The sequence below is a fragment of the Streptomyces sp. NPDC057307 genome, from assembly GCF_042667665.1.
Classification (GTDB): Bacteria; Actinomycetota; Actinomycetes; order Streptomycetales; family Streptomycetaceae; genus Streptomyces.
Window position 1 is genome coordinate 1 of the sequence record NZ_JBHUZM010000032.1, and the last position, 57,260, is coordinate 57,260.

The following is a 57,260-nucleotide window of genomic DNA, read 5'->3' on the forward strand; positions in this document are numbered from 1 at the left end:
CGGCCGGGCTCTGAGCCCGGCCGGCGCCTGAGGATCGGATCTACGTCACACCGTCAGTTGCATTCCTTGCCGGTGTTGATGCAGTCGACCATCTTGTTCATCACGTCCTCGTCGAAGACATTGATGAAGTCGCCGTGGTCGGTGACGGGCTTGTGCAACTGCTCGGGGAACGAGTCCACCGCGAATCCCGGACCCGGCGGAATGTCGTACACGATCCGCTGCTTGAGCTGCGGAATCGCCTGGAATCCCTCCTGGCACTGACCGTTCTCGTCGGCGAACGCCACATGGGTGCGGTGATTCGCGCTGTCGGTGTTCTGTCCGTCCCAGCAACTCTGGAAGTCGAACGAACGGACCACCTGGCTGCCCGCCGGGCAGATCGGGTATTTGTCCTTCAGCTGGCGGTCCTCGAATCCGGTGCAGCTCCACGAGGCATTCGCGTTGGCGTCGCCGTTGACGAACGCCTTCGCGTCACCGGTGATGATGCGCAGGAAGCGGGGCATGGCCGTGACCTTCGACACGGCGCTGCCGGCGAATTGCAGGGTGACCTCGGACGGCGTCTGGATCTCTCCGACGTTGCCGTCCTTGCCGCCGCCGTCCTCGTTCGCGTCGGCCTCGTTCTGACCGTTCTGGAGGCGGACCACCGGCCAGTAGTAGGTGGACTTGTCACCCTGCTCGTTGCAGGTCGTCTCGCCGTTGGCCAGGTCGTCGTCGCTCGCGAACGCGTTGTTGGCCTGGTTGCCCACGTAGTCGTGCTTGTGGTGGGCGCCGTTGCTCACGCCGGGCGCGGCGATGACGTTGTCCGAGTTGAAGAGGCCGTTCTCGTTGCGCCCGCACTCGGTGGTGAAGTTGCCGGTCGACGCCTGCTCGCCCGGCTGGGGCTCCTGGATGTTCGGCTCGATGGACTCGATGGCGACAAAGTCGGAGGCGTCGGGGCCGTTGCCGGGCGGCTGGCCGCCGTCGCCGCCCTGGCCACCGTCCTGACCGCCGTCCTGGCCCGCGTTCTGACCCTGACCGCCGTCCTGGCCGCCGTTCTGCCCTTGCCCGCCGTTCTGACCCTGGCCACCGTTCTGGCCGCCGCCCGGATCGCCGCCGTTGGTGCTGTCGTCGTCGGGCCGCATGGTGCAGGGGGCGAGCGAGTCCAGGCTCTTCTGCCAGTGCCCCGCGCGCTTGAGCGCGGAACGGATCCGCTTGAGGCTGGCGAGCCTCTTCTGCTTCAGCGGCTTGAGGATCTTTTTCTCGGTAAGTTTCGGATCTCTCTCCAACTTCACCTTGTTGTCGGCGAACCGCTTGTAGGCATCGGTGATCTGCGTGTCCATCCGGGCCAGTTCCCGGTCGACCGTGGCTCGGGCGCGCCTCGGCACCTTGGTGAGCTCATTCGCGACCTCGGGACAGTCGATGGTGGACATCTGCCGTCCGGCATTCTGGATCCGCTCCTGACCGGAGCGGCCTTCTCCCGCGGATGCGTAGACATTTACCGCTACCAGCCCACCCCCGCCCAGAATCAAGGCCGCCGAGGCCGCGATGGCCCGGTTCGCCACTGTCGAGCGTTTTCTTGACGTGCGTCCCATGGAACTCCTCAAGCTTCGGTGCCGGTTCAGGGGGATCTCCGGCGTGGGGAGGAAGCGCTCCGTTCCATACGGACGTCATTCGCGGCCTGTTCAGCCGCACAAGGAATTCATAGAAATCTCCATCAACAAACCGGGCGGATGCCCTCAACACGCCTCACCCGGCGATCCCTTGGGCAGCACGGGCGCCGTGGCGCCCGCCCCGTCACCGCCGGCCTCGGTCCTACTGCTGTCCCCGGTCCAGATACGCGATCACCGCGAGCACCCGCCGGTTGTCGTCGTCCGACACCGGCAGCCCCAGCTTCCCGAAGATGTTCGACGTGTGCTTGGACACCGCCCGCTCCGTGACGACGAGTTGGGCGGCGATCGCCGCGTTCGAACGTCCCTGCGCCATCAGCTCCATGACCTCGCGCTCACGCGGCGTCAGCTGGCCGATCGGCTTGTCCTGGGCCCTGCGGGACAGCAGTTGCTGGATGACCTGGGGGTCCATCGCCGTACCGCCGCCGGCGACCCGGCGCACCGCGTCGATGAACTGGTCGGCGTCGAAGACCCGGTCCTTGAGGAGATATCCGATGCCGCCGGTCCCGTCGGCCAGCAACTCCCGTGCGTACAACTGCTCGACGTGCTGCGACAGGACGAGGACGGGGAGTCCGGGGCGGTCCCGGCGCGCGGCGAGGGCGCACTGGAGTCCCTCGTCGGTGTGCGACGGCGGAAGCCGGACGTCGACTACGGCGACGTCCGGCTGAAGTTCCGCGAATGCTCTGGTCAGTTCGGGTCCGGTCTCCACGGCGGCCAGGACCTCGAAGTCGTACGCCTCCAGCATCCGGACCAGACCGTCACGGAGCAGGAAGAGGTCTTCGGCTAGGACAACTCGCAAGGGATCTCCACGGTGACCATGGTGGGGCCGCCCTCGGGACTGCTGACGGCCAGGATGCCGTCGAATGTACCGAGTCGGCGCTCCAGTCCGCTCAGCCCGGTACCCGAACCGATCTTCGCGCCGCCGTCGCCGTTGTCGCCGATCGCGACGCGCAGCTTGGAGTCCGTGTGGATCATGTCGATCCAGATCCGGTCCGCGTTGGAGTGCTTGATCGCGTTGGTGAGGATCTCGCTGACCGCGAAGTACACCGCCGACTCCACGGGCGCGTCGGCCCGGCCCGGCAGATCCACCTGTACGTCGGTCTCCACCGGCAGGCGCAGCGCCAGCGCCTTCACCGCGTCACCCAGTCCGCGCTCGGCCAGGACCGGCGGGTGGATGCCCCTGACCAGGTCGCGCAGCTCGGTCAGCGCCTCGGCGGAGGACAGGCGGGCGTTGGCGATCAGCTCCTTGGCCTTGGCAGGGTTCTTCTCGATGAGCGCCTCGATCGTGCCCAGGTCCATGCCCATGGCGACCAGCCGGGCCTGCGCGCCGTCGTGCAGATCCCGCTCGATCCGGCGCAGTTCGGCGGCGGAGCTGTCCACGGCGTCGTGCCGCGTCTCGGTGAGGTGGGCGACGCGCTGCGCCAGCGCCTGGTCCTGGTTGGGGGCGAGCAGCGACTTGGCGAGCAGGAAGTGGCCGCGCTGGACGTCGTTGGCGTACCGGACACCGATCGCCATGATCACCACGCCCACGGCGGCGGCGAGCAGTCCGGTGAACTGGCTGTCGACGGAGACGAAGCCGACGTACGGGTACGCGTCGTTCTCGAAGGCCCGCCACAGGCCGGCCGCCAGCACCACGCCCTCCAGCCCGTAGATGAACAGGGCCGCCGAGAGGAGGGCGGAGACCGCCCCCACCGTCATGTCCTCCATCAGCCACGCCAGGTCCCGCCAGGTCGCCGGGTCCTTCAGCATCAGCGTGGTCCGCTCCACCTGGCCGGTGACGCCGGTGCGCAGATCGGCGGGCATCGGGCGGTACGGCACCGGGACCTTGACGTCCGACCAGGTGGCCGCCAGCAGCCGGCGCCGGTTGGCGTGCGCCCGTACCGCGGCCAGGACGTAGGGGGTGGTGAAGAAGCCGATGCCGAGGAGGATCAAGGTGATCGAGAGCACCGAGAAGACGAACAGTGTGATGGAGCCGATGAGGGCGGTGAATCCGAGCAACAGCCCCCGGCCCGTGGTCCTGGCCGACTCGGCGATCATCTTCGTCCCGTTCATCGTGGATCCTCTCTTGTCGCCCGTGCCCCATCGGCGACCGGCCTTCCGCCCGCTGACGGGCACAGCCATCAGTCTGCCGTGCGGTGCCCGTCGTACGTGAGCGGTTTCCGCCCCCAATCGGTGGTGTACCTAGCACCACTTGGACACCATCGGCCATCCCCCGTCAGAGGGACCTGCGAACCCCCGTTCGCCGGGTCGGGGACCTGTCCGTCCGCCGGAGTCGACGGCCTCTCCGGCCCCGGGAGTCGACGGCCTGTCCGGCGGGAGTCAGCCGCCCAGCAGGGCCGCCTCCACCTCCTGCGCGAGCCCGACCTTCGGGCGGTCGGGGCGCTGCGGGGCCTCGCCGCCGATCGACCGGAGCCAGGCCCAGGTGTCGGTGACGGTCTCCTCCACCGGCCGGCACCGCAGCCCGGCGGCGAGCGCCTTGGCGACATCGCCGCCGTGCATCATGTCGTGCAGTTCACCGCGCGGCAGCCAGATCGGCAGGTCCGTCCACGGCTCGACGCCGGCCGCGAGAATCGTCTCCGGGTCCGTCCAGCGCAGCTCGGCGTCCGAGCCGGTGGCCTTGACGCATGCCGCCAGCAGCTCGCCCATCGTGCTGTGACCCGGCGGGCTCACCACGTTGTACGCGCCACCGAGGCCGCGTGCCGCCGCGTCCAAGGTCCACTCGGCGAGGTCGCGCACGTCGATGTACTGCAACGGGTTCTCGCGCGGTCCGGGCGCGAGCACCGGGCCGCCGCGCGCGATCCGCCCCAGCCACCAGGGCAGCCGCCCCACGTTCTCCCACGGACCGAGGATCAGGCCCGCGCGCACCAGCAGCGCGCGGTCCCCGAAGGCCGCTTCGGCGGCCAGCTCGCCGCCACGCTTGTCCCGCGCGTAGTCACGCGGCTCGGCGTCGGCCGCCGCTCCCTCCACCAGCGGGCCGTCCTCGGGGAGACCGGCGGGGGTCGGGTACGCGTACACGGAACGGCTGGAGATGTACGCGTAGTGGCCCGCCCGGTCGGCCAGCAGCCGGGCCGCGTCCAGCACGACGGAGGGCGCGCCCGACCAGGTGTCGACGACCACGTCCCATTCGGGAGCGGCGCCGCTCCCGGACGCGTCGGAGCGGGGGGCCGTGTCGGTCGGGGCCGTGTCGGTCAGCGCCGCGAGACCGTCCGGCGCGGTGCGGTCGCCGCGCAGGACGCGGACCCCCGCCGGTGCCTCGTGGTGGCAGCGGTGGAACACGGTCACCTGCCAGTCCCGCGCGAGCGCGGCCTCGGCCACGGCGCGGCCCACGAACTCGGTGCCACCCAGAATCAGAAGTCTCATGCCGGAACCCTGCCACGCGGCTGTCCGATTACCGGATCCGTTCTGCTGCGGGCATAGCAGGTCAGCGCCGTTCACACCATCTGCCGCACGCGCCACGGGGATGGCAGCATGAGCGCACCATGACAGATGCCCGGTCGCCGATGCGCGCCTTGCGGGCCGCGATCCTCGCGGCGGTGTGCGTGACACTGGCGGCGGTGGGGCATTCGTCCATGTCCGCTCATGAACTTCCACTCGGTGTACTTACGGCGGCTTTTGGGGTGATCGCCGGGCTGTCGTGGCTCGCGGGCGGCCGGCGCCGGGGCATCGGGTTCATCGGGCCCGCCGTGCTCACCGCGCAGGCCGCGCTGCACGTGACCTTCTCCGTCACCGCCGGGACGCACGGCGCGCTGCCGTCGCGGGGCCACGGCCACGCGACGGCGGACATGGGCGCGGGCGTCGGCACGGGTATCGGCGGTATCGGCGCGGGCGTCGGCGGTATCGGCGCGGGCATGGGGGAGAGCGCGGGCGCGGGAGGCGTCGGCGGCGCGGTGCTGGCGGCCGTCGCCGACACCTCGCCGGGCATGCTCGCCGCCCACCTGGTCGCCGGCGCCGTCTGCGCGCTCTGGCTGGCCCGCGGCGAGGCCGCGTTCTTCCGGCTCGCCGAGACCGTCGCCGCCTTCGCGTTCACCCCGCTGAGGTTGCTGCTCGCCGCGCCCCGGCCCCTCGCCGTACCGCCGCCCGTACGGCCCCGGCACCGCACCCGCGCGCCGCACCGGCCGCGCGGCGCCGTCCTGGCCCACGCCGTGTCCCGGCGCGGCCCGCCGGACCACCGCGCGCCACTCGCGAACCGTACGACGGCCTCCGGGGCCGCCGCCGCCATGGTCTGACCTGGGCGGGGCCCGGGGGCCGATTCCCCCGTGCCACGCCAACTCCTAGGACAGTCATGGCCATTGACGACCCCGTACAGGGCGCCGACTCCCCACGCACCAAGCCCCCCACCAAGAAGCCGGGCGACAAGAAGCCGCCCGCGCCCGCCAACACCACCACCTGGGGCGCGGTGCGCCCCCTCGTCCTGCGGCTGCACTTCTACGCGGGCCTGCTCATCGCCCCGCTCCTGCTGATCGCCGCCACCACGGGGCTGCTCTACTCGCTCTCGTACCAGGCGGAGAAGATCGTCTACCGCCAGGAGCTGCGCTCCCCGGACAGCGACCGTACGGCCATGCTCACCGACCAGGTGGAGGCGGCACGCGCCGAGCACCCCGACGGCAAGGTCACCGCCGTCTGGCCGTCGTCCGAGGACGAGGAGTCCACCCGGGTCCTGATGACGATGCCGGACAGCGAGGAGAGCAAGTCGCTGGCGGTGTTCGTCGATCCGCACACCGCCCAGATACGCGGCGAACTCGACAGCTACGGCAGCTCCGGAGCCCTCCCGCTGCGCACCTGGCTCTCCGAACTCCACCGCCATCTGCACCTCGGCGAACCCGGCCGTGTCTACAGCGAGTTGGCCGCCAGCTGGCTGTGGGTCGTCGCGCTCGGCGGGCTGCTGCTGTGGATCGGCCGCAGAAGAACCTCCAAGCGCGCCCTGATCCGGCCCGAACCCGGCGCCACCGGACGCCGCAGGACACTCACCCGGCACGGCTCGCTCGGGCTGTGGGCGGCCACCGGATTCGTACTGCTCTCCGCGACGGGCCTGACCTGGTCGACCTACGCGGGCGCCAACATCGGCGCCGTACAGGACCAGTTGGGCGGCGCCACCCCCGTCGTCTCGGCCACCCTCAAGAGCGGCGACGACGCGGCGGCCGGTGCCGGAGGCCACGAGGAACACGAGGGCCACGGCGGCGACAGCGGCGCGGGCGGCGACCACGAGGGCATGGACATCGGCATCGACAACGCCCTGACCGCCGCGCGCCAGGCCGGACTCGACGGACCGGTGGTCGTGAAGCCGCCCGCCGACGGTGCGGCGTACGTCGTCGCGCAGCGGGACAGCCAGTTCCCGGTCCGGCTGGACTCGGTCGCGGTCGACCCCGGCACCGGCCTCGTCCTCGACGAACTGCGCTTCGCCGACTACCCGTTGCTGGCCCAGCTCACCCGGATCGGCATCGACGCCCACATGGGCCTCACGTTCGGCCTCGTCAACCAACTGCTCCTCGCCGCCCTCGCCCTCTCCCTGATCCTGATCATCGTGTGGGGCTACCGCATGTGGTGGCAGCGCAGGCCCACCCAGGACCGGAAGCTGAGCGCGGGCAAACCGATGGCGCGCGGGGCGTGGCGCAAGGTGCCACTGTCCGTGCTGCTGCCCCTGATCGCCGTGGCGGCCCTGGTCGGCTGGTTCGTACCGCTGCTCGGGATCACCCTGGTGGCGTTCCTGGTCCTGGACATGGCGCTCGGCGCGGTGACGCGGGCACGGGCGCGGGCGGCGAAGGCCGGTACGTAGCCGGTACGTAGTACGCGGAGTACAGACGCGTACGTGTGAGGCCCCCGCCGGTCCGCCCGGCGGGGGCCTCACCCAGGTCGCGGTGCCGGACGGCCCTACGGGGCGTACTTGTAACCGACCCGCCGGATCGTCCGGATCGTGTGCCGGTGCTCCGCGCCCAGCTTGCGGCGCAGTCTGGCCACATGCACGTCCACGGTCCGGCCGTCGCCGACGTGTCCGTAACCCCAGACCGTGGTCACCAGCTGGTCGCGGGTGTGCACCCGGTGGGGGTTCGCCACGAGATGGGCGAGCAGTTCGAATTCGAGGTACGTCAGATCCAGCGGGCGGCCGTCCACCTCGACGGTCCGCTCGGTGGAGTCGACCCGCACCGGCCCCTCACCGGCGGGGGCCGTGGCGGGCACCGGCGGGTGCGCGGTGGTGGCCGCCACCGGGTGCTGGTCGGCCGGGACGAGAACGAGATAGCCGACCATCGGCGGCCTGCCCGGCAGCGTCGGCAGGGTGTGCGCCGGGGCCGGCAGCCAGGTGGAGCCGGGGGGCAGGAAGTCCACGAGCTGGCCGGCCGCGCCGGGCGCCGTGAGAGGGACGACCTCGTCACGGTCGACGGCTCGTAGTCGGTGACGGCCGGAGGCGACGGAGGCCGCGGCGGTCGCGGCGGCCGTGGCCGCGGTGACGGTGGAGAAAGGACGGGAGTTCGCCATGAGGGGTCAGCTCTTTCGCGCGAAGGATGTCGTCGAGTCGACAGGACGGGACGTACGTCATTCGCGACGGCCGAAGGCCTGGGAAGAGGCTTTAGAGGGCCGACGCGTTCCTCGCGCGGCAACACACCCGGTCGAAGTCGTGGTGCTGCCGGGACGGCCAGAACGGCTCAAGGTCGATGCGACCCGACGCGTCGTGCTGAAGACTGGCCATGACCTCATTGAAGCAGATATGGGGCCGCAGCAGGAGTGCCCTCTCAAGGGTCGATACATGGAGAGGGATCCGTTGGCGATTTCATGGGCTGTTCATGGGATTAACAGCCCGTTCACGAAGACCGGCCCGCCCGGCACCCGCCGCCCGGCGCTTGCCCGCCGTCCCGCCGCCGGCCCCCGGCTCAGCTCAGCCGCTTGCGCCAGTCCAGCTCCCCGACATCGATCGCCGACCCCGGCGAACCGTCCCATGTCACCGACAGCCCCGCCTCCGCCAGGGCCGCCGTGACCTCCCTGCCGACAGCCGCCGTGGTCTCCTCCGAGCCGTCGAACCCCCCGTAGTAGAGCGAGAGCCCGCCCCCGACCGCCGCCGCCTCCGTGCACTGCGTGTGGAAGAAGACGAAGCCCCGCACCTCCCGGGTGTCGCCCTCCTCGCGCTCGGCGCCGATCTCCGCCAGCCCGCAGCCACGGCAGCAGGTGAAATTCTCCCTGGCCACGATGCCCCGCTCGTCCAGCCCCGCGAACACCGCCGTGATCCGCTCCGGATCGGTCTCGCCCTCCCACCCGGCCTGCTCCTCGACACGCTCCAGCCACAGCCGGTCCACGATCCGCTGCGCCTGCGCGGCGGAGACGGGCCGCTCGTCCCCGTCGACCAGCCACTCCTCGGCGTCCTCGGCGAGCTGCGCCCGTCCGTCGTAGCCGCGCCTGATCAGCCCGCGTACGTACTCCTCGACCTCGCACCGGGTCTTGTCGTCGAGATCGGGCACCGGCTCGACCGGCGGCAGGTCCACCCGCTTCCAGACCAGGCCCGCGTCCCAGCCGTCCTCCTGGCGGGCCCACGCCACCATGACCCGGGTCACCGACTCCGCGTCCGACAGCTCCGTGCCGAACATGGCGTCGGCCGAGCCGTCCCGGTGCTCCAGCGTGTAACTCTCGGCGCTGTCCCGCGCGACCTGGATGAACACCTGCGGCCGGTCGGGGATCCGGTCCACGGTCACGAACTGATCGTCGACACCCCCTATCCGCGCGATCAGCTCACCGAGCCGGTCCGCCGAGATCCGCTCGTATTCCTGCCAGTTCTCTGTCTTCACCCTGATGGCCAGCATGGGCAGCACTCTGGCACAGGCCACCGACAACTCCGCCGACGTCGCGTGCCGTCAGCGCAGCAGCGAACCGAAGCCCGCCGCGCGGATCCGGCGCACGATCTCCTCGGGCGTCGTGCCCAACTGCTCCGCCGTACGCCGCAGATGCCACTCGTTGTCGGCCAGGCTGTTCAGCAGATGACCCCGTCTGATCTGCGCCGGGGCCAGCCGGAACGTCTTCAGGTACGCCGTGCGCCCCTTGTGGTCGGTGATCAGCTCACCGATGTGCTGCCCGTCGGAGTCGACGCGGAACGGCGGCAGGAAGCGGTACATGTCGAACGACGCCATACGGCGGACCCGCTCGAACGAGTACGACGTACCGAGCAGTTCACGCGCCATGACCGTGTCGTGCGACTCGCTCCACGCCCGCTCCTGCCCCCGCGCGGCGGCCCGCAGATCGGCGAACGTCGCGATGTGCCGACCGTCGCCGAGGCGCGCCTCGAAGTCCGGTACGGCTCCGCCGAAGTAGCCGTACTGGTAGATCAACTCCCCGTACATGTCCTGGAGCAGCGTCGGGTGCAGCGCCCGGTAGTCGTCGGGATGCGGCACCACGAAGGCGGCGGCGAGCGCGTCCGCGACGTACACCATCACCCCGCACTGGTCCGGATGGATCTCGAAGACCCGCAGCGCGTCGGCGAGCCCGTGCACGTCGAGCCCCAGATAGGCGGCCTCGGAACGGGGCGAGAGCCCCTGCCGCACCGCCTCCTCCGACCAGGTGTGCCACGCGATCGTCGGGCCCCCGAAGTGCAGCGCCAGATACCCCTCCATGGCCAGGTGCAGCGGCAGGAACCGGCAGCGCGCGACCGCGCCGGCTGGCTGTCCGTCCCGCTTCTTCGACGGTCGCCGCTTGACCATGCGGTGGTGCCGGCCGACCGCCATGGCCGTGGGCCGCGCGGTGTCCAACTGCGTTCCGTACGCGGCCGATTGCTCGCCGGACCAGTCGGCGACGAGCCCGTGCGGGATGTACGACACATAGCTGACGCCGGGCGACACCAGGACCTCGCCGAAGCGGTCGTACACCTCCCGGTGCAGCCGGAGCCCCGGCACCGGCTCCGTACGCACCAGCGGCACGAGCCGCACACCGCCCCACACCTGCGCCGGGCGGGCCGTCAGCCCGGTGAGGTCGAGCCCGGTCATGTCGCCTTTCCCCCCTCGTACGTGAGCAGAAAACCCTCGATCCGCCGGTCCAGATACGCCTGCAGTTCGGCCAGCCCCGTCCGGCCCTCGGCGAACTGCGCGATCTCCACCAGCGCCGGCAGATCCTCCGCGTCCCGGATCCCCGCCGTCGGCACACCCGCCGCCAGCCGGCGCACGTCGAAGCCGTCCGCGTCGTACACCGGATTCAGATGCGTGACCCTCGTCCGCCGCTCCCGGTCCAGCCGCGTACGCCACACCCGCAGCACCTCGCCCGCCAGCCCCGGCGGCGCGTTGTCCCAGCCGTCGGAGACGACCACGAGCCGATCGGGGGCGTACTCCAGCGCGTCGATGACCCGCATGCCCAACGGCGTCGGACCGTACGGCCGCACCAGGAGCGGGTCCGTACGGCCCGAGGTCCACCACGCGCCGTACGCCCCCGGCGCCGCCAGCGCCTCCAGCAGGAAGTGCCCGCCGAGCGCGACGCCGAGCGGACGGCGCCGCTTCTCGCCGGAGCCGGACGCGGAGTAGCTGTCGTCCAGTACGGCGGCGACGCGCCCCCAGGTCCCGGCGTACGGCCCCGCCGCCCGGCGCGCCGCCGTACGCAGCGCGCCCGTCAGCTCCGCGCGCCGCCGCACCCGCTCGTCGGTCCCCAGCGACAGGGTGTACAGCGCGAGCCTGGTCAGCGGCATGACGGAGAGATCCGTCCGTACGGCGGCCCCCGCCACGTCCGCGCCCGCCTCGCGCTGTGTGCGCAGCCGCTCCAGCCGGGTCATCCGGGGCGCGATCCGCTCCACGAACGCGGCGCGCTTGAGGCCGTGCTGGGCCGCGAACCCCTCGGCGACCGTGAACGGCAGCTCGTAGATCGCGCCCTGCTCGTAGTGGGCGCGGCGGTACGCGTCGAGCAGCCGGTGCTCGTAGCGGGGGCGTACGCCCGGCTCGAAGAGGAAGTCGCCCAACTCGCCCTGGGCGGCGGGGCTTTCGCCCGTCGTCCGCAGCGGCAGATGGAAGTGGCGCGCCACGGTCTTCAGCCCGTCGCGGTACTTCACCGCGTCGTGCCCCAGATCGGGCCGGGCCGCCAGCCAGTCGCGCAGGATCGCGCGGGTACGGCGGTTGCCGACCTTCGCGGCGCGCAGCGCGCGGAACAGTCGGTAGACGCGCTGCGGCGGCAGCAGCGCCAGCCGGGCGGCGATCAACCGGCCCTCGGTCCGCTTCTGCGCCGGGCTCGCCTCGCCCGCCGTACCCAGCAACCGCTCCACGACCCGGGCCGCGTTGTGGTCGTTGATGTCGAGCGCGAGCGAAGCGGCGTACACGGTGCGGTAGTTGACCCGTACGTACTCATGGAGGAAGTCGAGCGAGAGCCGCTGCGAGGACGCCCGGGAACGGAACTCGCGCTGGCCCGTCGACGTGACGGCGGCGTTGACGAACAGCAGCACGTCCTCGGCCGCGATCAGATCGGCGTCGGTGCGCGTCATGCTTCCCCCTGTCCCCGGACATGTTGAAGCCGGCCGGGGCATGGGGGCGCGAACAGCGAAATTGTTGCTTCAGAGGCAAGTCCCGGAAGTCGCACCGGAGGCCCGCGGCCGGCCCGTGAAACGTAGCACCGGGGGTCCCGTACCGCGCCACCCAATTCCCGGCCGCTCTGGGCCGGGGCGGGGTGCGGACGGCACACTGATCCACATGAGCCAGCTACGCATCGCACTCCTCGGCACCGGCCCCTGGGCCGAACGCACGCACGCCCCCGCCATCGCGGCCCACCCGGATGTCGCGTTCAGCGGCGTCTGGGGGCGGCGGCCCGAGGCCGCCGGCGCGCTCGCCGCCGCCCACGACACCACGGCGTACGCGGGCGGCGGTGAAGGGGGTCCCGGCGTGGGCGGGCTGGACGGGCTCGACGCGCTGCTCGCCGTGAGCGACGCGGTCGCCTTCGCCCTGCCGCCCGACATCCAGGCGCCGCTCGCGGCCCGCGCGGCCGCGGCCGGCTGCCATCTCCTCATGGACAAGCCGGTCGCGACGACCGTGCCCGGCGCGCGCGCCGTGGCGGACGCCGCCGAGCGGGCCGGCGTCGCCTCCCTGGTCTTCTGCACGCTGCGCTTCGCCGCCGGGACCGCCGAGTGGGTCGAGGAACAGGCGGCGCTGGGCGGCTGGTTCACGGCACGCGCCCACTGGCTCGGCGCGCTGTACGGAGTGGGCAGCGAGAGCAGCCCGTACGCGGACTCGCCCTGGCGGCGCGAGAAGGGCGGCCTGTGGGACGTGGGCCCGCACGCGCTCTCCGCGCTGCTGCCGGTGCTCGGCGACGTGACGGCCGTCACGGCCGTACGGTCGGAGCCCGACCTCACACATCTGGTGCTCACGCACACGTCGGGCGTGACGAGTTCGGCGGTGCTGAGCCTGAGCGCGCCCGTGGAGGGCGCCGGAGCGGGACTCGAACTGCGGGGCGAGCACGGGACGGTGGTGCTTCCCGAGCAGTGGGGCGACCCGGCGGACACGTTCGGCGCCGCGATCGACGCGCTGCTCACCGCGGCGCGCACGGGCCGACCGCACGCGTGCGACGTGCGGTTCGGCCTGCGGCTGACGGAGATCCTCGCGGAGGCGGAGGGGCTGCTCGCCCGCCCCTGACCGGTCTGTTGCCCGGGGTCAGCCCACGCGCTCGATCCGGGCGTTGCGGATCAGGAACTTGCCCGGTTCACGGACCTGTTCGAACGCCGCGTCGTTGAGCAGCGCGCAGCTGCCCGACGGCGCGGTGACCCGCACGGTGGTCGACTTGTCGTTGTCGAGGTTGGTCACCTTGAGCGTGGTGCCGACGGGGAACTCGTTGCTCGACGCCGCCGGGGCGCCTGCCTCGCCGGACAGGGTGACGGTCGATCCGGCACAGACGACCTCGCCGACCTGGCCCGCACCGTTGTCCCCGCCGGCCCCGTCGGCGGGGGGCGCCGCTTCGGCCGGGGGCGCGTCGGCCGGCGGCACCGCGCCGGTGTCGCTCGCGCCCACCTCGCATCCGGAGGCCGCCTGCTTCCGCCTGATCTCCTCGATCACGTCCTGCCGGTTCTTGATCCGCGCGTCGGACAGGGCGTCCGGAGCGGCCCGCTGCCCGTCGATGAAGCGCTGGTTGTTGCCGAGGGCGGTGTTCAGCCCGTCGCACTCCACCGACGCCTGACTGGTGCCGGTCATCGCCACCGCGGTACCGCCCACCAACGCGACCGCGCCGACGAGCAGGGCGATCTTCTTCTTCCGGCTGAAGGACTTCTTCCGCGACACGTGGGGGCTCCTGTTCCCGGCCGCGGGGGGCGGCCGACTGGGTTCCGTGTGCCGTTACGTACGAGCGGAAAGCCCGTACCGCTCAAGAACCCCGGCAGCGACTTCCGTAACGCGGGTCGATCGCCCCCCGCCTCCCGCCAACTCAGGCCGTGGTTCTCAACGGCCCGAAGAACGCGCGCAGTTCGTCCACCACCTGCTCCGGCTCCTCGTGCGCCATGAAGTGCCCGCCGCGCCCCGGTGTGCTCCAGTGCCGCAGATCGGCGCAGAGCCGTTCGGCGAGACTGCGGGGCAGCCCCGCCAGCGCCGGTTCATGGCTCAGGGTCACGGCCGCCGGCACCTGGATCGTCGGGACCGGCTTGTTGAGCGGGTAGTCGTAGTACTGCCGGAAGGACGACCCGATGCTGCCCGTCGCCCAGTACAGCGTGGCGATCGTCAGCAGTGTGTCCCTGTCCCAGCGGCTCTCCAGATCGCCGTCGCAGTCGCTCCAGTCCCGGTACTTGTCGATGATCCAGGCGAGGAGCCCGGCGGGGGAGTCCATGAGCGCCGCGGCGATCGTGTCCGGCCGGGTCCACATGATCTCGCTGTAGCCCTGGTCACCGAGGTCGTAGGCGGTGAGGGTGTCGAGATACGCCTGCTCCTCGGGCGTCGCGGGCCGGTTCTCGAAGTCGGACGTGATCACGGCGGAGGTGAGGTGGATCCCGGCGACCTGGTCGGGGTACAGGGCGCCGAGCCACTGCGTGACCCCGCCCCCGATGTCCCCGCCGAAGGCGCCGTACCTCTCGTACCCGAGAGTCCCGGTCATCAGCCCGTGCCAGATCTCGGCGACGCGCCTGCGCGTGAACGGCCCGTCGGGCAGCGCCGAGTAGAGGAAACCGGGCAGTGACGGGACGACCACGTCGAAGGCGTCGGCCGGGTCACCGCCGTACGCGGCCGGATCGGCCAGCCGTTCGGCCGCCTTCAGCATCTCCACGAAGCTGCTCGGCCAGCCGTGCGTCATGATCAGAGGCAACGGCGCGGGCGCGCCCTCGGCCCGCCGGCCCCGGAAGTGGACGAAGTGCACCGGTCGGCCCGCCACCTCGGCGATACGGTGCGGATACGCGTTGAGGGCGGTCTCGGCCCGCCGCCAGTCGAAGCCGTCCGCCCAGTGGGCGACAAGCTCGCGCAGATAGGCGGGGTCGACCCCCGCCGCCCAGAAGGTGCTGTCGGACGCCGCGGTGAAGAGGGTGCGGTTCAGTCGGTCACGCAGGTCGTGGAGTACGTCGTCGGATACGGAGATCCGGAACTGCTCGGCTGTCATGTCTTCCTTCGCTCAGAGAATCTGTCCGTGTCCGGACGGCTCCTGGGCGCGCGGGTCAGACGGACGCGACGGCCAAGAGTGCCCGGAAAGTTCGGGTGCTGCTCATCGGGCTCACCTCCTCGCGTCACGTGGTTCGCCGGACGTTACAGGAGTCGCCCCGTGTGTGTCCCCGGATATTGCGGCGAAGGCTGCCATGTCTCTCTCAAACACCGTCTGGCCAGGGGCGATTGTCAGTGGGGGGCGGTAGAATTGTAAGTGTTCGTGAGGGTTCCACCACCGTGCCGGGAGGTCGCCGATGGCCGTTGCCACAATCACGACGAAGCTCTTCGACATCACACAGCCAGCAACGAGGTCCGTGCAGCGCAAGCCACTGCCCGCGGGACAGCCCCGCGAGTGGTACGAGACCCACAACCGCCGCCTCAAGGCCATGCGCCTCGCCATCGCCCTGCTCGACTCGGGCGTGTATCACCCGGCGAACGCCAACAACCGGAAGATACGTGCGACGGCGTCGCTGATGGGCATCCATCCGCCGTCGGACACGACGTGCCGCATGGTGCGCGCCCTGATCCGCTACGGGCGCTGACGGGACCGACGGGCCGGGAACAGTGAGATAGCGGAGCCCCTGTACGGGACCGGTGGAGGCGCCGGCTTCCGTACAGGGGCTTTCGCGTGCCGGAGATCGGCGCGGGGGACCGGCGCGGGCCCGGATGTCCGGCCGTCCGCCGCTTCCGGCATGCTGAGGCCGGTGAGATCTCCCGGAGCCGGGCACATACAGGTACAGCGGTCGACTGCGACTGCGACTGCGACTGCGACTGCGACGGCGACGGCGAACGGGCGGCGGGCCCGATGAACGCCGTCCTCCTCGGCTTCCTGCCCATCTGGGTGATCACCGGCCTCGGTTGGGTGGCCGCGCGTCACGACATCCTCGGCGGCCAGGCCCAGCACGTCCTCGGGCGCTTCGCCTTCACCTTCGCCATGCCGGCCCTGCTGTTCCTGGCGATGGCCGGAGCCGATGTGACCGCCCTGCTGAACGTCGGCGTCCTCGTCTTCGCCCTCAGCCTGATCGTCGTCTTCGCCGCCGGACTGATGGTCAGCCGCTGGGTGTTCCGGCGCGGCCAGGCCGAACAGGCCATCGGCGCGATGGCCGCGGGCTATGTCAACTCCGCCAATCTCGGTATCCCGGTGGCCGTACACGTCCTGGGCGACACCTCCTTCGTCATCACCGTCGCCCTCTTCCAGATGCTCTTCGTCGCGCCGGTGGTGCTCGTCCTCATCGATCTGGACGTACGGCGCGACACGCGCGGGCGCGCCGCCCGGATGCTCCAACTGCCCTTCCGCAACCCGATCATCGCGGCGTCCCTCGCCGGAGTGGCCGTGTCGGCGCTCGGCCGGTCCCTCCCGCCCGAGGCCACCGCGCCGCTCCAACTGCTGGGCGACGCCGCCGTCCCGGCCGCCCTCTTCGCGCTCGGCATGTCCCTCAACACCCGTGTGCGGGCGGACTCCTCCGCCCGCGCCGAACGCGGGCTGCTGGTGGCCCTGAAGATCGTGGCCCAGCCGCTGCTCGCCTACGCCGTCGGCCACTGGCTGTTCGGGCTGAGCGGCCACACCCTGTTCGCCGTCGTGGTCTGCGCGGGGCTGCCGACGGCGCAGAACGCCTTCATCTTCGCCGCCGAATACCGACTGGACACCGACCTCGCCAGGGACACGGTCATCCTGTCCACGTTCTGCTCGATGGTGTCGCTGACGCTGATCACGTGGCTTCTCGTCTGAGCAGCCATCTCACCTCGCCGTCGTGCCACTCGTCCGTGGGCTCCAGACCCGCCGCGCGTGCGACGGCCTTCGACGCCGCGTGGTCGGGGTGGACATGGGCCGCGACCTCGCGCACCGCCGGGAGCTGTACGAGCCGGCCGACCAGCCCGCGCGCCGCCTCGCCGGCGATACCCCGCCCCTGGAAGGCGGTCCCGACGACCCACGCGATGTTCGCGACCAGCCACGGCCGGTCCGGCCGGTCCGGCCCGCCCGGCCCGCCCGGCCCGCCCGGACTGCCCGGTCGGTCTGACCCGGCCGGGACGATCGTCGCCTGGACCGTTCCCACCAACTGCCTCCGCTCCACGCCCCCTTCGCCCGCCCGCAGCTCGATCACCCAGTTGCACCAGGACTCGGCCGGATCGGCAGGCCCCGCGGCCATGCGCGCGTAGCGCGAGCGCAACTCGTCGGCGGTCGCCGGCTCACCCCCGATGAAGGTGTGCAGCGCCGGGTCGGACAGCACCGCCGCCATCTCCCGCGCGTGCTCGACCCGCTGCGGCACCAGCACCAGCCGCTCCGTGCGGATGACTTCCGCCGCCACGCGGGTCATCGCCCGCTCCGTGGTGTGGGGGCTGGGTTCCGGTGTCGCACGAATTCGAGTCGTGGCTCATCCGGACCGGGCGGTCCGATCCACGGCCCCGTCACGACGGCGTGCAGCCGCCCGTGCCGGATCGCGAAGCGCGGCAGCGAGAGCCCGAACATCTCCGCCACGGCGGCGAGCGCCCGCCGTTCGCCCTCCCACTCGTCCTCGTCCCGCGGTCCGGCATCGGATCCCGGGTCGGGGAAGAAGTGCCGGGGGTCGAGCGCGTCCGGAAGATCCCCGGACCGCTCCGTCACCCCGCCACGCACCGTGAATCCGTAGCGCTCCCGCCCGTCTTCGCAGTAGGAGAAGTGAAAGGCGTCAGGGAACGCCTCGGACTTCTCATCCGATGTCTCGCACCACACCAGCACCGACCGGCCGCCGTCCCGCGACGCCCGCTCGCCCAGCGGGCTCACCCGCCCCGGCCGGAACGACTCCCTGCCGTCCCCGAACACGAAGCTCCAGCCGGCGCCCCGATCCTGGCCACCGTCCCCACCGCCCCCACCGCAGGAGCCGATCCGGTGCGGAGCGTCCCGCGCCGGGCCGTGCCACGGGTTGGTCTCCGCCCCGTTGCACGGAGGCAGCAGCGCCCCGCCGCCCAGCCGTTCGGCCAACTCCGTCGGTGAGACGCCCTCGGCGAGCAGGAAGCGGTACGAGCGCCGGCGCCGTGCGCGATCGGCCAGCCACGCGAGCCCGTCCGCCACCGCCGCGGGACGCGCCCCCGAGTCCCGCTCCGCGGGCCCGGCGGCCCCGGCGCCCCGGGGCGTCGAGAGGACACGCCGGCCGCGCTCAGGTGTGACGATCGGGCCGAGGACCGGATCGGCGAGCAGCCCTATGGGGGCGACATGGTCGTCCTCGTACGGCTCCCAGTCGGCCAGCGCCGCCTCCACCGTGTGCCACGCACCGTCCGTGTCACCCCAGCGCGCCCGCTCACGCGCCGCGACGACCGCCTCGCCGAACGGGCCGGGCGGCTCGTACGCGTACGTACGCTCGCGGATCCGCGCCAGCAGCGCGCCGGCCCGCTCCCGCTCACCCTCGTCGAACGGGGCCAGGAACCGGGTGTCGTCGCCGCTGTTGGTGCGGAGGTGATCCACCGCCGCGAGAGGGGCGAACTCCCGCCCGGCCAGCGGGTCTTCAAGAGGACCACGCCCGTTGAAGTAGCCACCCCGGCCGAGCATCGCCATCAGTTGGAGGTGCAGCTTCGCGGCGCGCGGTCTGCCGTACTCGACCGCCTCGGCCAGCACCGCCAGCTGACGGTCGACATCCTCACCGGCCAGACAGGCCACGCGCGCCCGCTCCACGGACGCGTCGAGTGCGCCCGTCGTGTCGTTGACGAAGCCGGGGTCCGCGCCGTTGCCCCGGTGGAACCCCACATACACGGACCGCATGAAGGCGCCGAACGACTCGTGACGCTCCGGATACTCGCCCAGATAGCCGCGGTAGACGTAGAGCGCCCATTCCCCGTCCGCGTTCACATCGCCCGGATCGAGCAGGACATCGGTCATGTCCGAGTCGAGCGAGAGCTGAAGGGCTCTGCTCCACATGCCGGCCGACAGGACCTCCTGCGCCGAGGAGGCGGCTGTCAGGCTCCTCTCGGCGGCCGCCTGGAAGCCCATGGCATCCCGGTGCCAGTGGACGCCCTCGGTCGTGCCCAGCAGATAGACCGCGATCCCGGCCGGCCGCCAGCCGTCGGAGACCGCCAGGAACGAGCGGTACGACGGAGGCAGCCCCGCACCGAGCCGCCGCTCCAGCGCGGTGATCCGCTCCTCGTCGGCAGGCGGAAATCCGAGCCCCGCCTCGATCTCCTCCAGCCAGTCCGCCCCGTCCTCCTCCGCTTCCTCCCTCGTGCTCGGCGCGGCCGCCCACTCCGCGGTCCACCGCTCCAGAAAAGGTCCCCACCCCACGTTGTCCATGTGACTGATAGTGACATCGACCACTGACAATCGGTCGCGCACCGGGCGGACCGGGGTCAGAGCCACCGCGCCGGATCGGTGCCCCACATCGACGGCGGACCGGCCCAATCGCCGGGCCCACCCTCGTAGTCGACCGGCGACCGGACGTACCGCAGCCGGCCGTACGGCGAGGCTGTCTCCGCCATCCACACCTCTGGGTCGTTCTCCTCGGCGCGGTCACTCGCCGGCTCCGGCCGGAGGTCACGCATCAGCCACGACGCGGTCCCCGCGAGCGAGAGCCGTAGCTGCCGGCCCGCCCCGTCGCACTGTCGCCCGGTGAGCGCGCGCAGGACAGCCGCCGCGAGGAGATAACCGGTGCTGTGGTCGAGTGCCTGCGCGGGCAGTACGCCGGGCCGGCCGTCCGCTCCCCGCTCGACGAGGGCGATCCCCTTCGCCGCCTGCACCAGGGAGTCGAACCCTCGCCGCTCCCGCCACGGCCCCGTCCAGCCCCAGGCGTCGAGCCGGGCCACGATCAGTCCGGGATGCCGCGCCGACAGGGTGTCAGGGGCGAGGCCGTACCGGTCCAGCGAGTCGGCGCGGTAGCCGAGGACCACGACGTCGGCCGAGTCGAGAAGTCCGTCGAAGACCGCCGGATCGGCCGGGTCGCCGAGGTCCAGCCGGGTGGAGCGCTTGCCGAACCCGGTGTCGGCGTGCGCCTTCGGGTCCTCGGGCAGCAGGGGCGGGTCGACGCGCAGCACGTCGGCGCCCAGCAGCCCGAGCGTACGGGTGGCGACCGGCCCGGCGATGACCCGCGTCAGATCGAGGACCCGGACCCCCTGCGCGGGCAGCGACGTGTCCCCTTCCGGCAGACGACGGCCGGACGCAGTGCCCTCACCGCCCGTCACCGGCCGGCTCTCGATCAGCGGCCACCTCCCGGGACCGGGCTCGGCCACGGCCACCGCCAGCCCGCCCGCCTCGTACACCGTCTCCTGGACCCAGCGGGCGGGGCATGTCCGCAGCTCCTGGGCCAGCCGCTCACGGAGCGCGCCGTCGTCGTCCCCGTCGTCCGGGATGCCCAGCGCCGACAGCAACCGGGCCCGGTGGTGGGGGTAGTTGGCATGCGTACGCACCCAGCCGTCGGCCGTGGGCCAGAACGAGGAGAGCGGAGCGAACGGGGACCAGGTCCGCCCGTCGATCCGCAGCAGCCGCTCGCTGACGAACGCCGCCCCGACGGCCGCCTCGTGCACCCGTACCGGCGGCATCCGCCCCCCGGAGCGCCGCGCCACCAACTCGGCGGCGGCGAGGGAACAGACCCCCACGCTCGCCCGCGCCAACTGCCGTACGGGCAGCCGGGACGGCAGCACGTCCGGAGCGGGTACGTACGTCACCAGCCGCGCCGATTCCGGGGCGCCCCCGAGGGCGCTCCAGGCGTGCGCGGTCGCCGCGTCGATGTCCTGTGTCACGGAGTCCTTTGTCACGGACGACGCTCCCTACGGTCCTGTCAGTGGCAGATGCCAGAATTTCCATCATGTCTCTCACCGACCTGACTTTCGACCGCTGGCGCGCGCTGGACTGGGACGCGGCGCACCACCACGCGCGGGAGGCCGCACGCCTGGCGGACGGCCGGCTGGTGGAGTTCGACGGCACGCCCCACCTGGGCGGTGTGCTGCACCGCGCGGTGATCGAGCGCGAGGGACGGCGGTTCGCGCTCATACCCGGCGGCGAGGTGACGGTGGGGTTCGACCTGGACGCCTGGCGGCCCCTGCCGGAGCAGCTCGACTCGTACCGGACGGAGAGCCTCGCCGGCGGGTTCGGCTTCGACGACGACCTCGCGGCGTATCTCGCGCGCCACCTCAGCCCGCGTCGTACGGCCACGGTGCCCACCGTGCTGATGGCGGTGGAGCCGGAGGAGCTTCCCGAGGAGGCCGAATCCGTCACGGAGTTCCTGACGGAGCGGGGTCTGCGGCTGCCGGGTCCCGACGAGTGGGAACACGCCTGCGGGGCGGGCGCGGCGACGCTGTTCCGCTGGGGCTCCGCCTGCCCGCTGGATCTCGCCCCGTACGGCGACGACCACGACGACCCGGCCGGTCCGCGGCACCGGCCGAACGCCTTCGGTCTGCACATCGCCCGTGACGTCTACGAGTCGGAGGCGACGTCCGATCGGGGGTCGGTCTACGGCGGCGACGGCGGCGAGGCGGTCTGCGGTGGCTACGGCTCCTTTGTGTCGTGGCTGCCCCTGGCGACCGCCAACCACAATCCCGGCATGGCCGAATTCCTCAACGGCCCCGAGGGCGACGACCTGAGCGACGAGTTCGGCGTCCGCCCCGTCCTCGACCTCAGCTGACCGGGTCGCGCCGCCGTTCCCACCGGAAGATCCGATCAATCGCGGTGGCCGATTCGTGTTCCTCGTATCCCTGTTGAGGGCTCTCGGTACCAGGAGAGAGGTCAAGGGGGACATTTTGTCATGGAGGAAAACTAATCTTCGGATAGTTCAGCGCCGACCCTTGACCCCCCTATACCTCCGATGTTCACTACGCCTGACGACGCCGCCGCCTCGTCGTAAATTCCCGCTTCGCTCAGCCAGCGCCCCCGGGCGCACCGAGAGAGGACCGGATAGTGCGTCTTGTGTCCCGCGCCCTGATCGCGCTCGTCCTGGCGGCCATGTCGCTCGTCGCCGTACCACAGCCCCCACCGGCCGAGGCGGCGACGACACCCACGTCGGCCCAGGCCCCCGCCCCGGCCGCCGCCGCGCCCCTGACCAAGGTCCTGGTCTTCTCCAAGACCGCCGGGTTCCGGCACTCGGCGATCCCGGCCGGCATCGCCGCCGTCCAACGGCTCGGCGCCGCCAACGGGTTCACCGTCACCGCCACGGAGGACGCCGGCGCGTTCACGACCGCCAACCTGGCGCAGTACCAGGCGGTGATCTGGCTCTCCACCACCGGCGACGTGCTGAACGCCGCGCAGCAGACCGCCTTCGAGTCGTACGTCGCGAACGGCGGCGGCTACGTCGGCGTGCACGCCGCCTCCGACACCGAGTACGACTGGCCCTGGTACGGCGGCCTGGTCGGGGCGTACTTCGCCTCGCACCCCGCCACCCAGCAGGCCACCGTCAAGGTCGAGGACCGCGCGTCCGTCTCCACCTCGCATCTGCCGCAGCGCTGGACCCGCACCGACGAGTGGTACAACTACCGCGCCAATCCGCGCTCGGCGGTGAAGGTGCTCGCGAGCCTGGACGAGACGTCGTACACCGGCGGCACCATGGGCGACCATCCGATCACCTGGTGCCAGGACTATCGGGGCGGCCGCTCCTGGTACACCGGCCTCGGCCACACCGAGGAGTCGTACGCGGACCCGGCCTTCACCACCATGCTCCTCGGCGGCATCCAGACGGCGGCGCGCGCCAAGGCCGCCGACTGCCGCCCGGAGACCGGCTACACGCCGCTGTTCGACGGCAGCCAGGCCAGCCTCGACAAGTGGCGGCAGGCCGGCGCCGGAAGCTTCAGCCTCGCCGACGGCACGCTCTCCTCGGTCGGTGGCATGGGCCTGCTCTGGTATCCGGTGACGCCGTTCGCCGACTACTCGCTCAAGGCCGACTGGATGATGCCGGGCGACGACAACGGCGGCGTCTTCATCGGCTTCCCCGATCCGCAGGGCGACCCGTGGAAGCCGGTCGACCTCGGCCACGAGATCCAGATCGACGCGTCCGACGGTGACCCGACCCGTACCACCGGAAGCGTCTACAGCTTCAAGGCCCCCGACACGGCGGCCCGCACCGCCGCGCTCAACCCGCCCGGGACCTGGAACAGTTACGAGATCGCGGTGCACGGCAAGCACGTCGAGATCTGGCTCAACGGCGTGAAGATCAACGACTACACCAGCACCCGTGACATCGCGCTCGGCCACATCGGGCTCCAGAACGACGGCGCCGGTCTGGACATCAACTACCGCAACGTCCGCATCAAGCAGGACGGCGCGCAGTCCACCGATCTCGCACGGGGCAGGCCCGTCACGGTCACCAGCGTCGAGCCCGGCAGTACGCACGCGGGCGCCAACGCGGTCGACGGCAACTCCACCACCCGCTGGGGCAGCGCGTACGCCGACCCGCAGTCGATCACCGTCGACCTCGGCGGCGTCCGTACGCTCCAGCAGGTCCGGCTCAACTGGGAGACCGCCCACGCCACGGCGTACACGGTCCAGACGTCGACGGACAACGCCACCTGGCGCACCGTCAGCACCGTCACGGCGGGCAACGGGGGTCTCGACGAGATCGCCGTGAGCGGCACCGGACGGTACGTACGGGTCCAGGGCACGGCGCGCGCCACGCAGTGGGGCTACTCCCTCTGGGACCTGAACGTGTTCGGCACCAACTAGGACCTGTCCGACCCGTACCGAGCCCCATCCCCCGATCGACCTGGCACGCGGCACTCCGCCGCGCGCCGGGCCGTCGGGGCGCGCCCCCACACCCGCGATCGGCCCCTGGAGGTTCCGTGTTGTCGCGCGCTGTCGCCTACCTGACCGCCCTGTTAACCCTGTCCGCCCTGCTGCTCGCGCCCGGTGCCGTGGCGGCCGACCCGGACGCCGGCCAGAGACCCGCGGCCCTGACAACTGCCCAGAAAGCCCAGAAAGCGGACCGGAAAGCCGCCGCGCCCCCGCCCACCAGCGGCTTCGAGAAGGTCAAGCTCGACGGCGGTCTGGGTATGGGGGAGCCGATCGAGCTCTCCGTACTGCCCGACGGCAAGGTCCTCTACATCAACCGCGGCACCAGCGCGGCCGGTGGCCAGGTCCGTCTCTACAACCCGGTCACCAAGTCCACGACGGTCGCGCTGACCATCCCGCTGGACGCCCGTTTCGAGGACGGGCTGATCGGCATCACCCTGCACCCGAAGTTCGCCACGACCGGCTGGGTGATGCTCTTCTACTCGCCCAAGAGCACCCCGCTGGTGAACCGGATATCCCGGTTCACCTTCAGCCAGAGCACCAACACGATCGCCCCGTCCAGCGAAGACATGATCATCGAGTGGCCGACCGAGCGTGAGATGTGCTGCCACTCGGCCGGCTCCATGTCCTGGGACACGGCCGGGAACCTCTACTTCGCGGTCGGCGACAACACCAACTCCGGTGGCGACGCGCAGGGCATGGCCCCGATCGACGAACGCCCGTCCCGGCACGCGCAGTTCGACGCCCAGCGCACCTCCGGCAACGCGAACGACCTGCGCGGCAAGATCAACCGTATCCATCCGGAGGACAACGGCACCTACACCGTCCCGGACGGCAACCTCTTCGCCAAGGGCACCGCGGGCACCCGCTCCGAGGTCTATGTGATGGGCGTACGCAACCCCTACCGCGTCTGGGTCGACAAGAAGGCGAACAACACCCTGTACTGGGGCGAGGTCGGCCCCGACGCCGGCGCCACCATCCCCGCGCGCGGCCCGGCGGCGTACGACGAGTTCAACCGGGCCACCGGCCCCGGCAACTACGGCTGGCCGTACTGCGGCGGCAACAACGTGGCCTACAACGACTGGGACTTCGCGGCCAACCAGCCCCGCGGCTGGTTCCCCTGCGGTGGCGGCACCGGCCCGGTCAACAACTCCCCGCGCAACACGGGCATCCAGCAACTGCCGCCCACCAAGCCGTCGTTGGTGTGGGAGCAGCACGGCGGCAGCAAGGAGTGGCCGCAGCTCGACAATCCGGGCGGCTGCGGTTCGCCCAACCACACCGAGGTCTACCACTACGACGCGAATCTCAACTCCGACGTCAAGTGGCCCCAGTACTACGACAACAAGCTGCTGATCTCGGAGTACTGCCGCAACTGGATCAAAGAGGTCCAGTTCAACAACGGCAACGCGAGCACCGGTACACCGACCGCCATCGAGCCGGTCCTGGACGGCATGAAGCTCGTCCACCCGATCGACATGGAGTTCGGCCCGGACGGCTCGCTGTATCTGCTCGAATACGGCAGCGGCTACTTCTCGGGAGCCGAGGACGCCGGGCTCTACAAGATCAACTATGTGCAGGGCGGCCGGTCACCGCTCGCCAAGGCGGCCGTGAACAAGGACAACGGACTCGCGCCGCTGGCCGTGACGTTCTCCAGCGCCGGCAGCAGCGACCCGGACGGCAATCCGCTCAGCTACGCGTGGGACTTCACCGACAACGGCAGCACCGACTCCACCGCCGCCAACCCCTCCTTCACCTATCCGTCGAACGGCAACTTCCAGGCGAGACTCACGGTCAGCGACGGCACCGGTCGCACCGGCACCGCGACGGTCCCGGTCGTCGTCGGCAACAACCGCCCCACACTGACGATCTCGCAGCCACCGGCGGGCAGCGCGTTCGAGTGGAACGAGAACGTCACCGTCACCGCGTCGGCGACCGATCCTCAGGACGGCACGATCGACTGCTCGAAGGTGATCGTACGGATCGCCCTGGGCCACCAGGAGCACGCGCACGAGGTAGCCGAAGGCACCGGATGCTCCACGACCTTCAACACCGGACCCATCCACTCCGGTCTCGACGCCACGCAGTTCTACGTGGTGCGGGCCAGCTACACCGACAAGGGCGCGGCCGGCACCGTACCGCTCACCGGCGAGAAGGAACTCAGCCTGTGGCCCAAGAAGTGGCAGGCCGAGCACTACGCGCAGCTGTCGGGCCCCCAGATCATCACGGCCGCCGGAGCCGAGGGCGGCAAACGCCTGGGCGACGTACAGAACAACGAATGGGTCAAGTACCACCCGGTGAGCCTCAAGGGCGTCACCGGGATCAAGGCGCGGGTCTCCTCCGACAAGGCGGGGAACGTCGCGACCTTCCGGTACGACTCCGTCACCGGACCGGTGGTGGCGCGGGTGACCGTGCCCAACACCGGTGGCTGGGAGACGTACTCCGAGATCAGCGTGCCCGTCACGGGCGCCGTGGAGCAGCCGCGCGATCTCTTCGTGGTCTTCACCGGCGGCTCCGGCGCCATTCTCGACCTCGACAGCTACACCTTCACCGGGCCCGGCATCAGCCGCCCCGCCACCCTGACCGGCCGTGGGAGTGACGCACAGTGATCATCGCGAGATCAGCCAGAAGACCCGGGACGGCGGGCACGGGAACGCGCGCCGCGCGCTTCACGAGAACGCGGCCCGCCCGCTCCACGACAACGCGCACCGCACGCCTCCTCGGCGCGTTCCTCGTCCTCGTCTGCATGGTGACCGGCCTGTCGGGCGTGTCCGGTGTGTCACCGGCCGTGGCCTCACCCACCGACCACGCCTTCAACTCCTCCACCGGCATGCTGAACGTGGACTACGCGAAGTACATGTCCAAGCACGACATCGTCTACAACCGCCCGACGACCGACCCCAAGCACGGCCTCACGGTCGGCAACGGCCGTACGGGCGCGATGGCCTGGCAGAACAACGGCCTCAACATGCAGGTGTCCGGCGTGGACACCTCGCAGCAGACCGCCTTCGGCGCCGGGCTGCTCAACCTGTCCACCACCCCGGCGATGGACAGCGGCTACTCGACCTTCCAGCAGCGCCTCAACCTCTACGACGGCACCCTCACCACCAAGTACGACAACAACCGCACCGTCACGGTGATGGGCCAGCCCAACTCCGAGGTCATGGGCATCCATGTGGAGGACTCCCGCTCCGGGGTGTCCGCGATCACGCTGGACCTGAGCCTGTGGGACGTCGCCAACCTCGGCAACAGCGGTGACGTGCCCGACATCAACACCTGGCGGACCGTGTCCACGTACGCGGATTCCACCGGCGCCGGACTCAGCCGGGGCCAGTCGGACCCGCAGAACTTCGGCTACACGCTCGGCGCGACCGTGGAAGGCGCCGCGTACACCGCGCGCGTCGTGGACGGCCGCAAGGTGCGGCTGTCGATCACGCCGGACTCCAGCTACACCATCTGGTTCACCGCGAGCAGCCGGCTCAACGCGCCGAGCCACAACTCGGTCACCGAGGCCAAGCGCGCGCTGGCGGCCGTCAAGACCACCGGATACCCGAACACCAACACCGCCTATCTCAACTGGTGGCACGCGTTCTGGCAGAAGTCGTTCGTCCAGTACTCCAACGGGTCCCGCGAAGCGGACTACATGGAGAACGTCTACTACCTCTCCACGTACATGATCGCGGCGGCCGGATACGGAAACTATCCCGCCCACTTCATCAACGGCGTCTTCCGGGCCACCGGGGACGCCACGAAATGGAGCAACGCGTACTGGTTCTGGAATCAACGGGACATCTACAACTCGTTCCTGGCCTCCAACCACACCGATCTCATGGCCGGGTTCAACAAGCTCTACAGCCGGAACTTCGACGCGCTGAAGGCGTACACCCGCACCCGGTACAACGTGGACGGCATCTGGGTGCCGGAGACGATGGGCTGGGACGGCAACGCGCGCGGCACGGTCAACAGCGACTACACCAACAACATCTGGTCGACCGGCACCGAGGCCGCGTACAACATGTACCTCCAGTACACGTACACGAACGACACCAACTACCTGCGGAACACGGCCTATCCGTTCATGCGCGAGGTCGCCAAGTTCTACCAGGCCAAGCTGTCGTTCAACAGCTCGACCGGTAAGTACTACGTGGCGTCGTCCCACTCGCACGAGACGTACTGGAACGTGCCGAACGCGATCACGGACCTGGCCGCCGTACGCACCCTGTTCCCGCTCGCCATCAAGGCGAGCAACCAGCTGGGCCTGGACGCCTCCCTGCGTCCGCAGTGGCAGAACATCCTGGACAATCTGATCGCGTATCCGTCCGACACGAACGCGAACACCTATCTGCCGCACACCCCGCCGATCGCGCAGACCCGGAACAACGAGAATGTCGCGGCCGAGCTGATCTGGCCGTACGACCTCACCGGCATCGGCTATCCCGACCAGCAGAAGGCGATCAACACCTGGAACGTCAGGCCCTTCCCGTACGGAAACGTCTGGGCCAACGACGCGATCCAGGCCGCCAGACTCGGGCTCGGAAATCAGACGCTCCAGGGTCTGAAGACCATGCTGCAGAAATACCAGAACTATCCGAACGGCATGACCAGCAACACCAACGGCGTCTTCGAATATCTCGGCGTACACCTGGCCGCGACGAACGAGTCGCTGCTCCAGTCGTACAACGACAAGATCCGGGTCTTTCCCGCCGTCCCCACCGATTCCACCTTCGTCGGCAAATTCAGCCTGCTGGCCAAGGGCGGATTCATGGTCAGTTCGGAGAGGGAGGCCGGAGAGGTCAAGTACGTCGGACTGAAAAGCCAGTTCGGTAACGCGGCCCGCGTCGTCAACCCCTGGGGTACGCAGGAGGTCAGGGTACGCAGGACCTCCGACAACGCCGTCGTGACGACCACCAGCAGCGCCGAGATCACCTTCAACACCGGCTCGAACGAAGTGTACGTCGTCGAGCGGACGGCCAAGCCGCTCAGCTCCTACACCCAGACCCAGCTCACCGGCACCGCGAACCAGGGCATGAAGTCCCTGGCCGGCACCAGCTCCACGCTGGGGTCGAACGCGACGGCCGACCCGATGGTGAACAACACCGCGCTGACGTACGACAGCAACTGGCACCTCACCACCAGCCGTGGCTACGGCGACTACAACGACGACAGCCACCACAGCAACACGGTGAACGCGGTCGCGTCGTACACGTTCAACGGCACCGGGGTGGAGTACCTGTCCGAGCGCAACGGCGACATGGGGACCGTCGACGTCTATCTCGACAACGTCTTCCAGGCGACGGTCAACCTCCGCGCCGACGGCGCGAGACAGGTCCAGCAGGTCGTCTGGCAGAAACAGGGGCTCACCCGCGGTTCGCACACGATCAGGATCGTGAACCGCGGTACGGCCGTCGGGATGGTGGACGCGCTGCGTATCACCCCCTGACAGGCCGCCCATGACTGTGGCCCCGCGCGGAGGGACGCCGCGCGGGGCCACACCCGTGAAAGCGGGGCCGCACCCGTGAAAGGGCCACGCCCATGGAAGGCGGGCGCTACGTCACCACGGCGCGGGCGCCGGCGGGGCGACCACCGGCGGGCGGTCGTCGCATGTGATCGTGTTCGGCAGCAGCCACGGCGCGAGCCACGACTCCGTGCCCCGGCCCCCGTCGTTGCCGCCGAGGTCGGTGAGCGCGAACTCCGACCCGGCGGGCGTGAAGTTGAAGGAACCGCAGTTGTTGACGCCGACGGCGCCGACATCGCGCGCGTCCACGTTCTCGAAGGACGCGGACCCCTTCACCCGGGCGCTGACCGCCGACGTACCGGTCCCGTCGATCCTGACGTCCTTGAAGCGGACGCCGTCGATCGCGTACAGGTCCTTCACCGCGTAGTCGCTGACCAGCATGATCGCGTTGTACGTGCTGTCGAGATAGCGGTCGCCGGTCACCCGGATGTCCGCGTCGATGTCCTTGTCGAGCGCGTAGAGCCAGATGGCACCCAGTCCGATGTTCCAGTTCAGCTCGTAAGTCCCGGCGCGCACCGTGGTGTTGTCGGTGAAGTTCAGCGCCCCGGTGAAAGCCTCGGCGCCGAAGCGGGACCCGGCGTGCAGCGCGCTGCCCTCCCGGACCGGGTCGGCGACCAGATTGGCCGAGACGGTGTTGTCCGTGCCGCCGTAGACCGCGATGCCGTTGGCCAGCACCGGTGACTGCACGGTGTTACGGGTGAACGTGTTCCGCGCGTTGGCGGTCTTCTCCGACCACATCGCGAGGCCGTCGTCCCCGGTGTTGCGGACGAAGTTGTCGGACACCGTCGAATTCACCACGCCGGTATGGAAGTTGAGGGCGTCCGCGATCTGGTCGACGACGATGTTCCCGGACACGCGGACGTTCGACATCGGCCCGTCGAACCAGAGGCCGACCTTGGTGTGCCGGATGTGCAGGCCCTTGATCGTGGAGTCGCTCATCGCGCCGCCGACGCCGTTGACCTGGTCGGTGTCGATCCGTTCCCGTACGTCGCCCTCGATCGCGAAGCCGGACAGATGGACGTTACGGCTCCCGCCGTCCGCCGCGTCCTTGCCGTAGAAGCCGACGCCGGTGTGGACCGAACCGTCGGGGGCGGGCCGGTCGAGGGTGACCTGGCGGCCCTTGACGACCGTGTGCCAGTTGCCCGCGCCCTCGATGGTGACGTCGTCCACGACGATGTGCCGGTTCACCTGGTAGGTGCCGGGCGGGAGGTAGACCGTGAGGTGCTTGCGCTTCGCGTAGGCGATCGCTCTGTCGAACGCGTCGGCCGAGTCCCGCCGGCCCGACGGATCGGCGCCGAACAGCAGCACGTTCGCGGCGACGAGCCGGACGTGCGGCGCGCCGACCAGCTCCGAGTCGAGCAGGTCCACCACGGTCCAGTCGGCCTTGCTGCCGGCCGGGACCGTCAGCCGTACCTTGTCACCGGCGCGGTATGTCTTGCCGAGCTTGAGCCGCTGTTCGTCGTAGAAGTGGCTCGGGCGGAACGGCTTCGTGATGACCGGCGCGGGGGTGGTCGCGGCCGGCACGCACGCGCACTCGGTGATCCACCAGTCGGGGTGCAGCAGATCGGCGCCGGGGTCGTTCGAGAACGGGTACTGGTTGTAGAGCCACGCGTACTGCGAGGTGAGCGTCATGGTCTGACGGCCCTTGCCGTTGACTGTGACATCGAGGGGCGCGGTGATGCCGCCACCGCCGGGCGCGTCCGGAATGCTGTAGCGCACGGTGATCGCGTTGGCCGCGCTGGGCAGGGTGAACTCGACGTACTGCTTGGGCGTCAGCTTCACCGCCGTTCGGCCGGACGCCTCGGACGGCAGCGTGTACGCGGTCCGGTCCGGTCCGATGACCGCGCCGTTCGTCGCTACGCTCTCCGCCTCCTGCTCGGCGAAGCCGACACGGGCGCCCCGGTCGGAGACGAGCGCGGGGTCGAGGGCGGCGCGGGTGACGACGGGGCCGTTCGTACGGGGTCCACCGTCCGGCGGCGCGGCGAGTGCGGTGCCACCACCGCCCAGCAGGCCGACGGTCAGACCGAGCCCGACTGCGGCGGCGGTCAACGAGGTCCACGACATCTAAAGCTCGATTCTCTTGGGGAGGGCGAACGTCTGTGGGGCTGACGCTCGGCGGAGCGGACGCCGTGGGGGTGAGGTGGACATTAGGACCGCCGTGCCTCGCTCCACAAGATGCCTGCGAGCTGTTTTCGTGACTCTGCGACTCAACTGCGCGTGTGAGTCGACTTCTTGCGTCGAGCGTCAAGATCGTTTACGAGTTCCCGGCGCCCGGCATAGTGAGGGCTTCTCCCGCGCGTCAGCACGGGTAGGCAGGGCCAGGCCGGCCCGCCGGGAGAAGAAGGTGACGATGGACGCCACAAGCCAGGAGAGCTTCCTGGAATTCGTACGGAACAGGTCGACCGCTCTGCTGAGAACGGCCGTGCTGCTCAGCGGAGGCGACCGCCACGCGGCCGAGGACCTGCTGCAGAACGCCCTCATCAAGGCCGCCGGCCGCTGGCACCGGATCGACGAACCGGAGGCGTACGTACGGCAGATCCTCTACCGGCAGCAGGTCAGCCGGTGGCGGCTGAAGGGCCGCCGCAAGGAACTCTCCGTCGCCGAACCGCCCGACCCCGGCGCCGACACGCGCACCGGCGCCGTCGGTGCCGACACCACCGGTGCGGCGGAACTGCGCCTCGTGATGCGCGAAGCGCTGTCCCGGCTCACCGCGCGGCAGCGCGCCGTACTCGTCCTGCGCTACTTCGAGGACCTGCCCGAGGCCGACGTCGCGCGCCTCCTCGGCTGCTCCGTCGGCACGGTCCGCTCCACCACCCACCGCTCACTCGCCCGCCTGCGCGTCCTCGCGCCCGAACTCGCCCTGCTCGACCCGTCGTCGTCCGACGCCGGGCAGCAGCGGACACCGCCGTCCCGCGACTTCGCCCCTGTGGAGGTACGACCGTGAACGTCGAGGAACTCGTACGGGCCTCGCTGCGTGAGCAGGCCGCCGGCACCGTGTCCCCGCCGAGCGACTTCGCCGGCCGGATCCTCACCGCGCGGCGCCGCCGCACCCGGCGCACCGTCACCGGTGTCGCCGCCGCCACCGTGCTCGTGGTCGCCGTCGCGGTGGGCGTGCCCGTCGCGCTCGACTCGGGCGACGGGCCCACCCAGTTGGCGAGCGAGGTCTCCCGGGGGGAGACACTCACCCAGGTCGACCAGTCGCCGCCGCGCGACCTGATCGCGGCCGGCGACCAGGCGCTCGCCGCGTACTTCACCATCCGCAAGGTCGAGCAGCCCAACCGCGACCAGATCATGACCCGTACCTACTCCCTGCTGGACCAGAGGACCGGAAAGTACGAGGTCGACGCGCGCTGGGCCTATGTGGCGGTCGCGCCCGGCATGCGTACGGCGGCGGTCCTGGAGCGCCAACTGCCCGCCACCCGCATAGGAGTTCTGGATCTCCTCACCAAGAAGGTGACGCGCTGGATCCCGGTGGAGGGAGCCGGGGGAGGCGTCGGCGCGGTCGAGTTCTCGCCGGACGGCAAACGGCTGATCGCCACGACGTACGACCGGAACCCGGACCGCCTCTCCTGGTCGAAGAGGATCGAGGTCACCGACGCGGACGGGAGCGCGATGCGGCCGCAACCCGTCTACTCCCGCACCGGGTTCGCGATCGTCGACGTCGGGACGGGCGACTCCGACTGGCACGAGGTGCCGCCCCACCGGATCCCGGGCATGGGGCGAGACGTCGAATCCGGTGAGAGATTCCATTTCAACAGCGACGGCACGCTGGTGTACGAGCCCGCCGTCATCGCCGAGGACGTCAGTCTCATCGGCGGCGGCGACGGCGACGGCGGCATGTCGGCGTACGAGCCCGGCAAGGCGGACCCGGGCCGGATCTTCCGCGACCTGCGGGGCCGGAAGGTGCCCGCGCCGCCGAAGGAGAGGTACGTCGACCTCAAGCTGGCCCCGGCGGGCCTCTCCCCGAACGGTGAACTCGTCGCGGGCCCCTTCGCCGGCGGCGGGCGTACGACGGCCACCGAGGTCCTCGACCCGAAGACCGGCGAGCGCGTGGCCAAGCTGAAGGGCCAGGAACTCCTCGCCTGGGCCGACGACAAGCGGCTGATCGCCTGGGACATCGCGGCCGGCGGCAACGAGTTCGAGAACCGGCTGGTGCTGGTCACGATCGGCAGCGACCGGGTGGTTCCGCTGAGCGGAGCCCGTACCCCGAAGGACTACGCACCGGGCCGCTGGGAACCGGTCCTCGCCAGGCGCTGACGCCGGATTCTCGGGGCCGGGACCGTCGGGGGGCGGCCCCGGCGCCACCGCGGCAGCGTCGGCAGCCACGGCGCGGCGCCGACCAGGAGCAGCAGTGACAGCACGGGCACGCGCCACCAGGACGACAGGTGCGCCGGGGGCGGGGACGGAGTCTCCGCGACCCACGGGCGGGCCGTCTTCGACCACGCCACGAACGCGTCACCGATCGGGATCAGACCGAAGGCGTAACGCTTCGTCCACGGGGTGCTGACCGGCAGGCCGAGCAACTCCCCGTAGTTGGCGATCCCTTCGGCCAGCGAGGCGTCGCCCTGGACCTGCGCGGCGCCGAGCGTGACGACCGTCGCCGACAGGCTCACGCCGAGGGGAAGCGGTCCGGAGTCGACATCGGCCGGGCCGTCCATGCCCTCGGGGTACTCACGCGTCGTGGGCCCGAGGCCGAGCGGCGACACGACATAGCGGTCGCGGAAGATCGTGTACTGCTCGCGGGCGAAATCCGGTTCTATCTCGACCAGGAACCGTTGGATGATGCTCTGCGAGGTTCCCCTGGCCACCTCGACAGGGTCGCCGGTGTCGGGGGTGACGCGGTGCGGCAGCAGTCTCGTACGGGGGTCGAGACGCTGCCGCACCCCGTCGAGCCACCGCTCCACCGTGCCGGTGAACCGGGAGGGCAGCAGTGAGTCGTGCAGCCGCAGCGAGGCGGTGGCGACGGTCGAGTCGACGGGCCACGCCTGGCCCGGATACGCCGTCAGATACGGCGACTCGGAATCGTCGAACGCCGCGCCGAGAGCGGCGGAATCAGCCGCGAACCGGCGTGTCTGCGCGGCGTCGCGCTCACCGGCCGGCCGCAGCATCAACGTGCCGCCGCGCAGCCAGTTGGTCCAGCCACGGTAGAAGACCCCGTACGACGGGGTCAGTTCGGGACTGAACGCGGCCCGCCCGGCATCCGACTCCAGCCGCCCCAGCGCCCACCGCGCCTCCCGCAGGGCCTCGGCGCGCGCCTGGCCCGCCGGCTTCCGCATCCCCAACTCGACCCAGCTCAGCCCGTACAGGGCGTGCAGGAAGAAGTACCCCTCCGGGAACTGCTGTTGGGCGTCGTCACCTGCGCCGTCGTCCAAGGACGCCCGTATGAAGTCCAGTTGAGCACGCACCCCGACGGGCTCACCGCCCGCCCCACCCGTGGCGGGCGCCACGAACCGCACGGCCCCGACCAGCGCACACCCACTGACGAGCACGGCGACCACCAGGCGCGCCCGTCGCAGCACCTGGCGCGTGGTGGTGGTGGCTCGCTCCGGCATCCGCCGATCCTAGGTGGTTCGCGCGCCCGCCGTTCGGGGCGCGGCGTGCATGTGCTGTTCACCTGGCGGAGCCGTGGCGTTCCCGGCGGTGCAGGTCCCGGCGGGGTGGGATGGGGGGAATGAGACGTCGTGTGAGGGGTTGGGCCGGGCGCTCGGTCGTCGCGGGGCTCGGCCTGGTGATGGTGGGGTGTCAGATGGGTTCAGGGGCGGGAACGGGCTCCGGAAAAGGCTCCGGGGCGAGGGTGGCGCGGGCGGCGGGGGAGTGTGGGGCCGTCGATGTGTTCGTGTCCGGGCGGGACGGCTACGACACCTTCCGGATTCCGGCCGTCGTGGCCGTGAGGGAGCCGGGGTCCGGGCGGGACGTGCTGGTCGCGTTCGCCGAGGGGCGGCGGCTCGGGAAGGCGGACCACGGGGATGTGGATGTGGTGCGGCGTCTGTCGTACGACGGTGGGTGCACCTGGTCGGAGCTGCGGCCGGTCGCCGACGCCGGGCCGGACACGCTGGGCAACCCCGCGCCGGTGGCCGTCGGGGACGGCGGCCGGTTGGTGCTGCTGACCACGCGGAACGGCGGTGACGCCACGGAGTCCGCGATCATGACAGGGAAGGTCGCCCCGGAGGACGGCCGCCGGGTGTTCGTCCAGTCCAGTCCGGACGCGGGGGCCACCTGGTCCGCGCCGCGCGAGATCACCGCGCAGGTCAAGCGGGCCGACTGGCGCTGGTACGCCACCGGCCCCGGCCACGGCGTCGAACTGACCGCGGGCCCCGACGCGGGGCGACTCGTCGTCGGGGCGAACCACTCCGTGGCCCCCGCGGACGGGAGTACGGACACCGGAGCCGAGCCCCGCCACTACGCCGGACACTCCCTGCTCAGCGACGACGGCGGCGAGACCTGGCGGATCGGGTACGTGGACGTCGCCGGTGACGGCACCCACCATGTGAACGAGACGGCTGTCGCCCAACTCCCCGACGGAACCGTCTACTTCAACGCCCGCGACCAGAAGGGCAGCGCCCCGGGCAACCGGGTCCACGCCTGGAGCCGGGACGGCGGCGCGACCCTCGACGCCCCGTTCGAAGAGGTCGCCTCGATCACCGCGCCGCCCGTGCAGGGCAGCCTCCTCCAGGTGAGCGGGGACGCAGCCGACGCGCCGCTGCTGATGGCCTCGCCCGCCGACCCCCGCGACCGGACGTGGATGACCGTGCGCACGAGCCGGGACGGCGGCGCGACCTGGTCCGACGGATACCGGCTGTCCGACGCCAAGGCCGCCTACTCCGACCTGGTCCGACTGGACGACGAGCACGTCGGGATCCTCTACGAGACCGGGAGCACCACCCCGTACGAGGCCATCCGCTTCACCCCGCTCCCGGTCACCTCGCTGACGACCGACTGACGACCGGCAGGCCCAGTGACATGACGGACCGTCAGGTGCGGCGCCGTACGTCGTCGAGATAGCGCAGCACCGCCGCGACCCGGCGGTCCGTCTGGTCGGCGGGCGACAGGTCGAGCTTCGCGAAGATGCTGCGGATGTGTTTGTGGACGGCGCCGTCCGTGACGAAGAGCCGCCCGGCGATGGCGGAGTTGCCCAACCCCTCGGCCATCAGGGCGAGTACGTCGCGTTCACGGGGACTGAGCCGTTCCAGACGGGTGTCGTCGCGGCTGCGGGTGAACAACTGGGCGACGACATCGGGGTCGATGGCGGTCCCGCCGTCCGCCACGCGGTGCAGCGCGTCCAGGAACTCCTCGACGCGGCCCACCCGTTCCTTGAGGAGATACCCGAGGCCGGTGACGCCGCCGGTGAGCAGGTCCGTGGCGAAGCTCTGCTCGACGTACGCGGACAGGACGAGCACGGCCAGGTCGGGACGGCGGCGCCGGGCCTCGACCGCCGCGACGATCCCCTCGTCGGTGTGGGTCGGCGGCATCCGTACATCGAGGATGGCGACATCCGGCTTGTGCTCGTCGATGGCGTCGAGGATCCCGGCGGCGGTACCGGCGGTGGCCACCACGTCGAGGCCCTCCGCGCGCAGCAGGAGGGCGAGTCCTTCGCGCAGCAGCGGGTCGTCCTCGGCTATCACGATCCGCATGGGAGTTCCACCTCAAGGGTTGTGGGGCCGCCGGGAGGGCTGGCCACGGTGAGGGTGCCGTCGAGCGCCGCGATACGGCGGCGGATGCCGACCAGGCCGGAGCCGCCGTTCTCGTCCGCACCGCCCCGGCCGTTGTCGCCGATGCGCAGGCGCAGCCTGCCGCCACCGCCGCGTACCGTCACGGTGGCCTGCTCGGCGTGGCTGTGTTTGGCGATGTTGGTCAGCGCCTCGGCGACCACGAAGTAGGCGGTCGCCTCGACGGACGCGGCGCGCCGCTCGGGTGCCTCGACGTCGATCCGGCAGGGCACCGGACAGGACGCGGCCAGACCGGTGAGCGCGCCTTCGAGCCCGCGGTCGGTCAGCACGGGCGGCAGGATGCCGCGGGCGACCGAGCGGAGCTCGGCCAGTGCCTGCTCCGCGGAGCTGTGGGCGCGTTCGAGGAGTTCCTCGGCGCCTGCCGGATCGCGGGCGACCATGCGCCGCGCGGCGCCGAGCAGGATCGTGACGGTCACGAGCCGGTTCTGGGTGCCGTCGTGCAACGAGCGCTCGATGCGCCGCAGTTCGGTGGCGTGGGCGTCCAGGGCGGCTGCCCGGGTGGCGGTGAGTTCCGCGATCCGCAGCGACAGGTCGGCGTCGGGCCCGGCGGACAGCAGCTGACGCCCCGGCCTCGCCTGGAGCCTGGCCATGCCCGGTGTGAGGCCCAGGATGATGGCGATCCACCCCAGGCCCAGCAGGGCCACGGCGGCGACGTCGGACCAGCCGCGCGCGACTCCGAGTCCGATGGAGGCGCTGCTGGCGTCGTCGGGCATCAGCTGCCAGTAGAGGGGGAACGTGCTGTCGCGGATCGCGCAGAGCGGCAGCAGTACGCCGATCAGGCCCAGCAGCAGTCCGAGCGTCGCGTGGCGGACCAGCCAGCTCAGCTCGCGGCGGGTGGTGGGGTCGGTAAGGGCCGGGCGCAGTCGGGTCGGGGCGGGGCCGGGGCCGGCCAGTTCGGGGCCCCACCGGTTCAGCCTGCCGCGTTCACGGTCGGCGACGGCGTGCAGGAGGCGCAGCGTGAGGGGCGCCATGAGGAGGCCGATCCCGACCGGGGCGGCGACGACGGTGACGGCCAGCGACACCAGGGTGAGGAGCGCCAGCAGGGCCGTACCGAACCCGCCCGCGAGCCTTTCGAGCGCGACGAGGGCGGCGCCACCGGCGCGGACGACGATGTCGCGGATGTTCGTGTCGCGGACGCCGGTGCCGCGGACGCCGGTGTCGTGAGTGCGGGGCTCGTGGACGCTGTCCGGTCGGGGTGTGGTTTCTCGCGTGCCGGCCTCAACGGGCCCGCCGAGTTCGCCGTGTTGGGTCGACATCAACCTCTCCTTCGGCAGCGACCCTATGCGGCCGACCGGTCGGCAGCCAGCCGGACGGCCGAGGAGTACAGCCTGCTGTACCAACAACCGGGCGGCAGGCGGGCTCGGCCGCGAGGGGGGCCGGTTCATAGCGTCGGTGACGACAGCGAGAGCCCCTCCGAGCACACCGAGGAAGCACCCCATGACATACACCGACCCCTACCGTCCGACCGGCGCCGCGGGCAGCCCCGACGCGTTGCCGCCGACCGATGTCACCCGGGCCGGAGTGGCACGCACGCTGCTCTGGCTGGTGCTGGTGATCAGCGCGGTCGGCAACATGGTCGCCTCGTACAGCGGCTCGGGTACGCCGGTCCACCTCGCGTGCGGCGTGGTCACCGCGCTCTGTGTGACGGCGCTCGTCGTGCAGCGTCTGCGGGGCCGGCGATGAGGGCGGCGCTCGGGCGGGCGGTCGGGCGGGCCGAGAGGCGTTCGGCGGACGCGGGCGTCGGCCAGAGGCAGGGACAGGGACAGGGGCACGTACCCGTGCCCGTAGCCGTGCCCGCCATCGAGTTGGCGAACCTCGGCAAGACGTACCCGGGCGGAGTCGTCGCTCTGCACGACGTGTCACTGACCGTCGAACGCGGCACGTTCCTCGCCGTGATGGGGCCGTCGGGGTCGGGCAAGAGCACCCTGATGCACTGCGCCGCCGGGCTCGACGCCCCGACCGGCGGCAGCGTACGGATCGACGGCCAGGAGATCGGCGGACTGAACGAGAACCGCCGGACCGAACTCCGGCGCGAGCGGATCGGGTTCGTCTTCCAGTCCTACAACCTCGTTCCCTCGCTCAGCGTCGCGGACAACATCACCCTGCCTCTGCGGCTGGCGGGACGGACCCCCGACCGGCAGTGGCTGCACGCCCTGACCGAGCGGGTGGGACTGTCCGACCGGCTGAGCCACCGGCCGGCCGAACTCTCCGGCGGCCAGCAGCAACGCGCCGCGATCGTACGGGCGTTGGTGGCCAAGCCGGCCGTCGTCTTCGCCGACGAACCGACCGGTGCGCTGGATCTGCGCAGCGCCCACGGGGTGCTGAACCTGCTGCGTGAACTCGTCGACGAACTCGGTCAGACGGTGGTGATGGTCACCCACGACCCGGCCGCCGCGGCTCAGGCGCACGAGGCGCTGGTGATGGCGGACGGCCGTGTCGTGGACACCCTGCGGGCGCCGACCGCACCTCAACTGGCCGCCCGGCTCGTCTCGTTGGGAGAGAACTGATCATGCTGCGTCTCGCGGTACAGATGGCCCGGCACCGGATCAGCGCCCTGCTGGCCGTGGTGTGCGCGGTACTCGGTGGTGCGGCCCTGATCACCGGCACCGGTGTACTGACCGAGTCGGGACTGCGCTCCCAACTGCCGCCGGGCCGGCTCGGCGGCGCCGACATCCTCGTATCGGCCGACCAGACCTTCCGGCACAGCCCGGACCTGCCGATCGCGCTGCCGGAACGCGGCACCGTTCCCGCCGCGCTGGTCGAGCGACTGGCCCAACTGCCGGGCGTCACCGCAGCGGTGGGGGACATCAGCTTCCCCGTCGGCCTGCTCGACGCCAGTGGGCGGGCCGTGCCCGTCGAGGACCCTCGGACGGCCGGGCACAACTGGTCGTCCTCCAGACTGCTCGCCGGCCCGGACATCGAGGGTGAGAAGCCCGCCGGTGCCGGCGAGATCGCCGTGGACAGCGCCGTCGCCGCCGCGGCGGGTGTGCGGCCGGGCAGCGAGGTCCGCGTGGTCGCGGCCGGCCGCCCCGCCGCCGAGTACCGCGTCTCCGCGGTGATCGACGCACCCGGCGCCGGTGTCCTCTTCGCCGACAGGACCGCCGCCGACCTGGCCGGCCGTGCTGACGGGTCCCGTTCCGATCCCAAGTCCGGTCCCAGGGACGGTCCGAGGGCCGATCCCACGGCCGATCCGAGGTCCGGGACGGTCGACCTGATCGGACTCCGTACGGAGCCGGGCGCCACCGCCACGGTCGCGTCGGCCGTACGCGCCGAACTGCGCGCCGCCGAACCGCGCGCCGCCCACCCCCTCGACACCGAACCACTCGCCGCCGACCCCCCCACCCCCCGACTCGTGGTGGCCACCGGCACCGAGCGCGGCGACATCGCGGCTCCCGACGCGGCGGCCGCCCGCTCCCTGCTGATCCTGCTCGCGTCCTCACTGGCGGGCATCATCCTGCTGATCACCGGCTTCGTCATGGCCGGCGCCCTGGGCGTGGTGATCGCCGGGCAGCGACGCGAACTCGCCCTGATGCGCGCCGTCGGCGCGACCCCGAAACAGATCCGCCGGCTCGCCGCCGCCCAGGCCACCGTCATCGCGGCCGTCGCGCTCGTGCCCGGCATCCCCCTCGGCTATCTGCTGGCCGGCCAGTTCCGGCGACTGCTGGTCGACCGCGGCGTACTCCCGGAAGCCCTCCCACTGACCTTCGGCCCCCTTCCCGCTCTCGCCACAATCCTCCTGCTGGCCGTGGCGGTTCAGCTGTCCGCCCGGGGCGCCGCCTGGCGTACGTCCAGGATGCCCGCCACCGAGGCGGTCGCCGAGTCGCGCAGCGAACCGCGCCACCCCTCCCGTCTGCGGACCCGCGCCGGCCTCCTGCTCATCGTCGCCGCGACGACCCTCTCCGTGGTGCCGCTGCTGTCACGGACCGCGCTCGCCGCGACCGCCACCTCCCTCGCCGGCATCGTCGCGGCGATCGGCCTGGCCCTGGCCGGACCCGCGCTGATCGGCCGCGTCAGCGACACGCTGGCCCGCCGCCTGCCACGCGGTGCCTCACCCGCCACCTGGCTGGCGATGTCCAACGTGCGCGGCTATGCCATCCGTATCGCCGGAGTCGTCAGCACCCTCGCCATGGCGGTCGTCTTCACCCTCACCTACACGCTCGCCCAGACCACGGTCCTGACGGCCACCACGCACGACGTCCGCACCGGCACCCTCGCCCAGGAACGACTGAGCGCGCCGGGCCTCGGCGGAGTGCCCGAGGGCACTCTCGCCGCCGTACGGGACACCCCGGGCGTACGGGAGGCGGCTCCCGTCACCTCCACCACCGTCCTGTGGCCGTACAAGCAACTCGGCGACACCGTGGTCGAGTCGGCCGCCGCGATGATCCTCACCCCCGCCGCGCCGGACGTGCTCGACCTCGACGTACGGTCCGGCAGTCTGGCCCGCCTCACCGGCGACACCGTCGCCGTCGGCAGCGACGTCGCCACCTCGCGCGGCGCGACCGTCGGCCGGCGGATCGGCCTGATCCTCGGCGACGGTACGCGCGTCACCCCGCGCGTCGTCGCCGTCTACCACCGCGGCCTCGGCTTCGGCCCGGTCGTCCTCTCCCGCGATCTCGCGATGGACCACACCACCACGCGCCTCGACCAGAGCATCCTCGTCCGCACCGACACCACCACGACGGCCCACGCGAACCTCACCGCCCTGGTAGCCACCCGCCCCGGCCTGTCCCTCGCGCCCGCCGACACCACCGGCACCGGCGGCGGGCTGAGCGACGCGCCGCCCGAGGTCTGGATCAACCTCGCCACCATCGTCGTGCTCCTCGGTTACCTCCTCCTCAGCATCGCCAACAAGCTCACCGCCACGACGGCCCAACGCCGCACCGAGATCGCCACCCTGCGGCTCAACGGCACCACCCCACGCCAGATCCGGGCCATGATGCGCCGCGAAGCCGCCCTGATCGCCACCGCCGCCCTCACCGCGGGACTGGCGGTCTCCGCGATCCCGCTCGCCCTTCTGGGCATCGGCTTCCTCGACCGCCCCTGGCCCGCCGGTCCGCCCTGGCTGCTCCCGGCCGTCGCGCTCACGATCGTGAGCATCGCCTTCCTCACGATCGAACTCCCCACCCGCCAGGCCCTGCGCACGTCACCGGCGGACGCGCTCGCCCACCGCGAATAGCGCGAAGCCGCTCGCCGGCCTGGTCCTTTAGGGTGACCGGATGCGATACGTCATCCCGTTCACCGGCTCATGCGCGGACCGGCCCCGCGCATGACCAGGGAGACCAGATCGCTGCCGGCGCTCGCGCCCGGCGGGGTGGACACGCCGTTCGTCATCGTGGGCTACGACGAGATCGTCACCCAGGACACCGTCTGGGACGAGCACTCGCACCCCTTCCACGAACTGCTCTGGAACGAACGCGGCGTGTCCTCGGCGGTGGTCGGCGCACGGGTTTGGACCGTCACCCCGGCGCTCGGCCTCTGGATGCCGGCCGGGACGCTGCACTCCGGTTCGGCGGTCGCCGGCACCTGGTTCCGGGCGAGTTTCTTCGGCTTCCGCACCACGTCGTCCATCTCCCCGACACCGGTGGCCGTCGAGATCACCCCGCTGCTGCGACTGCTGCTGGAACGGCTCGGTGATCCCGGTCTCCCCGCCGCCTCGCGCGCGGCGACCGAGGTGCTGGTGCTCGACGTACTCGCGCCGTCGCCGCGCGAGTTGCTCGTACACGTACCGACTTCCACGCTGCTGCGCCCGATCGCCGAGGCGGTGCGCGAGGATCCGGGCGACCCCCGGACGCTGACGGATTGGGCGGCCGCGCTCCGGGTCAGCCCCCGCACGATCACACGTGCGTTCAACACCGAGACGGGCACGAGCTTCGCGCGCTGGGTGGCGGCGGTACGGGCACAGCACGCGGTCGCCCTGCTCACCCGGGGCTGGGACGTCGAGGCCGTCGCGGAGCAGGTCGGCTACCGGTCGGCGAGTGCTTTCGGTGTGGCCTTCCGGCGTACGACGGGGCTGACGCCGGGCACGTTCCGTACGCAGTGAGCCCCGGCGCTGTCCTCGCCGTTGTCCCGGTCAAGTCCTGACCGATGTCCTGACCGATGATGCCCTGACCGATGTCCGGATCGCGACAACCCATGTCTCAAAGGGTCGATTGCGACACAGTGGTCCCTTCTCATAAGGTGCGAAGGTAAGCCTTACCTAACCGGGCGTTCGTCCGGCGGGGACGGCCCCCCCCCCGACCTTTCCGAAAGCTGAGTACGGACCCATGCCTGCACACCGTCTTCGTCTGCTCATCGCGGCCGCCGCCGCAACCGCCCTTACGGGTCTCGCCGCCTGCGGCGGCCCGGCCGACACCGAGAGTGGGAGCGGTGGGAGCGGTGGGAGCAAGGGGGAGAAGGGCGGTTCGAGCGGGTTCCCCCTGACGGTCGAGCACGCCCTGGGGAAGACCACCATCCCCGCCAAGCCCAAGCGCGTCGCCACTGTCAACTGGGCCAACGACGAAGTGCCGTTGGCGCTCGGGGTCGTACCGGTCGGCATGGCCAGGGCGAACTTCGGCGACGACAACGACGACGGCGTCCTGCCCTGGACCGCCGAGCGTCTCGACGAGCTGAAGGCGAAGACGCCGGTGCTGTTCGACGAGACCGACGGCATCGACTTCGAGGCCGTGGCCGACACCGAACCGGACGTCATCCTCGCCGCGTACTCCGGACTGACCCGCCAGGACTACGACACGCTGAGCGAGATCGCACCCGTGGTGGCGTACCCGGAGGCCGCGTGGGCGACCCCGTGGCGCGAGATCGTCCGGACGAACAGCAAGGCGATCGGGCTCGCCGACGAGGGCGAGAAGCTGATCACGGACCTTGAGGGGGACATCTCCAAGACCGTCGCCAAGTACCCGCAGCTCAAGGGGAAGTCGGCGATGTTCATGACCCACGTCGACCCCAACGACGTGAGCGAGATCGGCTTCTACACCGCGCACGACACCCGGACCCTCTTCTTCGAGGACCTCGGTCTGAAGATCCCGGGCAGCATCGCGAAGGCGTCCGAGGGCACGAAGAAGTTCGCCCTGACGAAGAGCGCCGAACAGATCGACGTGTTCGACGACGTCGACATCATCACGGGTTACGGCGACGAGTCGGGCGAACTGCTCACGTCGCTCGGCAAGGACCCGCTGCTCTCGAAGATCCCGGCCATCGACCGCGGCTCGGCGTACCTGCTGCCCGGTGACGCACCCCTGGCGACCGCCGCCAACCCGACGCCCCTGTCGATCTCCTGGGTGCTGGACGACTACGTCGCGGCGCTGGCCAAGGCCGCGGACAAGGTCAAGTGACACCGACCACGCCGACGTCCGACCCGGCCGCTCCGGCCACCCCCGACCCGGCCGCCCCGATCGACCCCGCCACCCCCGCCGACACCAGGACCGCCGCACCCCGGCCCGTCGTGACGCGACGTCCGGCGAGCACGCGGACGCTGTGGCTGCTCCTCGCGGTCCTGGTGCTGGCGGCACTCATGGTGACGTCCCTCGCCTACGGCTCCCGCGCCGTCGCCTGGTCCGACGTCTGGGCGGCGCTCGGGGGAGCGGACGACACCCTGGAACAGGCGGCGGCCACCAAGCGCATCCCCCGTACCGTCCTCGCGGTCGTGATCGGCGGTGCGCTCGGCCTGGCCGGGGCCGTCATGCAGGGGGTGACCCGTAACCCGCTCGCCGACCCGGGCATCCTCGGCGTCAACATGGGCGCCTCGCTGGCCGTCGTCACCGCCGTCGCCTTCTTCGGGCTCACCTCACCGACCGGGTACATCTGGGTCGCGACCGCCGGCGCCGGGCTCTCGGCGCTGTTCGTGTACGTGGTCGGGACCCTGGGACGGGGCGGTGCCACGCCCCTCAAACTCGCGCTCGCCGGCGCCGCCACGTCGGCCGCGTTCGCCTCGCTCGTCAGCGCGGTCGTCCTGCCGCGCAACGACATCGCGGGAAGCTTCCGGCTCTGGCAGATCGGCGGCGTCGGCGGCGCGTCCTTCGAGCGCATCGGGCACGTCCTGCCCTTCCTCGCGGTGGGCTTCGTCCTCTGCCTGCTGTCGGCACGCGCGCTCAACTCGCTCGCGCTCGGCGACGAACTCGCGGCCGGGCTCGGCGAACGCGTCGCCGTCGCACGGGCCGTGGCGGCGCTCGGCGCCGTCGTCCTGTGCGGCGCGTCCACCGCCGTCGCCGGGCCGATCGCGTTCGTCGGCCTCGTCGTACCGCACGCCTGCCGCCTGCTGATCGGCGTCGACCACCGCTGGCTGCTGCCGTTCTCGGTGCTGCTCGGGGCGGCGCTGCTCACGGCCGCCGACGTGGTCGGACGGGTCGTGGTGCGCCCCGCGGAGATCGACGTGGGCATCGTCACGGCGCTCATCGGCGCCCCGTTCTTCATCTACATCGTCCGCCGCCAGAAGGTGCGTGCCCTGTGAGCGCCAAGGTCCTGACCGGGCCACCGTCCGCCGGAGGCGTCGAAAGCGCCCGAGCAGCGGAAGGCCCGGAGGCTGTCGACGGTGTCGAGGCCGTGGCCGTGGCGCGCGGCCGGGTCCGGCGCGCGTCCCGTCGCCGACTGGTCGTCCTCGTACTCGCCGTACTCCTCGTCGCCGCGTCCGCCGGCACCCTGATGGCGGGCCAGACGTTCTACCCGCCCCGCGACGTGGTCCGGGTGATCCTCGGCGAACAGGTGCCCGGCGCCTCCTTCACCGTCGGGCGCCTCCGGCTGCCCCGTGCCGTCCTCGCCGTGGTGGCGGGATTCAGCTTCGGTCTGGCCGGGGTCACCTTCCAGACGATGCTCCGCAACCCGCTCGCCAGCCCCGACATCATCGGCATCAGCTCCGGCGCGAGCGCCGCGGCGGCGATCGCGATCGTGACGCTGTCCCTCGGCGAGACACAGGTGTCGATCCTCGCCATCGCCGCCGGTCTCGGCGTGGCGATCCTGGTGTACAGCCTGGCGTTCCGGGACGGCGTGGTCGGCGCACGGCTCATCCTGATCGGCATCGGGATCTCCGCGATGCTCGACAGCACCACGTCCTACGTGCTGTCCCAGGCCGCCGAGTGGGACCTTCAGGAGGCGATGCGCTGGCTGACGGGCAGCCTCAACGGCGCGACGTGGGACCAGACCGTACCGGCGCTCGTCGCCGTGGCCGTACTCACGCCGGTCCTGCTGGCGCGGTCGCGCGACCTCTCCGCGATGCAGCTCGGCGACGACACCGCCGCCGCTCTCGGGGTACGCGTCGAACGCACCCGGATCACCGTGATCGTCGCCGCCGTCGGACTGATCGCCTTCGCCACGGCGGCGGCCGGACCGATCGCGTTCGTGGCGTTCCTCTCCGGTCCCATCGCGGCCCGGATCGTGGGCGCCGGTACGTCCCTGCTGGTGCCCGCCGGACTGGTCGGCGCCCTGCTGGTCCTCGTCGGCGACTTCTGCGGCCAGTTCGCCTTCGGCGCCCGCTACCCGGTCGGCGTCGTCACCGGCGTACTCGGCGCCCCGTACCTCGTCTATCTGATCATCCGCACCAACCGGGCGGGAGGCTCGCTATGACCACGACCCATTCACTCGCCGCCGAACAGCTCACCCTCGGCTACGGCGACCGCACGGTCATCGACTCCCTCGACCTGGCCGTCCCACCCGGCCGGATCACGGTGATCGTCGGCGCGAACGCCTGCGGGAAGTCCACGCTGCTGCGCTCGATGTCCCGCCTGCTCGCACCCCGCGAGGGCCGCGTCGTCCTCGACGGCAAGGAGGTGCACCGCCTGCCCGCGAAGCAACTCGCCCGCACCCTCGGCCTGTTGCCGCAGTCACCGGTCGCTCCCGAGGGCATCACGGTCGCCGACCTCGTCGGCCGCGGCCGCCACCCGCACCAGACCGCCTTCTCCCGCTGGAAGAAGACGGACGACGACGCCGTGGCGTCCGCCCTGGACGCGACGCGCACGACGTCCCTCGCCGACCGCCCCGTCGACGAACTCTCCGGCGGCCAGCGCCAGCGCGTATGGATCGCCATGGCGCTCGCGCAGCAGACCGATCTGCTCCTGCTCGACGAGCCCACCACCTTCCTCGACGCGAGCCACCAGATCGAGGTCCTCGATCTGCTGACCGACCTGAACGAGGCCCGCGGCACCACGATCGTCATGGTCCTGCACGACCTCAACCTCGCCGCCCGCTACGCCGACCACCTCATCGCCCTCGCGTCCGGCCGCCTCCACGCGTCCGGCCCCCCGTCCGACGTACTGACGCGGGAGACCGTCCGCACGGTGTTCGGCCTCGACAGCCGCGTCATCGAAGACCCCGTCTCCGGCCGCCCCTTGATGCTCCCGATCGGCCGCCACCACGTACGCGCGTGAATTCGGCCAGGAGGGGGCTAACTCAACCCGCGCAGTTCCTGGACCTCGCCGCCCACCTTCGTGCGGAGCTTCGTGAGCAGTGGGGGCTTCGCGCCGATGGCCCATCTAGGGCCGACCAGGTAGGTACCGCCGTACATGCTCGCGGTGTCCAGCCAGGTCAGTTTGAGCTTCTCCGTGGGGAAGGTCGTCACGATCCAGTTGCCCTCCGGGGTGACGCACACCGCTTCACGGAGTTCGTCGGCGTCGGTACGCATCTCCGCCGCGCAGCCGGTCATGGACGCGATCTTCTCGATGCTCGGGGGCGCGGCCGGGGGGACAGGTGCGGCCGTCGCCTTCGGCGGTGGTGTGCTCGCCCTGCCGGCCGGGTCGGCGGAGCATCCCATGGCCAGGGAGGCCAGGAGGAGGGGCAGGGCGAGCGCCCCCGTGGTGCGTGCGGGGTGGGCGCGGGGTGGCGTCACCGGTGTTGCCTTCCTGCGGGCGGGGTGTGGGGGGAGGTACGTAGCGGTGCGGCCCGCCGTTCAACCTGGCGGGCGAGGCACGGGGTGGCACCGGGGCGTGGATGATGTGCGCAGCATGGCCGAGGCCGGAGGATCCACGCCGCGTCGTCCCCCACGCGTGGAGGGGGCGGGACGATGGCTTCGCGCTGCCGTGTTCACGGGGACAAGTGCCGTCCTGGCGGCGGTCGGTCACCATCTGGCGTCCGAAGACCCGGTGCCGTGGCTCCGGTTGCTCGTCGCGTCCGCCGTCGTGCTGGCGATCGTGTCCGCCGGGGCGGGCAAGGCCCGTTCGTGGTGGCCCGTGGCCGGGGCTACGGCGGTCACACAGGTCGTTCTGCATACCGCGCTGTCCTCGTCCGGCGGTCCCGCCGCCGTTCACCACGGTGAGACGCACGGCGCCGCGAGCGCGGGATACGCCGCGCACCACAGCGCCACGACGATGTCGGCCGCGCATCTCCTGGCGGCCGGCTGCGTCGCCGTCCTCATGCATCGCGCCGATCGGCGGCTGTCCGACGTGCCGCACGACGTGGGCGGTTGGGCCGGGTCACTCGTGGCGGCGGTCGCCACCGCGGTCGGGCGGCGCGGGCTCACGCCGCGCTCGCTGCCCCGGCCTTCGAGCGGGCCACCGCCGGTTCCGTACCGGCAGTCCACGGCGCGGACCGTCCTCGCCCATGTGCTGATCCGTCGAGGTCCACCGGAAGGCCGCGTACGCGACGTTCCCCTGAACCCCGCGGATCGCGCCCGCCGCGCGTGACTCCGCCCGTACGGAGAGAGACACCCCCAATGAACGCTGCACGCACTTCCACCGCGGGCCGGCGCCTCGGCGTCCTGGTCGCCGCGACCGTCGCGATGATGGCGACCGGGACAGGTCCGGCCGCGGCGCACGCCGAGGTGACCGCGTCGGACAGCAGGGCGCTGGCCGAGAACGTCACCCTGTCGTTCGTCTCCGAGGCGGAATCCGACGCCGCCGGCATCAAGGAGCTGCGGATCGTCCTGCCGAAGGGCATAGCGCCCGGCACCGTCGCGCTGAAGGAGGCCCCGAAGGGATGGAAGCTGGCGGCCACGGCCGACGGCTACACCGTGAGCGGTACGGCGCTGGCCGCGGGTACGGACGCCGAACACAGCATCACCGTCCGTCAGTTGCCGGACGCGAAGTCGCTGGCCTTCAAGACCGTCGAGACCTACGGCGACGGCAAGATCTCCCGCTGGATCGAAGTGCCCGGCGACGGACAGCAGGTGGAGAACCCGGCCCCGGTGCTGGAGCTGAAGAAGGCCGCGCCCGGCGCCGAGTTGATCGCGCCGAGCCCGTCACCGGAGCCGAGCACCGGCGCGCCGTCGTCGTCGGCCGCCGCCGGTCCGGGCGACGACGCCACGGCCTCGGCTTCGGCCGAGTCGGAGGCCGACGCGAAGGAGGAGGACTCCGGCGGCGACGGAGTGCTTCTCACCGTGGTCGCCGTCGTCGCGGTCCTGGCCGCCGGAGCCGCCATCTGGTGGGTGCGCCGCTCCCGTAACCGCGCCTGACCGAGGGCGTGTCGGTGCACGGCATACGTCGCGCACCGGCACGCTCCTCGTCGGGCGTACGCCATGACGCGGGCCACCGCGGATCCCGGGCTTGGAGCCGGGTCACTAAGATGCTTAGTATGCGTGATCGAGCCTTTGTACGGTCGATCGCTCATCCCGGTCGGCAGTGAAGGTGCCGCCAAATCCGTTGCGCCCGCGCGGAGTCGGAGGACAGCCGAGTGGTCCGTCCGGCAGCGGCCGAGGAAGAAGGAGCTCGCCTCCATGGCGTCCCACCGTCGTCCGAAGCAGCCGGCCCCCGCGTACACGGGCGTGCTCACCGCGACCGCCGCCGCGGCCGTGGCGCTGTCGACCCAGTCCGCGTCCGCCGACCCGCTCCCCGATCCCAACGCGAAGGGCGTTCAGGCACAGATCGACCGCCTGTACGAGGAGGCGACCCAGGCCACGGAGAAGTACACCGGTGCGCAGGAGAAGGCCGGCAAGCTGGAGAAGCAGGTCGAGAATCTCCAGGACGGGGCGGCCCGCCGCCAGGACGGTCTCAACGAACTCCGCAACCGCCTCGGCTCGGTGGCCACCGCCCAGTACCGCAGCGGCGGTCTCGACCCCTCGCTCCAGTTGATGCTCTCCACCGACCCGGACTCCTATCTGGACAAGGCGTCGGACATGGACCGGCTGAGCGACCGGCAGGCCGAGACGCTCAAGCAGTACCTGTCCCAGCAGCGCGCCCACCAGCAGCAGCGGGCACGGGCCGGCGAACAGCTCAAGGCGCTCCAGGACACCCGTAAGGAACTGGGCAGCAAGAAGAAGGAGATCCAGGGCAAGCTGGCGAAGGCGCAGTCGCTCCTCAACTCGCTGACGGCCGAGGAGCGCGCGGAGCGGACGGCCAAGGAGGAGCGGATCAACCGCGACAGCGACCGGGTCGACCTCGGCAACGAGGCCGGCGGGTCACAGCGCGGCATGTCGGCGTTCGACGCGGCGAAGAGCCGGGTCGGCATGCCGTACGTCTGGGGAGCGTCCGGCCCGAACTCCTTCGACTGCTCCGGACTGACGTCCTGGGCGTTCCAGCAGGCCGGCGTCTCCATACCCCGTACCTCCCAGGCCCAGGCCAACGTCGGCACCCGCGTCAACTCACTGAGCGCGCTCAAGCCCGGCGACCTCATCATCATGCGCACCGACCTCAGCCATGTCGGCTTCTACGCCGGGAACGGCCAGATCCTCCACTCCCCGAAGCCGGGCGCCCAGGTGCGCTACGAGTCGATCGCCCGCAGCGGCATGCCGTTCATGTGGGGCGTACGCCTCTAGGGCCTGTCTTCAAAGTAGCGCCGTCCGCCCGCAGGCCAGGCGGGACTTTGAAGACACGCCCTAGGCCAGTCCCGGAGGACAGGCCACCAGGAGAGGCAGCAGCGGCATCAGCACGGCCGACCCGGCCACAACGGCCCGGAACGCCGGATGTGTTCGCCGTGCCGGCGCCAGAATCCGGCGGAGCCGTACCTGGACCGTGCGCCCCCCTGCCGACAGCGCGCCCTTCGGAGCCGCGCCCGCCGAGGCCATCTCGAACATGGCGGTGACCAGCGTCCGTCGCGGGTGGTCGTGCAGGGCGCCGTCGTCGGCGGCCATCTCCAGCAGCAGGGGAATCTGCTCCCCCGTCCGCCGGGCCAGCGGCACCCCTTTGAACACGACGGCGAACGAGCGCGCCGCCGCGAGCAGAAGATGATGACGGCCGGCGATGTGGGCCCGTTCGTGCGCCACGACAGCGGCGATCTCCGCGTCGGACAGCAGCTCGACGGCGCCGCTGCTCACCACGATCCGGGAGCGGCGGCCCGGCAGACAGTAAGCGGTCGGGGTCAGGTGATCGAGGACCGTGGCGCCCAGCCGCGCCGACGGCCGGCCCACCTTGTCGAGGATCCTGCGGTGCCGGGCGCGAGCCGCGCGGGCGCGCAGCACGTGATACGCGAAGGCGGCTGCCTGAGCCGCCGGTACGGCCACCGAGACTCCGACGCCCAGACCCCGCACCGCGCCGACGTCGGGCGGGCCGACCCCCAGGGCGACACCGCACGAGTAGAGGATGCCGTGCAGATGGGCGCCCGGCGTCGCGAGGTGCAGCGCGGCGAGCGCGACACACACGGAGAACGACGCGGCGAGCGCGAACCACACGGCGGCGGCCAGCACCGGTGCCCGGTGCGGCCACCGGCTGCGCAGCATCACGCGCGGCGCGAGCACGCCCACGGCGGCGGCGTAGCCGAGGAGTGCCGGAGCCGCGTTCACGGCTCTACGTCACGGTCGACCACCCGCAACGCCTCACGCAGCGCGGCCACTTCGTCGTCCGACATGCGTTCCACGAAGTACGCCAGGGCGGCCGGGCGGTCTTCACTGGCGCCCAGCGCGTCCTCCATGAGGGCGGCCGAGTACGCCTCGCGGCTGCGCACCGGCGTGTAGAGCCACGCCTGGCCCTGCTTCTGCCTGGTCAGCCAGCCCTTGGTGTGGAGAATCGAGGCGACCGTCATGACGGTCGTGTACGCGGCGGGACGGCGTGTGTTGATGTCGTCGACCACCTCACGAACGGTGGCGGGCCGTCCCCACTTCCACAGACAGTCCAGGATCTCGGCCTCCAGATTCCCCAGCCACCGCACTTGCCCGCATTCCTTCCGCCGTCTTCCGCGCCGTCGCCCACCCGGCCATCGTAGGCGCGCTGCGGGCGGCGCTCGTCCGGACAGGTTCTTCGATCCATCTACTGTCCACGCTTCCCTGAATTCAGGAATCTGTGTATCGTTTTCGTCGTGCTGAATCTCGCGTCCGAAATCGAGGTGCTGGCACGGTTCGGCCGCGCTCTCGCCGATCCGATCCGGTGCCAGTTGCTGCTCGCCCTGCGGGCGGCCCCTGCGTACCCGTCCGACCTGGCCGACACCATCGGTATCTCCCGCACGCGCCTGTCGAACCATCTGGCGTGTCTGCGTGACTGCGGGTTGGTCGTGGCGGTGCCCGAGGGGCGTCGTACCCGGTACGAGCTGGCCGATCCCCGCCTGGGGCACGCGCTCGACGATCTGCGCGAGGCCGTGGTGGCCGTCGCGGAGGACGTCACGTGCCCGGAGGCGGAGGAGAAGGGCTGCTGCTGATGGCCACCGAGATCTCGCTCGGCGCGGCGCCCTCCCGCCGCGAGCAACTGGCCCGCCGTATAAGGCTGTTGGTGGCCGTCACGATCGGCTACAACGTGATCGAGGCGGTCGTCGCCCTCACCGCGGGATCGATGGCCTCGTCCTCCGCCCTGGTGGGCTTCGGTCTCGACTCGATCGTCGAGGTCTCCTCGGCGGCCGCTGTCGCCTGGCAGTTCTCGGCCCGCGAGCACGCCGTGCGCGAAGCGCGCGAGAGGAAGGCGCTGCGGGTCATCGCGGTGTCGTTCTTCGCGCTCGCGACATTCGTCACGGTGGACGCCGTCCGGGCACTGGCGGGTGGCGGCGAGGCGGAGTCGTCGGTCCCGGGCATCGTGCTGGCCGCCCTGTCGCTGGCGATCATGCCTTTCCTGTCCGCCGCGCAACGGCGGGCCGGCCGGGAGCTGGGGTCGGCGTCGGCGGTCGCGGACTCGAAGCAGACACTGCTGTGCACGTATCTGTCGGCCGTACTGCTGGTGGGCCTGGTGGCCAACGCCACCCTCGGCTGGTCCTGGGCGGATCCGATCGCCGCTCTCGTCATAGCCGCGATAGCGGTCAGGGAAGGCCGCGAGGCCTGGCGCGGCGACAACTGCTGCGCACCTGCCGGTCTCAGCACGCTGAAGGCCGACGCCGCACCGGCGCGGGCCGAGGACACCTGCGGTTGCGCTCCGGGGTGCGACTGCTGCAACTGACCTGACCTCGCCGCCGGTCGAGGCGGCGGCCGGGCCCGGTGCCCGCGAACTTGACGAGGGGGATTGTCCGTCGCCCCTTGAGCGCGAACAGCTCAGGGGGCTTTCGAGTGCGCCCGTACGCGGGCCAGTACGCGACGCGTACGCGTGTACGGCCCCGGGCAGCCGTACGCGGCCCGTAGCGGCCCGCACTCACAACGTCTCAGCACGTCTCAACACGTCTCAGCACATCTCAGTACGTCTCGGCCCGTACTCAGCCCCTACGCGCCCCGGCCGTGACAGGTCCTGCCCGATCGGCGGCCGTATCCGGCCCAGGGCTGACGTACCGGCATCGAATCGCGTTCCGTCCGCGTCCCGTTGAGGAGAGCATCCATGGCGAAAGCCGGCACCACCGCGTCCGATTTAACGTCAACCCCACCCCCACCCCTCGGACTGGTCAAGAGGCGGTGGCTGGCCCTGGCCGCGCCCGTCTTCGGCCTGATGATCGTCGGGCTGGACGCCACCATCCTGACCGTCGCCCTGCCCACGCTGGCCACCGATCTGGAGGCGACGACCACCGAACTCCAGTGGTTCACCGACGGCTACACCCTTCCCTTCGCCGGTCTGCTGCTGCCACTGGGTGTGCTGGGTGACCGCATCGGCCGCCGACTGGTCCTGATCGGGGGCCTGTTGCTCTTCGGTGTCGGTTCCCTGATGGTCATGGGGGTCGACAGCCCCGAGGGCCTGATCGTCGCCCGGATCGTCATGGGTGCGGGAGCCGCCGCGATCACACCGCTCGCCCTGTCGATCGTGCCACTGATGTTCCCGCCGGAGGAACGCTCCAAGGCCATGGCGATCGCCACCGCCGGATTCGCCCTCGGGCTCCCGCTCGGCCCGCTGGCCGGCGGCTGGCTGCTGAGCAACTTCTGGTGGGGCTCGATCTTCCTGATCAACATCCCGGTCGTCATCATCGCCGTGATCGGGATGCTGGTGTTCGTCCCGGAGACCCGCGACCCCAACGCCAAGCGACTCGACGTCGTCGGCGCGGTCCTGTCCCTGGTGGGTGTCTCCGCTTTCGTCTACGGCGTCATCGAGGTGCCGAACGCCGGATGGAGCGACCCCACGGTCCTCGTCACCGTGATCGGTGGACTTCTGCTGCTCGGGCTGCTGTTCGTGTGGCTGCGCCGGTCCGCCAACCCGCTGGTGGACCTCGGCTTCTTCCGCAACGCCCGTTACACCTGGTCCAGTGTCGCGATCTCCGCGGTGATGTTCATCCTGTTCGGCGTCCTGTTCGTGGTGCCGCAGTTCCTGCAGCAGGTCCAGGGCAAGGACGCCATGGACACCGGACTGCATCTGCTGCCGATGATCGGGGCGCTGGTCGTCGCGGCTGCGGTCGGCGGACGGTTGGTCGGGCGGATCGGCACCAAGGCCATCGTCGCGTTCGGCATGGTGCTGTGGGTCGCCGGGCTGGGCCTGCTGGCCACCGTGGAGGCGGACACCGACTTCCTCGTCACCGGTACGGCGCTGGCCGTCATGGGCGCGGCGCTCGGGTTCACGATGCCCACCACGCTGGACGCGATCCTCGGCTCACTGCCCCTGGACCAGGTGGGAGCGGGGTCGGCGCTGGCCAACAGCATGCGGCAGATCGGCGCCTCGGTGGGTGTCGCGGTACTCGGCAGCTCGCTGAACTCCGTCTACCGGAGCAACGTGGAGGACGACGTGCCGCCGGGTCTGCCGGCCCGCGCGACGGAAGCGGTCGGCGACAACGTCGCGGCGGCCGTCCAGGTGGCGGAGCGACTGCCGGGCGCGCAGGCCACCGCCCTCGCCGATTCGGCCCGGGACGCGTTCGTCGCCGGCATGTCGACCGTGGCACTGATCTGCGCGGGTCTCGCCGCCGTCACCGCGGTCCTTGTCGTCGCGCTCCTGCCCGCCCGCGCCAAGACGCCGGTGGCCGAGGAAGCTGTCCCGGCGAAGCCCGAGACGGCGGTCCCGTAGAAGACTCCCCGGGCTCCCGGCCGTCGCCGGGCGCCCAGGGAGGCGCGGTACGGCTTCATCCCCCGTAGCCGTACCGCGCCGCGGCCGCCGGACCGGTACCCCCACCGGCCCGGCGGCCCACCCACCGTTCACGGCCCGCCTACCGGCCCGGCGGCCCGCCTACCGGTCGCGGCCGGTCCCCGCTCACGTGGCGAGGTGTTCCTTCTCCAGCGACTCCTTCAGACGTTGGAGCGTGACCTCCATGGTCCGACGGTTGTGGGTGGCCCGGTCGTGGATCCCGCTCACCTTCGGGCCGATGAAGTGCATGAACCAGCCGCGCTGGTCGATCCAGGTCTCGGTGACCTTGGTCGCCCTGCCGGAGTCGAGCGGTTCGAACCGGTAGCTCCAGATCGCGACGCGCAGACCAACACCCTTGGCGAGAAAGGTGAATCGCTCGCCGGGCTCGGCCGCGGTCACGGTGCACTGCGTCGACCAGGGCCGCTTGGGGGACCGGTTGTGGCCGGTGAACCTCATGCCCGGCGTCACCCGTCGGGCGGTCTCGTCGCCCTTGACGTCGGCACCGGTGCACTCGGGGCTCCAGCGGCCCATGTCGGCCACGTTCGTCACCGCGTCGTACACGACACCGGGCGGCACGGCTATCTCTATGGTCTCGGACACTCGCTGTTCCATCATGGGGTCCCTTCTCGGAGACGTACGCGACGTACGACGGGCAATGAAAAGGCCCCTCGCGCTGGAGGGGCGTCAGTGGCGGACGAAGGTACAGGCGGCCGTGAGGAATCCGACGGCGGTCAGTACGACCGGGGCGGCGGCGACGGCACAGGCCAGGCAGAAGACGGCGGAGGACGCGAGGGAGTTGCAACATCGCTCGTTGAACAGCAGATGGCGGCGCCGGGCCGCCACGGGGCAGCCGGAGTCGGCGGTGGGCTCAGCCGGGCTGTCGGGCGCCATACGGGCGAGCGCCTGGGCGATGGCGTACCGGCCGCACTTGACGCGGGCCGCGCAGTCGGCGCGCATCTCGATCAGGCTGTGGAACCGCTCGGAGAAGCGGACGGAACAGAGCCGCTTCGGCAAGGACGCGCACAGGGCCTCGCTGAGCTGCGTCAACAGATGGTGGCGCTGGCGTAGATGGGCGTGCTCGTGCGCGAGGACCGAGGCGATCTCCTCACGGGTGAACCCGCTGATCACGCCGTCCGAGATGACGGCACGGCCGCCCTCGGGTCCGGGCACGCTGTAGGCGAGCGGATGCCGGCTGGGCAGGATGACCGCCGAAAGATGCTGGACCGGGTGTCCGAACAGTCCGAGCAGGGTCAGATGCCGCTCCCGGCGCCGCGCTCCCTGCCGGTGTACTCGGACATAGGCCACCACGACATGACCGACGAACACCCACGCACCGACGACGGCCAACACATCCATGGGCAGACGGAGCTTCTCGTGGGCGAGTTGTGCCTCCAGGTGCGCGAACAGCGCGTACGTGGCGCACCCCAGCGCGGTGAGTCCGCCCGCACAGCCGGCCAGCCACAGGGCCAACGCCGCGCACGGCGCCCGTAAGGGCCACTTGGTGAGCGTGACCACGGCGGACACCGAAGCCATCAACAGTACGGACAACAGCACAAGGCACAGCGCATCCACGTAACCCCCCGTTACCTATGTGAACTTGTGTTCTCCCGCGAGGGGCCGCCCCGTCCCCAGGGGCCGGCCCGTCACACATCGACCCGCTGTGACACCGGAGGTCGGTCCGTACGCACCGCGAGTCTCCGCTTACCGCTTGTCCTCGCCTACCGCTTCTTCTTCCCCTGCTGGCCGAGGCCCTCGGCGAGGGCCGCCCGAGCCTCCGGGCTGATGACGTCGACGAAGCGCAGCATGGCCTCGTGCTCGTCGCCGGCGATGCCGAGCGCGTCGGTCATCAGCTCGGTGAACATCTCCTCGCGCGTGGCCTCCGCGCTGAACCGATGTGCCCTGGCCTGGGAGTCCTGGGCGACCA

49 protein-coding genes (1 of these 49 running past the window's edge) are annotated in these 57,260 nt (G+C 71.2%); 26 read left to right on the forward strand and 23 right to left on the reverse strand.

Annotated elements, in window-relative coordinates; translation table 11 throughout:
* Window positions 1-53: 53 nt before the first annotated feature.
* The 4 genes from ACFUN8_RS14760 to ACFUN8_RS14775 all read right to left on the reverse strand — a co-directional run bounded on the left by ACFUN8_RS14760 (window position 54) and on the right by ACFUN8_RS14775 (window position 5,003).
* Window positions 54-1,568 carry a DUF1996 domain-containing protein gene (locus tag ACFUN8_RS14760; RefSeq protein ID WP_383636183.1) on the reverse strand — a complete coding sequence of 505 codons (1,515 nt, stop codon included), beginning with the start codon at window positions 1,566-1,568 and terminating at the stop codon, window positions 54-56.
* Between the two features lie 220 nt (window positions 1,569-1,788).
* A complete protein-coding gene (locus ACFUN8_RS14765) occupies window positions 1,789-2,442 on the reverse strand; it encodes a LuxR C-terminal-related transcriptional regulator (RefSeq protein WP_382559864.1) in 654 nt (217 codons plus the stop codon).
* The gene (locus ACFUN8_RS14770) at window positions 2,427-3,695 is read right to left on the reverse strand and encodes a sensor histidine kinase (RefSeq protein WP_383636186.1); all 1,269 of its coding nucleotides are present in this window, start codon (window positions 3,693-3,695) and stop codon (window positions 2,427-2,429) included. The genes ACFUN8_RS14765 and ACFUN8_RS14770 overlap by 16 nt, the downstream gene beginning before the upstream one ends.
* Window positions 3,696-3,962: 267 nt before the next feature.
* Window positions 3,963-5,003, reverse strand: a complete 1,041-nt coding sequence (locus tag ACFUN8_RS14775; RefSeq protein WP_383636189.1) for an NAD-dependent epimerase/dehydratase family protein — start codon at window positions 5,001-5,003, stop codon at window positions 3,963-3,965.
* 119 nt (window positions 5,004-5,122) lie between these two features.
* Between ACFUN8_RS14775 and ACFUN8_RS14780 the strand changes: the two genes are divergently transcribed.
* Both ACFUN8_RS14780 and ACFUN8_RS14785 read left to right on the forward strand, forming a co-directional pair.
* Complete coding sequence (locus ACFUN8_RS14780; RefSeq protein ID WP_383636192.1) at window positions 5,123-5,869, forward strand: hypothetical protein; 747 nt, start codon at window positions 5,123-5,125, stop codon at window positions 5,867-5,869.
* 56 nt (window positions 5,870-5,925) lie between these two features.
* A complete protein-coding gene (locus ACFUN8_RS14785; protein ID WP_383636195.1) occupies window positions 5,926-7,416 on the forward strand; it encodes a PepSY-associated TM helix domain-containing protein in 1,491 nt (496 codons plus the stop codon).
* Between the two features lie 95 nt (window positions 7,417-7,511).
* On the opposite strand, the gene ACFUN8_RS14790 is transcribed toward ACFUN8_RS14785, so the two are convergent.
* From ACFUN8_RS14790 to ACFUN8_RS14805, 4 genes are all read right to left on the reverse strand, one after another.
* A complete protein-coding gene (locus ACFUN8_RS14790; RefSeq protein WP_383636198.1) occupies window positions 7,512-8,114 on the reverse strand; it encodes a winged helix-turn-helix domain-containing protein in 603 nt (200 codons plus the stop codon).
* A 392-nt stretch (window positions 8,115-8,506) separates the two neighbouring features.
* Complete coding sequence (locus tag ACFUN8_RS14795) at window positions 8,507-9,427, reverse strand: DUF6891 domain-containing protein (protein ID WP_383636201.1); 921 nt, start codon at window positions 9,425-9,427, stop codon at window positions 8,507-8,509.
* Between the two features lie 51 nt (window positions 9,428-9,478).
* Complete coding sequence (locus tag ACFUN8_RS14800) at window positions 9,479-10,600, reverse strand: hypothetical protein (protein ID WP_383636204.1); 1,122 nt, start codon at window positions 10,598-10,600, stop codon at window positions 9,479-9,481.
* Window positions 10,597-12,072 (reverse strand): hypothetical protein, encoded by a 1,476-nt coding sequence (locus tag ACFUN8_RS14805; protein WP_383636207.1) that lies wholly within the window; start codon window positions 12,070-12,072, stop codon window positions 10,597-10,599. The genes ACFUN8_RS14800 and ACFUN8_RS14805 overlap by 4 nt, the downstream gene beginning before the upstream one ends.
* 205 nt (window positions 12,073-12,277) lie before the next feature.
* On the opposite strand from ACFUN8_RS14805, the gene ACFUN8_RS14810 reads away from it, so the two are divergent.
* A complete protein-coding gene (locus tag ACFUN8_RS14810; protein ID WP_383636210.1) occupies window positions 12,278-13,213 on the forward strand; it encodes a Gfo/Idh/MocA family protein in 936 nt (311 codons plus the stop codon).
* 18 nt (window positions 13,214-13,231) lie between these two features.
* Here the strand turns inward: ACFUN8_RS14810 and ACFUN8_RS14815 are convergent, their stop codons facing one another.
* Together ACFUN8_RS14815 and ACFUN8_RS14820 are read right to left on the reverse strand one after the other, a co-directional pair.
* Window positions 13,232-13,852 carry a hypothetical protein gene (locus ACFUN8_RS14815; protein WP_383636213.1) on the reverse strand — a complete coding sequence of 207 codons (621 nt, stop codon included), beginning with the start codon at window positions 13,850-13,852 and terminating at the stop codon, window positions 13,232-13,234.
* 142 nt (window positions 13,853-13,994) lie between these two features.
* Window positions 13,995-15,149, reverse strand: coding sequence for an epoxide hydrolase family protein (locus tag ACFUN8_RS14820; protein ID WP_383636216.1), 1,155 nt, complete (start codon window positions 15,147-15,149; stop codon window positions 13,995-13,997).
* Between the two features lie 295 nt (window positions 15,150-15,444).
* Here ACFUN8_RS14820 and ACFUN8_RS14825 point away from each other — a divergent pair, with 295 nt between their 5' ends.
* Window positions 15,445-15,732, forward strand: coding sequence for a hypothetical protein (locus ACFUN8_RS14825; RefSeq protein WP_383636219.1), 288 nt, complete (start codon window positions 15,445-15,447; stop codon window positions 15,730-15,732).
* A gap of 263 nt (window positions 15,733-15,995) precedes the next feature.
* Complete coding sequence (locus ACFUN8_RS14830; protein ID WP_383636222.1) at window positions 15,996-16,919, forward strand: AEC family transporter; 924 nt, start codon at window positions 15,996-15,998, stop codon at window positions 16,917-16,919.
* On the opposite strand, the gene ACFUN8_RS14835 is transcribed toward ACFUN8_RS14830, so the two are convergent.
* Genes ACFUN8_RS14835 through ACFUN8_RS14845 form a run of 3 tightly spaced genes read right to left on the reverse strand, consistent with a single transcriptional unit; the run spans window position 16,900 to window position 20,905 of the window.
* On the reverse strand, window positions 16,900-17,505 hold the full coding sequence (locus ACFUN8_RS14835) for a GNAT family N-acetyltransferase (RefSeq protein WP_383636225.1): 606 nt from the start codon (window positions 17,503-17,505) through the stop codon (window positions 16,900-16,902). The two genes, ACFUN8_RS14830 and ACFUN8_RS14835, sit on opposite strands and share 20 nt — an antisense overlap.
* Complete coding sequence (locus ACFUN8_RS14840) at window positions 17,502-19,448, reverse strand: SMI1/KNR4 family protein (protein ID WP_383636228.1); 1,947 nt, start codon at window positions 19,446-19,448, stop codon at window positions 17,502-17,504. The genes ACFUN8_RS14835 and ACFUN8_RS14840 overlap by 4 nt, the downstream gene beginning before the upstream one ends.
* A 56-nt stretch (window positions 19,449-19,504) precedes the next feature.
* Window positions 19,505-20,905 (reverse strand): CoA transferase, encoded by a 1,401-nt coding sequence (locus ACFUN8_RS14845; RefSeq protein ID WP_383636231.1) that lies wholly within the window; start codon window positions 20,903-20,905, stop codon window positions 19,505-19,507.
* Window positions 20,906-20,955: 50 nt separating this feature from the next.
* Between ACFUN8_RS14845 and ACFUN8_RS14850 the strand changes: the two genes are divergently transcribed.
* From ACFUN8_RS14850 to ACFUN8_RS14865, 4 genes are all read left to right on the forward strand, one after another.
* Entirely contained in the window at window positions 20,956-21,771 is an 816-nt protein-coding gene (locus ACFUN8_RS14850; protein ID WP_383636234.1) for a hypothetical protein, read from the forward strand.
* 317 nt (window positions 21,772-22,088) lie between these two features.
* Window positions 22,089-23,798: a ThuA domain-containing protein gene (locus tag ACFUN8_RS14855; RefSeq protein WP_383636356.1), complete on the forward strand. Its 1,710-nt coding sequence runs from the start codon at window positions 22,089-22,091 to the stop codon at window positions 23,796-23,798.
* A 116-nt stretch (window positions 23,799-23,914) separates the two neighbouring features.
* Complete coding sequence (locus ACFUN8_RS14860; protein WP_383636237.1) at window positions 23,915-26,470, forward strand: PQQ-dependent sugar dehydrogenase; 2,556 nt, start codon at window positions 23,915-23,917, stop codon at window positions 26,468-26,470.
* A complete protein-coding gene (locus ACFUN8_RS14865) occupies window positions 26,467-29,301 on the forward strand; it encodes a glycoside hydrolase family 95-like protein (RefSeq protein WP_383636240.1) in 2,835 nt (944 codons plus the stop codon). Before ACFUN8_RS14860 ends, ACFUN8_RS14865 begins: the two co-directional genes overlap by 4 nt.
* Window positions 29,302-29,412: 111 nt before the next feature.
* Here ACFUN8_RS14865 and ACFUN8_RS14870 read toward each other — a convergent pair whose 3' ends face one another.
* Complete coding sequence (locus ACFUN8_RS14870) at window positions 29,413-31,440, reverse strand: glycosyl hydrolase family 28-related protein (RefSeq protein WP_383636243.1); 2,028 nt, start codon at window positions 31,438-31,440, stop codon at window positions 29,413-29,415.
* 286 nt (window positions 31,441-31,726) lie between these two features.
* Here ACFUN8_RS14870 and ACFUN8_RS14875 point away from each other — a divergent pair, with 286 nt between their 5' ends.
* The gene (locus ACFUN8_RS14875; RefSeq protein WP_383636246.1) at window positions 31,727-32,320 is read left to right on the forward strand and encodes a SigE family RNA polymerase sigma factor; all 594 of its coding nucleotides are present in this window, start codon (window positions 31,727-31,729) and stop codon (window positions 32,318-32,320) included.
* A complete protein-coding gene (locus ACFUN8_RS14880; protein ID WP_383636249.1) occupies window positions 32,317-33,633 on the forward strand; it encodes a hypothetical protein in 1,317 nt (438 codons plus the stop codon). Before ACFUN8_RS14875 ends, ACFUN8_RS14880 begins: the two co-directional genes overlap by 4 nt.
* Here ACFUN8_RS14880 and ACFUN8_RS14885 read toward each other — a convergent pair.
* Window positions 33,591-34,928 (reverse strand): hypothetical protein, encoded by a 1,338-nt coding sequence (locus ACFUN8_RS14885; protein ID WP_383636252.1) that lies wholly within the window; start codon window positions 34,926-34,928, stop codon window positions 33,591-33,593. The genes ACFUN8_RS14880 and ACFUN8_RS14885 overlap by 43 nt on opposite strands.
* A gap of 284 nt (window positions 34,929-35,212) precedes the next feature.
* On the opposite strand from ACFUN8_RS14885, the gene ACFUN8_RS14890 reads away from it, so the two are divergent.
* Window positions 35,213-36,316 carry an exo-alpha-sialidase gene (locus ACFUN8_RS14890; protein ID WP_383636255.1) on the forward strand — a complete coding sequence of 368 codons (1,104 nt, stop codon included), beginning with the start codon at window positions 35,213-35,215 and terminating at the stop codon, window positions 36,314-36,316.
* A gap of 31 nt (window positions 36,317-36,347) precedes the next feature.
* Here the strand turns inward: ACFUN8_RS14890 and ACFUN8_RS14895 are convergent, their stop codons facing one another.
* Complete coding sequence (locus ACFUN8_RS14895) at window positions 36,348-37,007, reverse strand: response regulator (protein ID WP_383636258.1); 660 nt, start codon at window positions 37,005-37,007, stop codon at window positions 36,348-36,350.
* Window positions 36,995-38,359 (reverse strand): sensor histidine kinase, encoded by a 1,365-nt coding sequence (locus tag ACFUN8_RS14900; RefSeq protein ID WP_383636261.1) that lies wholly within the window; start codon window positions 38,357-38,359, stop codon window positions 36,995-36,997. Before ACFUN8_RS14900 ends, ACFUN8_RS14895 begins: the two co-directional genes overlap by 13 nt.
* Window positions 38,360-38,540: 181 nt before the next feature.
* On the opposite strand from ACFUN8_RS14900, the gene ACFUN8_RS14905 reads away from it, so the two are divergent.
* The 8 genes from ACFUN8_RS14905 to ACFUN8_RS14940 all read left to right on the forward strand — a co-directional run bounded on the left by ACFUN8_RS14905 (window position 38,541) and on the right by ACFUN8_RS14940 (window position 47,455).
* Window positions 38,541-38,786 (forward strand): hypothetical protein, encoded by a 246-nt coding sequence (locus ACFUN8_RS14905; RefSeq protein WP_383636264.1) that lies wholly within the window; start codon window positions 38,541-38,543, stop codon window positions 38,784-38,786.
* A complete protein-coding gene (locus tag ACFUN8_RS14910; RefSeq protein WP_383636267.1) occupies window positions 38,783-39,610 on the forward strand; it encodes an ABC transporter ATP-binding protein in 828 nt (275 codons plus the stop codon). Before ACFUN8_RS14905 ends, ACFUN8_RS14910 begins: the two co-directional genes overlap by 4 nt.
* Window positions 39,611-39,612: 2 nt before the next feature.
* Window positions 39,613-42,279 carry an FtsX-like permease family protein gene (locus tag ACFUN8_RS14915; RefSeq protein ID WP_383636271.1) on the forward strand — a complete coding sequence of 889 codons (2,667 nt, stop codon included), beginning with the start codon at window positions 39,613-39,615 and terminating at the stop codon, window positions 42,277-42,279.
* Window positions 42,280-42,369: 90 nt separating this feature from the next.
* Complete coding sequence (locus ACFUN8_RS14920) at window positions 42,370-43,143, forward strand: AraC family transcriptional regulator (RefSeq protein ID WP_383636274.1); 774 nt, start codon at window positions 42,370-42,372, stop codon at window positions 43,141-43,143.
* A 223-nt stretch (window positions 43,144-43,366) separates the two neighbouring features.
* Window positions 43,367-44,431, forward strand: coding sequence for an iron-siderophore ABC transporter substrate-binding protein (locus tag ACFUN8_RS14925; protein WP_383636277.1), 1,065 nt, complete (start codon window positions 43,367-43,369; stop codon window positions 44,429-44,431).
* Window positions 44,428-45,546 carry a FecCD family ABC transporter permease gene (locus tag ACFUN8_RS14930; protein ID WP_383636280.1) on the forward strand — a complete coding sequence of 373 codons (1,119 nt, stop codon included), beginning with the start codon at window positions 44,428-44,430 and terminating at the stop codon, window positions 45,544-45,546. The genes ACFUN8_RS14925 and ACFUN8_RS14930 overlap by 4 nt, the downstream gene beginning before the upstream one ends.
* Complete coding sequence (locus ACFUN8_RS14935; protein ID WP_383636283.1) at window positions 45,543-46,655, forward strand: FecCD family ABC transporter permease; 1,113 nt, start codon at window positions 45,543-45,545, stop codon at window positions 46,653-46,655. Before ACFUN8_RS14930 ends, ACFUN8_RS14935 begins: the two co-directional genes overlap by 4 nt.
* Window positions 46,652-47,455, forward strand: a complete 804-nt coding sequence (locus ACFUN8_RS14940) for an ABC transporter ATP-binding protein (protein ID WP_383636286.1) — start codon at window positions 46,652-46,654, stop codon at window positions 47,453-47,455. The genes ACFUN8_RS14935 and ACFUN8_RS14940 overlap by 4 nt, the downstream gene beginning before the upstream one ends.
* A gap of 17 nt (window positions 47,456-47,472) precedes the next feature.
* Here the strand turns inward: ACFUN8_RS14940 and ACFUN8_RS14945 are convergent, their stop codons facing one another.
* Window positions 47,473-47,913, reverse strand: coding sequence for a hypothetical protein (locus tag ACFUN8_RS14945; RefSeq protein WP_383636289.1), 441 nt, complete (start codon window positions 47,911-47,913; stop codon window positions 47,473-47,475).
* A gap of 190 nt (window positions 47,914-48,103) precedes the next feature.
* On the opposite strand from ACFUN8_RS14945, the gene ACFUN8_RS14950 reads away from it, so the two are divergent.
* The 3 genes from ACFUN8_RS14950 (at window position 48,104) to ACFUN8_RS14960 (ending at window position 50,772) form a co-directional block, all read left to right on the forward strand.
* Window positions 48,104-48,706 (forward strand): hypothetical protein, encoded by a 603-nt coding sequence (locus ACFUN8_RS14950; protein WP_383636292.1) that lies wholly within the window; start codon window positions 48,104-48,106, stop codon window positions 48,704-48,706.
* 29 nt (window positions 48,707-48,735) lie between these two features.
* The gene (locus ACFUN8_RS14955; protein WP_383636295.1) at window positions 48,736-49,473 is read left to right on the forward strand and encodes a DUF1775 domain-containing protein; all 738 of its coding nucleotides are present in this window, start codon (window positions 48,736-48,738) and stop codon (window positions 49,471-49,473) included.
* A 261-nt stretch (window positions 49,474-49,734) separates the two neighbouring features.
* The gene (locus ACFUN8_RS14960) at window positions 49,735-50,772 is read left to right on the forward strand and encodes an NlpC/P60 family protein (RefSeq protein WP_383636298.1); all 1,038 of its coding nucleotides are present in this window, start codon (window positions 49,735-49,737) and stop codon (window positions 50,770-50,772) included.
* A gap of 60 nt (window positions 50,773-50,832) precedes the next feature.
* Here the strand turns inward: ACFUN8_RS14960 and ACFUN8_RS14965 are convergent, their stop codons facing one another.
* Window positions 50,833-51,735: a M56 family metallopeptidase gene (locus ACFUN8_RS14965; RefSeq protein ID WP_383636301.1), complete on the reverse strand. Its 903-nt coding sequence runs from the start codon at window positions 51,733-51,735 to the stop codon at window positions 50,833-50,835.
* Window positions 51,732-52,100 carry a BlaI/MecI/CopY family transcriptional regulator gene (locus ACFUN8_RS14970; RefSeq protein WP_383636304.1) on the reverse strand — a complete coding sequence of 123 codons (369 nt, stop codon included), beginning with the start codon at window positions 52,098-52,100 and terminating at the stop codon, window positions 51,732-51,734. The genes ACFUN8_RS14965 and ACFUN8_RS14970 overlap by 4 nt, the downstream gene beginning before the upstream one ends.
* A gap of 147 nt (window positions 52,101-52,247) precedes the next feature.
* Here ACFUN8_RS14970 and ACFUN8_RS14975 point away from each other — a divergent pair, with 147 nt between their 5' ends.
* The 3 genes from ACFUN8_RS14975 to ACFUN8_RS14985 all read left to right on the forward strand — a co-directional run bounded on the left by ACFUN8_RS14975 (window position 52,248) and on the right by ACFUN8_RS14985 (window position 55,279).
* Entirely contained in the window at window positions 52,248-52,583 is a 336-nt protein-coding gene (locus tag ACFUN8_RS14975; RefSeq protein WP_382559758.1) for an ArsR/SmtB family transcription factor, read from the forward strand.
* On the forward strand, window positions 52,583-53,308 hold the full coding sequence (locus tag ACFUN8_RS14980) for a cation transporter (RefSeq protein ID WP_383636359.1): 726 nt from the start codon (window positions 52,583-52,585) through the stop codon (window positions 53,306-53,308). Before ACFUN8_RS14975 ends, ACFUN8_RS14980 begins: the two co-directional genes overlap by 1 nt.
* A gap of 369 nt (window positions 53,309-53,677) precedes the next feature.
* Entirely contained in the window at window positions 53,678-55,279 is a 1,602-nt protein-coding gene (locus ACFUN8_RS14985; protein ID WP_383636307.1) for a DHA2 family efflux MFS transporter permease subunit, read from the forward strand.
* Between the two features lie 183 nt (window positions 55,280-55,462).
* Here the strand turns inward: ACFUN8_RS14985 and ACFUN8_RS14990 are convergent, their stop codons facing one another.
* The 3 genes from ACFUN8_RS14990 to ACFUN8_RS15000 all read right to left on the reverse strand — a co-directional run.
* On the reverse strand, window positions 55,463-55,936 hold the full coding sequence (locus ACFUN8_RS14990) for an SRPBCC family protein (protein ID WP_383636310.1): 474 nt from the start codon (window positions 55,934-55,936) through the stop codon (window positions 55,463-55,465).
* A gap of 84 nt (window positions 55,937-56,020) precedes the next feature.
* Entirely contained in the window at window positions 56,021-56,869 is an 849-nt protein-coding gene (locus ACFUN8_RS14995) for a M56 family metallopeptidase (protein ID WP_383636313.1), read from the reverse strand.
* 185 nt (window positions 56,870-57,054) lie between these two features.
* A protein-coding gene (locus ACFUN8_RS15000; protein WP_383636316.1) for a BlaI/MecI/CopY family transcriptional regulator crosses the window boundary here: on the reverse strand, window positions 57,055-57,260 show its 3' portion. Its footprint extends 157 nt past the window's final position; only the last 206 of its 363 coding nucleotides appear in the window; its start codon lies beyond the right edge, outside the window; its stop codon occupies window positions 57,055-57,057.

Coding starts and splice junctions, on each gene's coding strand:
- ACFUN8_RS14985 (WP_383636307.1), top strand. CDS start 53,678: ATGGCGAAAGCCGGCACCACCGCGTCCGATTTAACGTCAACCCCACCC.
- ACFUN8_RS14895 (WP_383636258.1), bottom strand. CDS start 37,007: ATGCGGATCGTGATAGCCGAGGACGACCCGCTGCTGCGCGAAGGACTC.
- ACFUN8_RS14840 (WP_383636228.1), bottom strand. CDS start 19,448: ATGGACAACGTGGGGTGGGGACCTTTTCTGGAGCGGTGGACCGCGGAG.
- ACFUN8_RS14940 (WP_383636286.1), top strand. CDS start 46,652: ATGACCACGACCCATTCACTCGCCGCCGAACAGCTCACCCTCGGCTAC.
- ACFUN8_RS14955 (WP_383636295.1), top strand. CDS start 48,736: ATGAACGCTGCACGCACTTCCACCGCGGGCCGGCGCCTCGGCGTCCTG.
- ACFUN8_RS14775 (WP_383636189.1), bottom strand. CDS start 5,003: ATGAGACTTCTGATTCTGGGTGGCACCGAGTTCGTGGGCCGCGCCGTG.
- ACFUN8_RS14825 (WP_383636219.1), top strand. CDS start 15,445: ATGGCCGTTGCCACAATCACGACGAAGCTCTTCGACATCACACAGCCA.
- ACFUN8_RS14805 (WP_383636207.1), bottom strand. CDS start 12,072: ATGACGCGCACCGACGCCGATCTGATCGCGGCCGAGGACGTGCTGCTG.
- ACFUN8_RS14925 (WP_383636277.1), top strand. CDS start 43,367: ATGCCTGCACACCGTCTTCGTCTGCTCATCGCGGCCGCCGCCGCAACC.
- ACFUN8_RS14870 (WP_383636243.1), bottom strand. CDS start 31,440: ATGTCGTGGACCTCGTTGACCGCCGCCGCAGTCGGGCTCGGTCTGACC.
- ACFUN8_RS14905 (WP_383636264.1), top strand. CDS start 38,541: ATGACATACACCGACCCCTACCGTCCGACCGGCGCCGCGGGCAGCCCC.
- ACFUN8_RS14875 (WP_383636246.1), top strand. CDS start 31,727: ATGGACGCCACAAGCCAGGAGAGCTTCCTGGAATTCGTACGGAACAGG.
- ACFUN8_RS14810 (WP_383636210.1), top strand. CDS start 12,278: ATGAGCCAGCTACGCATCGCACTCCTCGGCACCGGCCCCTGGGCCGAA.
- ACFUN8_RS14855 (WP_383636356.1), top strand. CDS start 22,089: ATGTCGCTCGTCGCCGTACCACAGCCCCCACCGGCCGAGGCGGCGACG.
- ACFUN8_RS14785 (WP_383636195.1), top strand. CDS start 5,926: ATGGCCATTGACGACCCCGTACAGGGCGCCGACTCCCCACGCACCAAG.
- ACFUN8_RS14800 (WP_383636204.1), bottom strand. CDS start 10,600: ATGACCGGGCTCGACCTCACCGGGCTGACGGCCCGCCCGGCGCAGGTG.
- ACFUN8_RS14780 (WP_383636192.1), top strand. CDS start 5,123: ATGACAGATGCCCGGTCGCCGATGCGCGCCTTGCGGGCCGCGATCCTC.
- ACFUN8_RS14980 (WP_383636359.1), top strand. CDS start 52,583: ATGGCCACCGAGATCTCGCTCGGCGCGGCGCCCTCCCGCCGCGAGCAA.
- ACFUN8_RS14995 (WP_383636313.1), bottom strand. CDS start 56,869: ATGGCTTCGGTGTCCGCCGTGGTCACGCTCACCAAGTGGCCCTTACGG.
- ACFUN8_RS14910 (WP_383636267.1), top strand. CDS start 38,783: ATGAGGGCGGCGCTCGGGCGGGCGGTCGGGCGGGCCGAGAGGCGTTCG.
- ACFUN8_RS14790 (WP_383636198.1), bottom strand. CDS start 8,114: ATGGCGAACTCCCGTCCTTTCTCCACCGTCACCGCGGCCACGGCCGCC.
- ACFUN8_RS14900 (WP_383636261.1), bottom strand. CDS start 38,359: ATGTCGACCCAACACGGCGAACTCGGCGGGCCCGTTGAGGCCGGCACG.
- ACFUN8_RS14760 (WP_383636183.1), bottom strand. CDS start 1,568: ATGGGACGCACGTCAAGAAAACGCTCGACAGTGGCGAACCGGGCCATC.
- ACFUN8_RS14835 (WP_383636225.1), bottom strand. CDS start 17,505: ATGACCCGCGTGGCGGCGGAAGTCATCCGCACGGAGCGGCTGGTGCTG.
- ACFUN8_RS14885 (WP_383636252.1), bottom strand. CDS start 34,928: ATGCCGGAGCGAGCCACCACCACCACGCGCCAGGTGCTGCGACGGGCG.
- ACFUN8_RS14820 (WP_383636216.1), bottom strand. CDS start 15,149: ATGACAGCCGAGCAGTTCCGGATCTCCGTATCCGACGACGTACTCCAC.
- ACFUN8_RS14770 (WP_383636186.1), bottom strand. CDS start 3,695: ATGAACGGGACGAAGATGATCGCCGAGTCGGCCAGGACCACGGGCCGG.
- ACFUN8_RS14795 (WP_383636201.1), bottom strand. CDS start 9,427: ATGCTGGCCATCAGGGTGAAGACAGAGAACTGGCAGGAATACGAGCGG.
- ACFUN8_RS14830 (WP_383636222.1), top strand. CDS start 15,996: ATGAACGCCGTCCTCCTCGGCTTCCTGCCCATCTGGGTGATCACCGGC.
- ACFUN8_RS14920 (WP_383636274.1), top strand. CDS start 42,370: ATGACCAGGGAGACCAGATCGCTGCCGGCGCTCGCGCCCGGCGGGGTG.
- ACFUN8_RS14960 (WP_383636298.1), top strand. CDS start 49,735: ATGGCGTCCCACCGTCGTCCGAAGCAGCCGGCCCCCGCGTACACGGGC.
- ACFUN8_RS14850 (WP_383636234.1), top strand. CDS start 20,956: ATGTCTCTCACCGACCTGACTTTCGACCGCTGGCGCGCGCTGGACTGG.
- ACFUN8_RS14915 (WP_383636271.1), top strand. CDS start 39,613: ATGCTGCGTCTCGCGGTACAGATGGCCCGGCACCGGATCAGCGCCCTG.